The following is a 55,028-nucleotide window of genomic DNA, read 5'->3' as shown; positions in this document are numbered from 1 at the left end:
ACGTGTTGGGGCAGCTGATCGGTGAGCAGGTGGACCACCACACTGCTCGAGCGTGGATCAACCCCGGCGGCCGGGCACTGCGGGCTGCCACACTGGCAGGTCAACCGCTCGGCCCCGACCGCCAACGCCCCCAACGCATCAGCGCGACGCTGCGCCATGGTCCGCGGATCGGCCTCACACACACCCCGGGCCATCTCGCTCAACACCTTCTTCAACAAGGCCGCATCGGTGGCCAACAACCGGCCCCAGATCGACACGGTCCCGTTCGGGTCATCGACATCACCGAAGCTGACATCACGACTACGCGCGCCGGTACGGCCACGACGCACCGCGGCCGGCTCGAACTTTTCCACCCACACAGCGATGGCCTGCTCGGCCTTGTCCACCGACAACGCACCGTAACTATGGGCGGTACCGGCCAACGCGGCATCGACCAACTCCAACGCCTCGGGATCGATGATGTTCTGGGTGTGCCAGGTGATCGCCGCGATCACCTTCGCCGAAACCTCACCAAGGGCGAACTCCGCCGCCACCTTCGGCAACCGCTCCCGCAGCGCCTGAGCGATACGCATCTGCGCCGAGGCCTGACGCCGACCCAGATTGCACGCCCCGCTCACCGCCGCGGCCGCCAGTTCCCACCCGTCAATCGCCGAATGCGCCGACACCTCATCCTCGTCGTCGCAATGACGGGCCACGACCTCCCCGATCAGCGCCAACCGCTCAGCCGCGGCGACCGCCTCAGCCCGCGTCGCATGCTCCAACGCATCAATCAGCGCCGCATCGGAGAGCGACGGCAGATCCAGCAATTCGAACACATGTTCGATGCTACTCTCACGCAAGCACACCAGCAACGGTTTTCACGAACAAAACCGGTTGTCGCTCACCAGGCGGGCAAATTTCGAGTCAAACCCGCTGGAGTTCAAACAGCGGAATCGCCCGGGTGGTCTTGGCCTGGTACTCGGCGAAGACGGGGGCCCGCTCGACGATCTTGGGGTACGCCGCGTCGCGCTCGTCGGCGGGCAGCTCCCGGGCCGTCACGTCGTAGGCGTCGATGCCGATCTCGATGCGGGCCTGCGGGGTGGCCCGCAAGTTGTGCACCCACGCCGGGTCCTTGGGACCGCCGGCATAGGAACCGACGATCAGCACCTTGCCGTCGATGTCCAGGTACGCCAGCGGGGACAGCCGCGGCTGACCCGATTTGGCCCCGGTGGTGTGCAGCAGCAACAGCGTGCCACCCTCGAAGGGGCCGCCCACCTTGCCGCCGTTGGCCCGGAATTCCTCGACGACGTTGCGGTTGAAGTCATCGAGGGCCGCCACGTCGGCGACCAGTTCGCTCTTGTCGAAATCAGGATCGATATCGCTCATGCCTTCTTGAGCTCCTCGGGCTTGGCGTCTATTCCCGATTCCTTGCGCTGCTGCGGGGTGATCGGCGCAGGCGCATCGGTCAGCGGGTCAACACCACCGCCGGACTTGGGGAACGCGATGACCTCACGGATCGAGTCCACGCCGGCCAGCAGCGCGGTGATCCGGTCCCAGCCGAACGCGATGCCGCCGTGCGGCGGGGCGCCGAAGGCAAAGGCATCCAACAGGAATCCGAACTTTTCCTGCGCTTCGTCGTGATCGATGCCCATCATGGCAAACACCCGCTCCTGGATGTCGCGTCGATGGATACGGATCGAGCCGCCGCCGATCTCGTTGCCGTTGCAGACGATGTCGTAGGCGTCGGACAGCGCGCTGCCGGGATCGGTATCGAAGGTGTCCTCCGATTCGACCTTCGGCGCGGTGAAGGCGTGGTGCACGGCCGTCCAGGCACCCGAACCGACGGCGACGTCGCCGGACTCCACCGCAGCGGAAGCGGGCTCGAACATCGGAAAGTCCACCACCCACGTGAACGCCCAGGCCGCCGGGTCGATCAGATCCAGGCGCTTGGCGATCTCGATGCGGGTGGCGCCCAGCAGGGCCCGCGCCGTGCGCGCCGGACCCGCCGCGAAGAACACGCAGTCACCGGGTTTGGCACCGACATGGGCGGCCAGGCCGTCGCGCTCGGCGTCGGTAAGGTTCTTGGCCACCGGTCCGCCCAGCGATCCGTCCTCGCCCACCAGCACATAGGCCAGGCCCTTGTGGCCGCGCTGCTTGGCGAACTCCTGCCAGCCGTCGAGGGTGCGACGCGGCTGCGACGCCCCACCCTCCATCACCACAGCGCCCACGTACGGCGCCTGGAACACCCGGAACGGCGTGTCCTTGAAGTACTCGGTGCACTCGATGAGTTCGACACCGAAGCGCAGGTCGGGCTTGTCGGAGCCGAACCGGCGCATCGCCTCGTCGTAGCTGATCCGCGGCAACGGCAGCGGCAAATCATAACCGATGGTCGACCAGACCGCCTTCAGCACCTGCTCGGCGATACCCATCACGTCGTCGGCGTCGACGAAGCTGAGCTCCATGTCGAGCTGGGTGAACTCGGGCTGACGGTCGGCGCGGAAGTCCTCGTCGCGGTAGCACCGGGCGATCTGGTAATAGCGCTCCATACCCGCCACCATGAGCAGCTGCTTGAACAGCTGCGGGCTCTGTGGCAGGGCGTAGAACGAGCCAGGTTGGAGCCGGGCGGGCACCAGGAAGTCGCGGGCGCCCTCCGGAGTCGAGCGGGTGAGCGTCGGCGTCTCGATCTCGACGAAGTCGTGCTCGGCCAGCACCCCGCGCGCAGCCGCATTCACCTTGGAACGCAACCGGATTGCGTTGCCCGGGCCCTCACGGCGCAGATCCAGGTAGCGGTACTTGAGCCGGGCTTCCTCACCGGCCGTCTCGTCGAGCTGGAACGGCAGCGGGGCACTCTCGGACAGCACGGTCAACGAGGTGGCATTGACCTCGATCTGCCCGGTCGGGATCTCGGCGTTCTCGTTGCCCTCGGGACGGACCTCGACCACACCGGTGACGGCGATGCAGAACTCGGCGCGAAGCCGGTGGGCAGCGGCGAGAACGTCACCTTCCCGGAACACCACCTGCGACACGCCTGACGCGTCGCGCAGATCGATGAAGATCACGCCGCCGTGGTCACGGCGACGCGCCACCCACCCCGCCAATGTGACCGTTTGACCGGCATCCGCGGGCCGCAACGAACCGGCGGCATGACTGCGCAGCACGAATACTCCTGAATGTTGACTGGTGGGACGACTGACCAGTCTAGAGACCCGTCCGGCAGGGGCGACGTGGGACGCCAGCTGAGTAGACAGCTTGACCTAGTCTGTCTACCCATGGCCCGGACCTACCCATGTGAGCGTGTCGAGTTGGACTTCATCGACCGTGCACCGTTCCGCTTTGTCAGCACCGTCGATCTCGCCATCACGCCCGAGCAACTGTTCGAGGTCCTCAGCGATGCGAGCTCGTGGCCGCAGTGGGCGACGGTGATCACCAATGTGGAGTGGACGAGCCCGGAGCCTCGCGGTGTGGGCACCACCCGTACCGTCACGATGCGCGGACACATCGTGGGCGACGAGGAATTCCTGGCGTGGGAGCCCTTCTCCCACATGGCTTTCCGGTTCAACACCAGCACGTCGAACGCGATCTCGGCGTTCGCCGAGGACTACCGCGTCGTGCCCACCGGGGAGGGCTGCCATCTGACCTGGGTCATGGCACTGAAACCCAGCGGGCTGGCGGGTCAGATCGGGATGATGCTCGGCCGGCCGGTGATGGCGTGGATGTTCCAGCGCTTCCTGCACAACCTGCGCCGGTACACCGACCAGCGTTACAACACTTAGAAGAGCTCCTGCCACACCTTGCGTCGAACCGCGTCGGGATCGGCAAGGGTCTCGTCGCGCGAGGACCGGATCACCCGGGTCAGTCGCCGGGCGACGTCGTAGTGCGGCCAGTCGGCGACCTCCGCGGTGGCGAAATCGAGCCAGGTGCGCTGCATCCGCCGACCCACGGACGGCTGCACCCGCCGCCCCAACGGGTGCAGCTTACGGCCGAGGTAGGACCCGTAGCTGTGCTGGATGTGAACGATCTCGCTGCCGTGGGTGGCGCCGAGCCCCAACACCTTGAGCGTCCAGGTGGTGTGGTCGAACCGATAGGCGTGGGTGGGCGCCTGAGCGCTGTAGGCGTCGGCGAACGCCCAGGTGGGCGCGCCGAACATGACGTCGGAACCGAACGCCACCAGTGCGCGGCGGCGGGGGAATTCCGGATAGCCGGCCAGGACCTGATCCCGGACGTGCGCGGGCTGGCGGCGGAAGTAGTTTTCGACGCCGGCAAGGGTGGTCGGAAGCATCGGCGGCTTGCCCCAGGCGAACATCGACGCTTCGTGGCTGTTGGTGCCGATGATCAGCGGCACCGGCGTCACCGCCCCGGCGCGGGCAGCCTCGATCGGGTGCAGTGGCAGCAGGTCCACGCCATGCGTCAGCCCGTAAGCCAGCGTCGGAGTCTGTTGTGCGCTTTCCAGTTGCAGCTGACCGGCGGCCCGTCGCAACTGCCGCTGCGGCAACACCTTGAGTTGCTCGGCGCCGACGCCGAGCAACTGCATGAAGCGACGCGACTGACGTGCCCGGTCCTCGCGGTCGGCGATCAGCGGCAGGGCCGGGCTCTGCGCAATCGCCCTGGTGAACAACCCGTCGGCAGGCGGGCTGGCCAGCAGCGCCAACACCGAAGTGGCACCGGCCGATTCACCGAACACCGTCACCTGGCCCGGGTCACCGCCGAATGCCGCGATGTTGTCGCGCACCCATCGCAGCGCCGCGATCTGATCACGCAGACACAGGTTGTCGTCGAATCCCTCCCCCAGATCACCGAGTTCGAACCCGCCGAACACGCCGAGCCGATAGGTGACATTGACGACCACCACGTTGCCATTGGCGGCCAGCCGCGAGCCGTTGTACAGCTGCAGCTGCCCGGCCCCGTAGACGAACGCCCCACCGGGGATCCACACCATCACCGGCAGCGATCCGCCCGTGTCCGGGGACCAGACGGTGAGGGTCAGGCACGCCTCGTCGCGGACCTTGGGATCATCGCGGCCTCCCCCGACGAACGAGCGGCCCTGCGGCGGCAACGGCCCGTGCTCGACCGCGTCACGTACCCCGGTCCAGGACAACACCGGCTGCGGAGCCAGGAAGCGCAGCGCACCGACAGGCTGCTGCGCATACTCCACACCCCGCCATACGCTGACCCCGCCTTCACGGGTGCCGCGTAGCCGCCCATGCGAGGTGTGGGCGATGGTCGAATGTTCCGCGACGACGGACACGCCTGAATCGTAGTGTGGGAAGCTGAACGGGCTGTGGAGCACTGACCTACCGCCGAATGCGATGGAGTGATGCGATGACCTTCAACGAGGGTATGCAGATCGACACGAGCACCACTTCCAGTTCCGGCGGTGGTCGCGGCCCGGGCCGCGGTATCGCCATCGGCGGGGGTCTCGGCGGTCTGCTGATCGTCGTGCTCGCCATGTTTCTCGGCGTCGATCCCGGCACCGTGATGCCTCAGCAGCAGCAAACGGACACCAGCGGTATCGGCGGCGAGGGTTTCGACCTGAGCCAGTGCAAGACCGGCGCCGACGCCAACGAGAAGGTCGAGTGCCGCGTGGTCGCAACCGGCAACTCGGTCGACGGTGTGTGGCAGCAGCTGCTCAAGGGGTACACGCGTCCGCACGTGCGCTTGTTCAAGGGGCAGGTTCAGACCGGGTGCGGTCCGGCCACCAGTGACGTCGGGCCGTTCTACTGCCCGGTGGACCGCACCGCCTATTTCGACACGGACTTCTTCCAGGTGCTCGTCGACCGGTTCGGTTCCAGCGGAGGCCCACTCGCCCAGGAGTACGTGGTGGCCCACGAGTTCGGTCACCATGTGCAGAACCTGCGCGGTGTGCTCGGCCGGGCCCAGCAGGATCCTGAGGGTGCCACCGGTGGCGGCGTCCGCACCGAGCTGCAGGCCGACTGCTACGCCGGCGTCTGGGCGCATTACGCCTCGATCACCCGGCAGGAAGGCACCGACGTGCCGTTCTTGGAACCGCTGAGCGACAAGGACATCGCCGATGCCCTGTCCGCCGCCTCTTCGGTGGGTGACGACCGTATCCAGGCCGCAGCGACGGGGCGGGTCAATCCGGAAGCCTGGACCCACGGTTCCTCCGAACAACGGCAGAAGTGGTTCACCATCGGTTATCAGACCGGTGACCCGAACAAGTGCGACACCTTCGCCACCAACAACCTTGGCTAGGGCCGCCACCGCCGTCGACGCGGTAGCCGAGCGCTACCTCGATACGTACGCGCGACTCGATCCTTGTGCCGCAACAGAGTTGGGCATCACCGGTCACGATGACGACCTGACCGACTATTCCCCACAGGGCGTCGCCGCACGGGCCGAGGCGGCCCGGGCCACCTTGGCCGAACTCGACCGCACGGCACCGGTCGACGACGTCGACGTGGTCACCGTGGCAGCCCTGCGTGAACGCCTCGGCGCGATCATCGACGTGCACGAGGCCGGACTCGATCTGGGCGAGCTCAACGTCATCGCCTCGCCGCTGCAGACCATGCGCGACGTGTTCGACCTGATGGCCACCGACACCGAGGACGACTGGGCACTGATCGCGGCGCGGCTGGCGAAGATTCCCGAACGCGCTGCCGGCTACGCCCAGGCGCTACGGGATGCCGCACAGGCCGGCAATGCCCCGGCCCGGCGCCAAGTCACCCGCGGGGTCAGCCAGGCCCAGCAGATCGCCCGATTGTTCGCCGACATGGGAACCGGTGCCGCGCCGGACAACCCGCGTCTCAAAACGGATCTGGAGCGGCGGGCCGAGGCCGCCGCCGACGCGTACCGGCAACTCGGCGAAACACTGCGCGAGGACATCGCGCCGCAGGCCCGTGAAGCCGACGCCTGCGGGCGCGACACGTACCGGTTGATGTCACGGCTGTTCCTGGGCACCGAGGTCGACCTCGACGAGGCCTACGAGTGGGGCTTGAGCCTGCTCGATGCCGTTGTGGCCGAACAAGAATCGATCGCGCAGCAGCTCTACCCCGGCGCCACGGTGGCCGAGACGCTGCATCGGCTCGACGACGAGGCGCGGTACGTCATCCACGGGACCGAGGCATTGCAGGCGTGGATGCAGGAGTTGTCCGACCGCGCCGTGGAAGCACTGGCCGGCACCCACTTCGACATCGACGGCCCACTGCGCACCTTGGAGTGCCGGATCGCCCCGACTCAGACCGGCGGCATCTATTACACCGGACCGTCCGAGGATTGGACCCGGCCCGGACGGATGTGGTGGTCGGTGCCGCCCGGCGTGGACAGATTCCACACCTGGCAGGAAACCACCACGGTGTTCCACGAGGGCGTTCCCGGTCACCACCTGCAGATCGGCCGCGCGGTGGCGTTGGCCGACCAGCTCAACCGGTGGCGCCGGCTGGGCTGCTGGGTGTCGGGCCACGGCGAGGGGTGGGCGCTGTACGCCGAGCGGTTGATGGCCGAGCTCGGCTGGCTCGACGATCCGGGTGATCGGATGGGAATGCTTGATGCCCAACGCTTCCGGGCGGCGCGCGTGGTCATCGACATCGGCGTGCACTGCGGGATGACGGCTCCGGACGGTGAGGTGTGGGACGCCGAGCGGGCCTGGAACTTCCTCACCTCGCATTCGGCGATGGCCGAGGAGAATCTGCGATTCGAACTCGACCGCTACCTCGGCTGGCCCGGGCAGGCCCCGTCGTACGCGATCGGACAACGGATCTGGCACGAGCTGCGCGACGATGCCCTGCGCCGCGGATCCTCGCTGCGGGAATTCCACAGCCGCGCCCTCGATCTGGGTGGGCTGCCGCTCGATGTGCTGAAAGCGGCATTGTCCGCCGACTGACTCGAAGGCTGTGATGTGATCGGGTTCACAGTCCGACGTTGTCACGGTTCGACCTGTGCGCGGTGTCAGAGAGGGTGACCACGACGGCATAGGGGGATCACCTGAACGCGACCGAGATATTCGCCCACCACCGCCCGCTGCTCTTCACGCTGGCCTACGAGATTCTGGGTAGCGCCGCAGACGCCGAAGATGTGGTGCAGGACAGCTACCTGCGCTGGATCAAGGCCGATGGGGTCACGTACCCGCACGCGTATCTGGTCCAGATCGTCACCCGCGGGGCACTCAACGCGCTTCGCACGAGCAAACGCCGGCGCGAGGACTACGTCGGCAGTTGGCTTCCCGAGCCGATCCAGACCACACCCGATGTCAGCGAGGACGCCATCCTCGCCGAATCCGTGTCGATGGCCATGCTGCTGGTGCTGGAGACACTCAGTCCCGACGAGCGCGTAGTCTTCGTCCTCAACGAGGTATTCGGTTTCAGCCACCCCGAGATTGCCCGCGTGCTCGGCAAATCCGACGCCACGGTGCGCCAAATCGCCCATCGCGCACGCGAACACGTGCAGGCTCGACGCCGACGCTTCACGCCCGACGCTCACCTGGCACGTACCACCGTCACGACGTTTCTCCACGCTGCACACACCGGGGACATCGACGGCCTCATCGCGGTGCTGGCCCCCGAGGTCGTGGCGTTGTCCGACGGTGGCGGATACGTGTCGGCCGCACGTCGCCCGATCGTCGGCCCGCAGCGGGTCGCACAGTTCATGGCCGGACTGGCGCAGGGCAGCATGGCCGGCTTCGACATCTCGTTCGATAGCTACAACAGCCTGCCGGCCGTCTTGTTCTCCCGCGCCGGGGCGCTGGATTCCGTGCTGCTCATCGAGGTGACGGACGGACTCATCAGCGCGCTCTACGCGATGCGCAACCCCGACAAACTCCGCGACGCCACCACTACCCGCACCGTGATTCGATCCCTGGAGGACTGATGCAGACCGTCACCGTGGAACGCACCATCGGCGCGCCTCAGGATGAAGTGTTCGACTTCATGAGCAACGCCGCCAATTTCACCCGTTCCCCACTGGTGCTCAGGCAGCGCCTGGCCGAACCCGGCCACGGCGCTGCCTACGGGCAAGGGGCGCTGCGCATCCTGCTCTGGGTGATCGGTTGGTTCCGCGAACGCGTCACCGCCTACGACGCCCCACACTCCTTCGATTACGCCGTCGAACGCAGCTTCCCGCCCTCGGAGCATCGGCATGGTCGGGTGAGCTTCACCGCCGTGGACGGCGGCACCCACGTGGTGTGGACCACGACGTTCCGGGTCAAGTTCCCGATCGTCGGTGCCGCCCTGACCCGCTGGGTCGGACGGCCCGCCCTCACCAAGGTCTTCAACGACGTCATGGATGCCGCCGAGGCCGATCTGGCGCCCGCTACAACCGGGCGTGCTCGGAGATCTTGGTGTCGGTAGTGCGCAGCGGACGGATCAACCCGTCCTGACTGAACGATGCGATCAACTCGCCCTCTTCGGTGTGTACCGCACCGCGCACATACGACATGCCCGCGCCCACTTGAGTGCTCTCATGGCTGTAGAGCAACCAGCCGTCCCAGCGGACCGGCTCGTGGAAGCTGACCGTGACGGTCATCGGCGCGGTCGACACCGTCAGGTGGGCCTGGGCAGTGCCGATGCCTTCGTGGGCCCGCATGGTGGTCGAAATACCCAGGTGCCCGGTGAAATACGCGATCAAGGCCTTGGCCAGATCGTCGCGGGCCGGGACGGGGTCATAGTGCAGCCAGGCATACAGCTCGGGCGGCCCGACCTCGTCAGGGCTGTTGACGTCGACGACGTCGACCAGCCGCAGCTCGCGTCCGGTCATCGGCATGTGCGAGACGTTGGCATCGGCCGGCCCCGCCACCTCCGGCCGCGGCAGGTGATGGCGGATCACGTCTCCGGACGGCACGTCGGCCAGCACCGTGATGGTGATGCAGCGCTTGCCGTTCTGCGAGGCACTGATCACCGCGGTGGCCGTGGAACGTCCCTCACTGATCACGTCGATGTCGAGCTCGACCGGCGGGCCCACCAGGACGGCCCGGGCGAACACGGCATGCGCGGTGCGAATCGACTTCTCCGGAAATCGCTTTGCCGCCGCGACGATCGCCGCGCCCAGGATCTGCGTACCCTCTACCACCTGACGCTCGTCCACCCCGGCGATCCCACTCGGCACGGTGAAGCGGTTCTCTCCGGCGGGTTCTGCGTCGAACAGGTCGAGCAGCATCTGCAGCGTCCATTGCGTCGGTACGGCAGCCTGGGATTCTGTGGTCATGTTTTTCCTCTCTGTCATGCGTTGATGACTGTCTCGGCGAATTCCGAAATGATCTGTGGTGCGGCGAAATCCGCGAACCAGACGTAGAAGCGTTCGACGCCCTGGGCGGCCAGTCCGGCGAAGTGTTCGGTGAGTTCTGCGGCGTCTCCGCACACCAGCCCGTCACCGAGGTGTCCGAACAGTCGCGTGCTGCGGTCTGTCACCGCCGCTCGATCCGCGCCGCGACCCACGAATCCGACCATCTGTTGCAGGGAGACACGGGCCGAGCCGACGGTCGGCAACAGGGCGGGCAGCCGGTCGAGCTGATGGGACGGGATGTTCCACCAGTCGGCGTGCGTCCGCACCAGCTCCATCATGCGTCTACCAGTTCCGCCGAGCACCAACGGAATTGGGTGTCCGAGCCGGGGTACCTGCCCACGCTCGCCGTCGCCCCAGTATTGGCCCAGCAGCTGCAGGGTCTCCCCCAGCCTGCGAACCCGTGCCGCCGCGTCCCCGGTCTCGATCCCGAATCGCTCGAACTCCCGCGGCCAGGAACCCGAACCAAGGCCAAGCTCGAACCGGCCACCGCTGGCCTCCGACAGTGTGACGGCCTGTTTCGCCAGTACCGCCGGATGCCGGAACGCGTCGCACAGCACCAGATGGCCGATCCGCAGACGCTCGGTGCGGGCAGCTACCCAAGTGGCGACAGTCATTGCCTCCCAGATGCTTTGGTGGGTGGCACCGGGCGCCTCCAAGTGATCGATGAACGCGATGCCGTCAAATCCGCTGGCCTCGGCCACCTTCGCGCGTTCGACGATGTCGCCGACGTCCAACCGCACCTGCGGCAGGAACAGAAACCACTCGCTCAATCACAACCCGCCTATTGCTTCTACAGAACCGGTAACGTCATTCTCGCAAGTGGAGCATGACGGAGGTGATGGGCGCAATGGCTAGGCCGGCCGAACGACCGTCGGAGACAACTCGCGCCGAGGCGCAGGCGGACCGGGTCCGGCGCTTCATGAAGTCGGCCCTGGCCATCCTCGGCGAGACCGGACGGACCGACTTCACCGTGCTCGAGGTGGTGGAACGCTCGAAGACCTCGCTGCGGTCGTTTTACCAGCACTTTTCTACGAAGGATGAGCTGCTGCTCGCACTCATCGACACGATCATGGCTGAGTCCACGCAGCGCTGGCGCGTCGACACCGACGGGTTGGCCGGCCCCGAGGCACTGGCGACTCTGATCGAGCGCATCACCACGCCGGCCTCCTCGAGCACTCAGGACAGCATCAACCGCGGGCTGACGTTCTACAACGACCATCTGGCCGAGTCGCTGCCCCGCGAATACGCGCGGGTGCTGGCACCGTTGCACCAGCTCATCGGCGACATCCTCCGTCGCGGAATGGAAACCGGCGACTTCCGCCCGGACATCGACGTGCCGACCACCGCGACGCTCGTCATGCAGTCGGTGTTGGGGGCGATGCGGTTGCGGTCCCTCGGTGTGGAGCTCAACGGCACGCCTGTCGACGGCGAGCACATCGCGCAGTTCTGCCTGCGCGGCCTGATGCCCTGATCCCGCTTCTGACCAGTACTTTTTCCGACTGCTGAGCGATCGCCCGAATCGGCTCGTCCGTACCTGTTACCCCGTGGTAACGTCATTACCAGTTTTGGAAACGTGACTCTTCCAGGAGGTGAACATGCCCTCACGCGAGCTTTCCTATCCGGTGTTCGACGCGGACAACCACTTCTATGAGCCCAAAGAAGCGCTGACCAAGTTCCTGCCTGAGCACCGCAAGGGCGTCATCGACTACATCGATGTGCACGGCCGCACGAAGATCGTGGTGCGCAACCAGATCAGTGACTACATCCCGAACCCCACGTTCGAGGTCGTGGCCCGGCCCGGGGCCCAGGAGGAATACTTCCGGCACGGCAGCGGCGGCAAGAGCTACCGCGAGGTGATGGGCAAGCCGATGAAGGCCATCCCCGCGTTCCGCAATCCCGAAGCGCGCCTTGAGGTTCTCGACGGCCTCGGCCTGGACTACACGATCATGTTCCCGACGCTGGCCAGCCTCGTCGAGGAACGACTCAAGGACGATCCCGACCTGATCCTCGACATCATCCACGCCCTCAACGAGTGGATGTACGAGACCTGGCAGTTCAACTACGCCGACCGCATCTTCTCCACCCCGGTCATCAACCTCGGTGTCGTCGACCGTGCCCTCGAAGAGCTCGAGTGGTGCCTGGAGCGCGGCGCCAAGACCGTCCTCGTCCGTCCGGCGCCGGTGCCCGGCTACCGCGGCACCCGCTCGCTGGGATTCCCGGAGTTTGACCCGTTCTGGGATGCCTGCGTCAAGGCCGGTATCCCGGTGTGCATGCACGCCTCCGACAGCGGATATGCCCAGTACCTCAACGATTGGGAACCGGCCGACGAGTTCCTGCCGTTCAAGCCGACGTCGTTCCGGATGGTGGCGATGGGCAAGCGGCCGATCGAAGACACCATGGCTGCGCTGGTGTGCCACGGGGCGCTGACGCGCAACCCCGATCTGCGCATCTTGTCGGTGGAGAACGGCGCCTCGTGGGTGCCCTACCTGTTCTACCAATTCAAAGACGTCTACTCGAAGATGCCGCAGGAGTTCCCAGAGGATCCGGTCGAGGCCTTCAAGCGGTGCGTGTACGTCGCCCCGTTCTGGGAGGACGACTTCAAGAAGATGGCCGATCTGTGCGGCATCGACCGCGTCATCTTCGGGTCTGACTGGCCGCACCCCGAGGGACTGGCCGATCCGATCAATCTCGTCGACGATCTGGTGGCGCACGGCCTGGACGACGAGGGAGTCCGAAAGGTCATGGGCGGCAACCTTGTCGACCTGTTCAAGGTCGAGAACAAGAAGGTCTACCGGCCCGACGTCCCGGCGCTCGTCCTGACCTGATCTAGTCCACTACTCGACAAGAAGCTGGGCCGACTACATGACCGATGTGGCAAATCCCGAACAGATGCTGTTCACCTCCACCGCGCAGGCCTTCCTCGAAAAGGAGGTGCCGCTGAGCCGGGTGCGTCAGTTGCACGACGAAGGCAACTCTTTCGACGTCCAATGGTGGGGCCGCGCAGCAGAATTGGGGTGGGCCAGCCTGTTGGTCCCCGAGGAGCTCGGTGGTGGCAGCCCCTCCGGGGACGGTGTGACCGACCTGGCTCTGCTGGCCGAACAGTTGGGCCACACCGTCACCCCTGGCCCGCTGCATCCGGTCAGTACCGTGCTGGCCGGCCTGGTCGAAGCACCAAGCGGTCATGTGGAATTGATCGAATCGCTGGTGTCCGGGGAAACCGTGGCGTCCTGGGCGGTCTACGAGCCCAACCAGCCGTTCGATGCCCTGCGGTCGGCCGTCGATGTCTCCACGACGGCCACCCGCACGGGGTCGGGCTACCGCATCGACGGCATCAAGGACCGGGTCGAGGCCGGGGACCGCAGTGGCACGCTGTTGGTGCTTGCGGTGTGTGACGGGCAGATCCGGCAGTTCGTGGTACCCACCGATGCTGCCGGAGTCACCGTCACCACCCAGAGCTCGGTCGATCTGGTCAAGCGTTATGCCAGAGTGCAATTCGACGGCGTCGAGGTCGGCGAATCCGCCGCCGTCGGCACCGCCGAGCAGACACCGGCCATCCTCGAACGCCAGCGCCAGGTGGCCCTGCTGCTGCAGTGCGCCGAGATCGTCGGAATCCTCGATGCCGTGCTCACGATGACCAACCAGTGGCTCATAGACCGACACAGCTTCGGCCGGCCGCTGGCCTCCTACCAGGCCCTCAAGCATCGTGCCGCCGATATGAAAATGTGGTTCGAAGCTGCTCGGGCCACCACAGCGGGGGCCGTGGCGGCGGTGGCCGGCCGCTCCCCCGAGGCGCCGAAGCTGGTGAGCGTGGCGAAAGCCTATGTGGCCGAACGTGCCCCCGTGATGCTGCAGGACTGTGTGCAGTTGCACGGCGGCATCGGGGTGACGTGGGAACACGATCTGCATCTGTATCTGCGGCGGGTTGCCCTGTACCGGGCGATGTACGGCTCGCCCGAGGACCACCATCGCGCCGTGTACGCGCTGAGCCGCAAGAACCGTGCAGCCGAGGAAGTTGGGGTATGACCGACACCGTGAGCACCACCGCCACAACAGAGTCTGTCGAGGAGTTCGCGCTGCGCGCCCGGACGTGGCTGGCCGAGAACATGCCCTCCATCGATCCGGAAAACCCGCCGTTCGCCGTGCGGGCCGAGTCCGAGTCTTGGGAGCGCGCAAAGGAACTGCAGAAGCGTCTGTACGCGGGCGGGTTCGCCGGCATCTGCTTCCCGCGCGAGTACGGCGGCCTGGGCCTGGATTACGCCTACCAGCAAGCGTTCAACGACGAGTGCGTGAACTACGAGATGCCGTTGATCCTCAACACCCCGTCGTTCACCATCTGCGCCGCGACGATTCTCGATATGGGTAGCGTTGAGCAGAAGCGCGAACGCATCTCGGCGGCCATCCGCGGTGACGAGGTGCTCTGCCAGCTGTTGTCCGAGCCCAGCGGCGGCTCGGATCTGGCCGGTGTCATCACCCGCGCCGAGCTCCGCGGCGATACGTGGATCATCAACGGCGCCAAGACCTGGAGCACCAGTGCATTTGCCGCCGACTACGGGCTGATGCTGGCCCGTACCGATTGGACCGTACCCAAACACGAGGGTCTGACCATGTTCCTGGTGCCGCTGAACGCGCCGGGCATCACGATGCGCCGTATCACCGAGGTGAACGGCAACGAGGAGTTCTGCGAGGAGTTCTTCGACAACCTGGAACTGCCCGCGGACGCCGTGGTGGGCGAGGTCAACGATGGCTGGACCGTCGCCTCGCGTCAGCTGCATCACGAACGGCGGGCGGTCGGTGGCGGATCCGAGTTCGCCAGCGGGACCGGGGCCGAGAACGCGAACGAGATGCCGCCAGACCACGTCGGGCTGGCCGAGGCCACCGGCCAGGGCGACGACGCCCGGGTGCAGGATCTGGCCGGCCGGGCTCTGGTGCGCCGCATCGTCAAGAAACAGCTCATCGACCACGTCGGCAAGGCGATCGGAAACGGTTCGCTGCCACCGAATGCGGGCACATTGATCCGGCTGTTCCACGCCGAGACCACCGAACTGGAAGTGGACACTGCGTTGGCCATCGCCGGCACGGCCGGCGTCGTCGACGAGGGCTCGGGCGACGTCCCGAGTCTGCTCGACATCGGCGTGCGCTACCTGTCCCGGCAGACCGGGTCGTTGGGCGGCGGCAGCTCCGAGATGGCACGTAACGTCATCGGCGAGCGGATCCTGGGCTTCCCGCGCGAGCACGCCGCCGACCGGGGCGTACCGTTCAATCAGGTCAAGCGCAACAAGAGCTGACCTCTCTGGGCTAGCAACGTCAGAACAGCGTCGGCTGCGCGACCGCCGGCTCCGGAACAGTCGCCGAAGCCGGCACCGGCATCGTGCGCGCCAAACCGTGGCGGGCAACCAGCGGCGCCACGCGCCGGCGCAGCGTGTCGCGATAGTCCTGCGGCAGATAGGCGCCGCGGCGGTACAACCGCTGGTAATCGTTGAGCAGTTCGGGATGTTCGCGCTGCAGCCACGACATGAACCAGCCGCGCGTCGTGCCCCGCAGATGCAGACCGAACACCGTCACACTGTTGGCCCCGGCCACGGCGATCCGGCCGAGTAAATCGTCGAGGTGCTCGACCGAATCGGTGAGATACGGCAGCACCGGCGCGACCATCACATGGCACGAGAGCCCGGCGTCGCGAATCGCCGCGATGAGGCCCAGCCGCGCTTCGGGTGAGGGAGTGCCGGGTTCGACCGCGCGGTGCAACTCGGGATCGCCGACCGCCAACGACACCGCGACGCTCACGTCGACGCGGTGCGACGCCTCGGTGATCTGCGGCAGGTCCCGTCGCAGCAACGTGCCCTTGGTGAGGATGGAAAAGGGTGTCCCCGAATCAGACAGCGCCGCAATGATTCCCGGCATCAGGGCGTACCTGCCTTCGGCGCGCTGATAGGGATCGGTGTTGGTGCCGAGCGCGACCGTCTCGCGCGTCCAGGAGCGGCGTCGCAACTCGCGGGCCAGCACCTCGGCGACGTTGGTCTTGACCACCACCTGGGTGTCGAAGTCCGTGCCGCTGTCGAACTCGAGGTACTCGTGGGTGGGCCGGGCGAAGCAGTAACGGCAGGCATGGCTGCAGCCGCGATACCCGTTGACGGTGTACCGGAACGGCAGCATCGATGCCGCAGGCACTTTGTTCAGCGCCGACTTACACAGCACCTCGTGAAAAGTGATGCCTTCGAATTGGGGGGTACGCACGCTGCGGACGAAACCGAGCCGCTGCAGACCGGGCAGCGCCCCGTCGTCGACGCGCACCGCCTGGCCATCCCACCGCATACGGTCATCGAACAACTGTTCGATGTCTATGTCAAGCAATTCCCCGAGTGTCGCTGCCGACCGGGACTGGGTGCGCCGATGCCGCGGTTTCGGGTACGGCATCGGCGCGCGCCGAGGGCGCTTGCCCAGTCAATTGCACTTCGGACCGGAAGCGGAACCGCTCCGTCGTGCACATGACCATCGAACAACAGTTCGAGCGCGCGGTCAAGGCAGTTCCCAGTTCGTGGGAACCGCAGCCCAGATTGGTCAGATCACCACTGGCCGAGCTGGCAGCGCGGGCTGTAGGGATGGTCGTTCTGGACGGCGATCTGGCCGTCGACGGCGATCTCGCAGTGCGCGTTGGGTTGGGCCCGGCCGCCGTGGGTGGTGCTCGCGACCGTGAAGATCGCCCACTGCGGGTCGGCGAGGGTCGTCTCGAACACCCACGGCGCATCAGGGCCGACGTTCACCGTCGCCTTCTGCAGGTACTTGTACGCGTCAGCGTTGTAGGCGTCCTTGCTCGGCGGCTGCGCCGTCAGGTAGTAGAGGTCAAATTCGTAAGGTGCGCCGGAGGTCAGCGTGTACGTGACCTTGTGGCCCTGGGCATCCGGTTCCGCGTACGACGTTGCGTTCGAGACCGCCATACCCGCAGCTGCCAGAACCAGCGCCGCACCGACCGTGGTTGTCGCTTTTCGCATATTCGTCATACTCGTCATATCCGTGCACGCTACCGCCTTGTTACAGATGTGGCACCGCGCACGCGAGGAGCAAATAGGCCGGCGCCGGTGGCCGGCATCTACCTGCCGACAACGTCGGAAATCTGTTCACGCTGGGAACACGGCCGTCATCGGCAGGTAACAAGCCGCTCTTAATTTTTCCGGCATGACACAGGACCTCGGCAGCAAGCCGGCGGATGAAACCGTCGAGGACCGCCTCGACACCATGAACGCCACCAGGGAAACCCTGGAGGACTACACCTTGCGGTTCGCGCCGCGCAGCTACCGGAAATGGTCGACCCGCGTGGTGGGGATCTCGGCCCTCGGCGGCATCGCCTACCTGGCCGACTTCGCGATCGGCGCCAACATCGGCATCTCCTACGGCACCACCAACGCGCTGTGGGGCATTTTGATTTTCGCGGTCGTCGTTGTCTTCACCGGATTCCCGGTCGCCTACTACTCCGCGCGCTACAACATCGACCTCGATCTCGTCACGCGCGGTAGCGGATTCGGTTACTACGGCTCCGTCGTCACCAACGTCATCTTCGCGACGTTCACCTTCATCTTCTTCGCCCTCGAAGGCTCGATCATGGCCCAGGGCCTCGAGTTGGGCCTGCACATCCCGCTGCCGCTGGGCTATGCGGTCTCCACCCTGGTCATCTTTCCGCTCGTCATCTACGGCATGAAAGCGCTTTCCACACTCCAGGTCTGGACGACGCCGCTGTGGTTGGTCCTGATGGTCGCGCCCTTCGTCTATCTCGTGGTGAGCCATCCGGAATCGGTCGGCCAGTTCTTCGCCTATCAGGGCGAAAACGGGGTCAAGGGCTTCGATCTCGGCTCCACCCTGCTGGCCGCGGGTGTGTGTCTGTCGCTCATCGCCCAGATCGCCGAACAGAATGACTACCTACGTTTCATGCCGCCGCTCACGCCGGAGAACAAGCGCAGCTGGTGGACCTGGATGATCCTGGCCGGACCGGGATGGGTGTTCTTCGGTGCCGTCAAACAGATCGTCGGACTCTTCCTCGCGGTCTACCTCATCGCCAACGTCGCAGACAGTGCCGGAATCGCCAACCAGCCCGTACACCAGTTCCTGGAGATCTACGAGAACTTCCTGCCCGGATGGCTGGCGATGACACTCGCCGTCGTCCTCGTGGTGATCAGCCAGATCAAGATCAACGTCACGAACGCGTACTCGGGTTCACTGGCGTGGACGAATGCGTTCACCCGCGTCACCAAGCACTATCCCGGACGTCTGGTGTTCCTCGGACTGAACCTGTTGATCGCGCTGATCCTGATGGAAGCCAACATGTTCGACTTCCTCAACACCATCCTGGGCTTCTATGCCAACTGCGGCATGGCGTGGGTGGTCGTGGTCGCCAGCGACATCGTGTTCAACAAGTACCTGCTCAAGCTGTCACCGAAGGAGCCCGAGTTCCGCCGCGGCATGCTGTACGCGTTCAACCCCGTCGGTTTCGGTTCGATGCTGGTTGCCGCCGGGCTGTCGGTGCTCGCGTTCTTCGGCGGACTCGGCGAGGCCATCCGGCCGTACTCGCCGCTCGTGGCGATCGGCCTGGCACTGGTGTTGCCGCCGATCATCGCCGTCGCCACCAAGGGCAGGTACTACCTGCGCCGCACCGACGACGGCATCGACCTGCCGATGTTCGACGAATTCGGCAACCCATCCGGCGCGCATCTCAAATGCCATGTCTGCCACCACGATTACGAACGCCCGGACATGCTCAAGTGTGAGACGCACGATGCCTTCGTGTGCTCACTGTGCGTGAGCACCGACAAGGTCGCCGACCACGTGCTGCCCGCCGGGGGGAGTTAGCGGGCGAGGCGGGAGAGCACCTCGGCCACAACGGAATCGGCGGCGACATCGACCTGGTCCCCGGTCGCGAGATCCTTGAGGCCGATGGTGCCCGCGTCGATGTCGCGGTCGCCGGCCACCAGCGCGTACTTCGCGCCGGAGCGGTCGGCGGCCTTCATCGCGCCCTTGAGCCCACGATCACCGTAAGCCAGGTCCACCCGCACCCCGTCGGCCCGCAACCGCGCGGCCAGTTTCGCCAGCTCGAGCTTGGCGGCGTCGCCAAGGGGCACACCGAACACCTCGACCCCGCCCGCCCCGGCCACCGTCTTGCCCTCGGCCTGCAACGCCAGCAGCGTGCGGTCCACCCCGAGCCCGAAGCCGATCCCCGAAACGTCCTGCCCGCCGAGCTGGGCCATCAACCCGTCATAGCGCCCACCGCCGCCGATTCCGGACTGCGCGCCAAGGCCGTCGTGCACGAACTCGAACGTGGTCTTGGTGTAGTAGTCGAGCCCGCGCACCATCCGCGGGTTGATCACATACGGCACCCCGAGCGCATCCAGGTGTGCCAGCACCACCTCGAAGTGGGCCTTGGCGCTGTCGGACAGGTGGTCGAGCATCAGGGGCGCGTCCGCCGTCATCTCCCGCACGTGCGGGCGCTTGTCGTCGAGCACGCGCAGCGGATTGATCTCGGCGCGGCGCCGGGTGTCCTCGTCCAGATCGAGCTTGAACAGGAACTCCTGCAACAGCTCCCGATAGGCGGGGCGGCAGGTGTCGTCACCCAGCGAGGTGATCTCGAGCCGGAAGCCGTCTAGCCCCAACGACCGGAAACCCGCGTCGGCCACCGCGATCACCTCGGCGTCCAGCGCGGGATCGTCGACGCCGATCGCCTCGACACCGACCTGCTGGAGCTGACGGTAGCGGCCGGCCTGCGGACGTTCGTAGCGGAAGAACGGCCCGGCGTAGCAGAGCTTGACCGGCAGCGCGCCGCGGTCCAGGCGGTGCTGGATCACGGCGCGGATGACGCCGGCGGTGCCCTCGGGCCGCAGCGTCACCGAGCGATCGCCGCGGTCGGCGAACGTGTACATCTCCTTGGACACCACATCGGTCGACTCCCCCACCCCGCGCGCAAAGAGCGCGGTGTCCTCGAAGATCGGCAACTCGATGTCGCCGTAGCCGGCGCGACGCGCCGACGCCAGCAGACCGTCGCGGACCGCGACGAATTGCGCCGACTCCGGCGGGAGGTAGTCGGGCACGCCCTTGGGCGCCTGGAATGCAGAAGTCACAGAGTCAAACCTTCGAGAAACGGGTTGGTACGGCGTTCGTGCCCGATCGTCGAGCTCGGGCCGTGTCCTGGTAATACCACGGTGTCGTCGTCGAGTACCAACAGCTTTGTCACGATCGAGGTGAGCAGGTCACGTCCGCTGCCACCGGGCAGGTCGGTGCGGCCCACAGAGGACCGGAACAGCGTATCGCCCGTGAACACGGTCTGGGCGGCCGACGCTTTCTCCGGGCCGTCGGAGACCCGGAACACCACCGAGCCGCGCGTGTGTCCGGGCGTGTGGTCGACGGTGACCGCGACGCCGCCGAAATCGAGGGTTACGCCGTCGCGGTCCAGTTCGATGAGCTGTTTGGGCTCGGAGAACAATGCGCCGAAGGCGAGCTGCGCCAGTCGGGGCCCGAACCCTTTGATCGGATCAGTCAGCATGAATCGGTCTTCGGGGTGGATGTAGGCGGGGCAGCCATAAGTATCGGCCACCTTCTGGGCCGACCAGATGTGATCGACATGACCATGCGTGAGCAGGACCGCAGCCGCGGTGAGTCGGTTCTCGTCCAGGATGCGGCGCAGCCGGTCCATGGCCCGCTGCCCCGGGTCGACGACGATTGCGTCGGATCCTGGCCGCTGCGCCAGGACGTAGCAGTTACACGCCAGCATCCCGGCCGGAAATCCGGTGATGAACACAGTGCCAGTTTCCCATGGCCGCGGGTCGAGAAGCCCACACCGCCGATCGCCTGGCAGACTCGTGACGACCCAACCGCACACGAGGAGGACTGCCGCGGTGCCGACCAACGAAGAACGTCGTGCGACGGCCAAACGCAAGCTGGAGCAACAGCTGGAGCGTCGCGCCGCCCAGGAACGCAAGCGACGCATCGTGACCATCGCGGGGTCCGTGGTGGCGGCCATCGTCGTGATCGGCGCCGTCGTGGCGACGTTCGTGTTCACCGGCAAGGATTCGGGCAGTACCACCGCCTCGGCGGACTCCACCACCGCGTCCTCGGGAGCCCCCGCCCAGCCTGCCGCCGACGGCCAGTTGCCGCCCTTCGTCGCACCCGCCGACCTCGGCGCCAACTGCCAGTACCCGCCGGCCGCCGCGGCCAGCAAGCAGGTGGAGCCGCCGCGCACCGGCAAGGTTCCCACCGATCCGGCCACGGTGAGCGTCAGCATGGTCACCACCCAGGGCAACATCGGCCTGCAACTGGACAACGCCAAGGCGCCGTGCACCGTGAACAGCTTCGCCAGCCTGGCCTCGCAGAACTACTTCAACGACACCCCGTGCCACCGCCTGACCACGGGTGGTCTGTCGGTGCTGCAGTGCGGTGACCCGACCGGGCAGGGCACCGGCGGCCCCGGCTACCAGTTCGCCAACGAGTACCCGACCAACCAGTACCAGCCGGACAACCCGGCGCTGCAGCAGCCGGTGACCTATCCGCGCGGCACACTGGCCATGGCCAACGCCGGTCCCAACACCAACGGAAGCCAGTTCTTCCTGGTGTACCAGGACTCGCAACTGCCCCCGAACTACACCGTGTTCGGCAAGATCGACGAGACCGGGCTGGCCACCCTCGACAAGATCGCCGCGGCCGGGGTGGCCGGCGGTGGACCGGACGGCAAGCCGGCGCTCGACGTTGAGCTGAAGTCCGTGGCCCTCGACTAGGTCCCCGAGCCGTTGACCGTCCTGCCCCCGTACGGCGGTTACCCACCGCCGGCCCGTACCAACGGCATGGCGGTCGCCGCACTGGTGTGCGCATGCGTGTTCGCACCATTGGGCATTGTCTTCGGACACATCTCGCTCTCACAGCTCAACCGCAGCGGTGAACAGGGCCGCGGTCTGGCGATCGCGGGCCTGATCATCGGCTACGTGATGACCGCGCTGTCGATCTTGCTGGTGGGGGTACTGGTGATGCTCGCCGTCTTCATCGCCCGCACCGCGGAAGGTGTCTCGACGCAAGACCGCCGCACCACTTCGGCCGCCTCGGACCTGCCGCCGTTTGCACCACCGCAGAACCTCGGTGCCAACTGCCAGTACCCGCCGACCACCGAACCGGCCACCACGCCGGTGAAACCGCCGCGGACCGGCGCGGTGCCGACCGACCCGGCCAACGTCGAAGCCGGAATCGTCTCCAACCGCGGCAGCATCGGCCTGACGCTGGCCAACGGCAAAGCGCCGTGCACGGTGAACAACTTCGCCAGCCTGGCCGCTCAGGGATTCTTCGACGGCACCCGGTGTCACCGGCTGACCACCGGAGATCTCGCGGCGCTGCACTGCGGTGACCCATCGGGCAACGGCACCGGCGGACCCGGTTACCGGTTCCCCAACGAGTACCCGACCAACCAGTACCGGCTCTCCGACCCCGCGTTGCGCCGGCCGGTGATCTATCCGCGCGGCACGGTGGCGATGGCGAACTCCGGGGCCGGCACCAACGGCAGCCAGTTCTTCCTGGTGTACCAGGATTCGTGGTTGCCACCGACGTACACCGTGTTCGGCACCGTCGACACGACCGGGCTGGCCACCCTCGACAAGATCGCCGCGGCCGGGGTGGCCGGCGGCGGCACGGACGGCCGACCCGCGATGGAGACCGAACTGCTGTCGGTGAGCGCGGACTGACGCCCGCGCCGATCAAGCGGCCGGTCAGGCCGCCGACGTGATGCGGTAGACGTCGTAGACGCCTTCGACGTTGCGCACCACGCTCAGTAGATGCCCGAGGTGTTTGGGGTCGCCCATCTCGAAGGTGAACCGGCTGATCGCCACGCGGTCGTTGGAGGTGGTCACCGAGGCCGAGAGGATGTTGACCTTCTCGTCGGCCAGCACCCGCGTCACGTCCGAGAGCAGACGGTGCCGGTCCAAGGCCTCGACCTGGATGGCGACCAGGAACACCGACGACGGTGAGGGGGCCCAGTTGACCTCGATGATGCGTTCGGACTGTTGTTGCAACGACGCCGCATTCGTGCAGTCCGTGCGGTGGACGCTGACCCCGCCACCGCGGGTCACGAAACCCATAATGGTGTCGCCCGGTACCGGCGTGCAGCACTTGGCCAGTTTGGTGAGGGTTCCCGGCGCACCGGGCACCGCGACACCGGTGTCGTCCGTGTTGCGTTGCCGCATCGGCATGGTCGCCGGGGTGGACCGTTCGGCGAGTTCATCCTCGGCCGCATCGTCGCCACCGAACTGGGCGAGCAGACGCTGCACGACGTGGCGCGCCGAGACATGCCCCTCGCCGACGGCCGTGTAGAGCGCCGAGACGTCGGTGTAGCGCAGCTCGCGGGCCAGCGCCGCCACCGAATCGGCATTGATCAAGCGCTGCAACGGAAGTCCGCCCCGGCGAACTTCGCGGGCGATGGCGTCCTTGCCGGATTCCAGCGCCTCCTCACGGCGCTCCTTGGCAAACCACTGCCGGATCTTGGTTTTCGCCCGCGGCGACACCACGAACGTCTGCCAATCGCGCGATGGTCCGGCATTGGGCGCCTTCGAGGTGAAAACCTCGACCACCTCACCGTTTTCGAGTTTGCGCTCCAGGGCCACCAACCGCCCGTTGACCCGCGCCCCGATACACCGGTGCCCGACCTCGGTGTGCACGGCGTAAGCGAAGTCGACCGGCGTGGACCCGGTCGGCAGGTTGATCACGTCACCCTTGGGGGTGAACACGAAGATCTCTTTGACCGCGAGGTCGTACCGCAGCGACTCCAGGAATTCCCCGGGGTCCGCGGCCTCCCGCTGCCAGTCGAGCAGTTGCCGCATCCACGCCATGTCGTCGATCTCGGCGGCGGTGTGACTGTGCGGAACCCCGTTGCGGCCCTTGGCTTCCTTGTAGCGCCAGTGCGCGGCGATGCCGTACTCGGCGGTGCGGTGCATGTCGCGGGTGCGGATCTGCACCTCCAGCGGCTTGCCCTCCGGACCGACCACCGTGGTGTGCAGCGATTGGTAGACGCCATACCGAGGCTGGGCGATGTAGTCCTTGAACCGGCCCGCCATCGGCTGCCACAGCGAGTGCACGACACCGACGGCCGCATAGCAGTCCCGGATCTCGTCACACAGGATCCGCACGCCGACCAGATCGTGGATGTCGTCGAAGTCGCGGCCCTTGACGATCATCTTCTGGTAGATCGACCAGTAGTGCTTGGGCCTGCCCTCGACGACCGCGTTGATCTTCATCGCGCTCAGCGCCACGCCGATCTCGGCGCGCACCTTGGCCAGGTAGGTGTCACGCGACGGTGCCCGGTCGGCCACCAACCGCACGATCTCCTCGTACTTCTTGGGATGCAGGATCGCAAACGAGAGGTCCTCGAGCTCCCACTTGACCGTGGCCATACCGAGCCGATGTGCCAGCGGCGCAATGACTTCCAGAGTCTCGCGGGCCTTGCGGGCCTGCTTCTCCGGCGGCAGGAACCGCATGGTGCGCATGTTGTGCAGCCGGTCGGCGACCTTGATCACCAGCACCCGGGGATCGCGGGCCATGGCGATGATCATCTTGCGGATCGTCTCGCCCTCGGCCGCCGAGCCGAGCACCACCTTGTCCAGCTTGGTCACGCCGTCGACGAGATGGCCCACCTCGGCGCCGAACTCGGCGGTCAGCGCCTCCAGGGTGTACCCGGTGTCCTCCACCGTGTCGTGCAAAAGAGCCGCGACGAGCGTGGTGGTGTCCATGCCGAGCTCGGCCAGGATGTTGGCCACCGCCAGCGGATGGGTGATGTAGGGATCGCCGGACTTGCGCAGTTGGTCGGAGTGGCGCTGCTCGGCAACGTCGTAGGCGCGCTGCAGCAACTGCAGATCGGCCTTGGGGTAGATCTCACGATGGACCGCGACGAGCGGCTCGAGGACCGGGTTGACCGCACTGCGCTGCGCGGTCATGCGGCGGGCCAGGCGCGCACGCACCCGACGCGAGGCGCTGGTCTTGGCGGCCTCCGGCGACGCCGTCGCCGGCGAAGTGGACACCGGCAGAGTGGGAGGCGACTGCACCGCCTGGCCCGTACCCGCGTCCGTACCCGTATCGCCGGCCATCGTCACCTCCCGCAAGCATTCAAAATTCGAGGATATCCCTCACACCGTGTGCAGACTGCTGACCCGCAGCGGCGCCACGGCAGCCCGGCCGTTCAGAGCCGTGAGCTCCAACACTACGGCCGCGCCCAGAACGTTGGCCCCGCCGTCGGACAACAGCCGCGTCGCCGCGGCCAGCGTCCCGCCGGTGGCCAGGACGTCGTCGACGATCACAACGTTGCGTCCGGTGATGTCAATTCCGTCGGCCGGGATCTCCAGGGTCGCTGTGCCGTATTCCAGCTGATAGGTCGCACTGTGCACCGGCGGCGGCAGCTTGCCGCCCTTGCGCACGGCCAGCACCCCGGTGCCGAGCCTGGTTGCCACGGCTGCGCCCAACAGAAAACCCCGAGCATCCAAACCGGCCACCAGATCGGCTTCGGCGGCCGTCGCGGCCAACGCGTCGGTGACCGCGGCCAGGCCCTTGGCATCGGCCAGCAGGGGGGTCAGATCCTTGAACTGGACGCCGGGTTCGGGGAAGTCGGGAACTTCGCGGATCAGGGTCTCGATCAGCCGCGAGACGTCGCCGGACGTGCTCATGTCGACAGTTTCCAGCGGTCCATGTTCCAGCCTGCGCCCCATCTGGTCGGATTGTTGCTCACGGCGTACATCTTGTTCGACGTCAGCACGGTGCGCTGCTGGCGGTACAGCGGCAGGGTCGGCATGTCGCCCCACAGGATCGGCGCACCCTCTCCCACCAACCGGGCCAGTTCCTTCGGATCGGTTGTGACGGCCTGCGCGTCGATGATGCCGTCGATCCGCTCGTTGACGTAGTTCGGCAGGTTGTTGCCGTTGCCGGAGTGGAAGGCGTAGGCGTCGATCGCCGAGGAGCCCGACGATCCACTGCCCGCGGCGCCGCCGGTGCCGGCCAGCAACGCGTCGAATTCGTTGTTGCGCAACGCCACCGGACCGGCCGTGGCCGACGCGGCGTCCTCGACCTTGATACCCGCCGCGGCGCACGATTTCGCGATGGCACCGACCGTGGCCGCCAGCCTGGCGTTGGGTGTCTGGTAGCCGATGCGCACGGTCAGCGGCTTGTTGTTGAGCGCGGCACGGGCCGCACCGGGATTGGCCACGGCGAATTGTCCGGCTTCTCCGGCGTTTTCGGCCGCGCTGAACGCGTCGTCGGCAACCGGGCTGAGCCGCGAGTTGACGATCGGGGCCCCGGCGTTGCGGGCGATCACGTCACGGGGCGTGCACAGTGCCACAGCCCGGCGCGCGGGCGGCGCGGCCAACGGACCGGCCGGCGCGAAGATCAACTGCTCGACCCCGGCCGAGGGGCTTTCCATGCTGACGTAGTCGTCGGGCAGGTTGAGCACGCCCGACGATCCGGACTCGATGTCGACGACGTCGTAGGCGCCTTCGTTGACCCGCTCCTGGATGTCGGCTCCGCGCGGCCACACCTCGATCCGGTTGGTAATCGGCGGGGTCCCCCACCATTTGTCGTTGGCCACCAGAACCACCGCACCGTCCTCGGACACCGAGTCGATCCGGTAGGGCCCCGAGGACGGGAACCGTTTGAGATCCAGGTCGGGCTTGAGGTCCCAGACGGTGTTCCACGCCTCGGCAATCTTGGCGATGGTGGGCTGGTCACCGGTCTGCAGTGCAGTCGTCACTCCCCCGTCGCCGAGCCCCAGTTCGTCGGCGATGACGTGAGCGGGCATCAGGGAGGTCGCCGCGAACAGGTGCCCGTAGTCGAGGAAGCCGCGGTCCTGGGCGAACGACACCCTGGCCCGTTTCTGGCCGGGCGCACACTCCACCGAACCGATGTCGCGGTAACCCGCCCGGCTGGCGGCGTCGAACCCCGGGAACCGGCCCGATTGCGCGCCCCAGGCGAGCACCATGTCGTCACACGTGATCGGCTTGCCGTCGGAATAGACCGCCTTGTCGCTGATCACGTAGTCCAGCACCAGCGGAGCCCGGCCCACGACCGACACCGAACCGAAGTCGTTGTCGGCGACCACCTGACCCTCTGGGCCGTGATAGGCGAAACCGGTCAGCGCACGGGCGAACGCCTGGGGGCCGGCCGAGGCGGCCCCAGCCACGGTGTTGGTGTTGTAGGTGGTCAGTGTGCCGTCGACGGCATAGTCGATCTCGTCAGCCGAACTGCCCGAGCATGCCGCCAGCCCCGAACCGACGACAAGGGCCAGCGTCGCCGCCGCCACCGTCCGGGCCCGGGCCCGCCACTGCACCATCGGGTTTACCGCCGGGTGTTCCGCTTGCCCGACGGACGACCGGTCCGCGAGGCCGGACGCGCGCCGGGTGCCGGCTTGTCCGGCGCGGGTTCAGCCACCACCGCGGCCGACACCGTCTCGGTCTCGCTGGGTTCCACGTCGACGACGTCCTTGCCGCCGGTCGACGCCTTGGCGCCCTTCTCGCGACGGTTGAGCACCTTCTGGGTGTGCTTGCGCACCAGTTCGGTCCGCTCGCGCAGCGTCACCAGTAGCGGCGTGGCGAAGTAGATCGACGAGTACGTACCGACGATGACGCCGACCAGCTGAACCAACGCCAGATCCATGAGCGTGCCGACGCCAAGCAGCCACACGGCGACCACCATCAGCGCGATGATCGGCAACACCGAGATGAGGCTTGTGTTGATCGAGCGCATGAAGGTCTGGTTCACCGCGAGGTTGGCCTGCTCGGCAAAGGTCCGCCGGGTCGTGTGCTCGAAGCCGTGGGTGTTCTCCTCGACCTTGTCGAACACGATCACGGTGTCGTACAGCGAGAAGCCCAGGATCGTCAGCAGACCGATCACGGTGGCCGGGGTGACCTCGAAGCCGACCAGCGAGTAGACCCCGGCCGTCACGATCAGGTCGAACACCAGGGTGGCCATCGCCGCGATCGCCATGTAGCGCTCATAGCGCCAGGCGATGTAGATGGAAGCCAGCACCAGGAAGATCACCAGGGCGATCAAGGCCTTCTGGGTGATCTGGCCGCCCCAGGTCTCCGACACCGCGGAGTCGCTGATCACCTGCTTGCTCGGCTGGCCGTCGGTGCCCTTGGGCTGGAACGCGTCGAACAGCGCGGTGCGCAACTTCTCGGTCTCGTCGTTGGTCAACGTTTCCGAGCGGATCTGCACGGTCGCCGAGGCGCCGCTGCCGACGAGGACGACGGATTCAGGTGCCCGGTTAAGGGTCTTGTTGAAGACGTCTTCGACCTGTTGGACCGTCACGGTTCCGGCAGAACCGGCCGATGGCATCGAGACCTTGGTCCCGCCTTCGAAATCGATGCCGAAGGTGAACCCGCGCAGCACCATGCTGGCGATCGCGATCGCCACGATGACGCCGCTGACCAGGTACCACAGCTTGCGGCGACCGATGACCTCGAAGGCTCCGGTACCCGTATAGAGCCGGACGAAGAACCCGTGTTTGGGCAGCGCAGCCGACGTTGATTCGAGGCTGGGCGCCTCCACTGCGGTGTCCGTGACGTCCTCGGCGGTGGTGTCCTCGGAGGTCTTGTTCTCCGAGGTCTTGTTCTCTGTAGCCATGTGCTATCCCCGTCCCGCAGTCGCATGCGAAGCCGCCCGGCGTTCCCGCGCGATCTGTTGGACCGCACCGAGACCGTTGAGGGCAGGTTTGGCCATCGTCGGGGACTTGGACGCCAGGTAGACCAGCGGCCAGGTCACCAGGAACACCACCACGACATCGAGGATGGTGGTCAGCCCCAAGGTGAATGCGAAGCCCTTGACCTGACCGATGGCCAGTGCGTAGAGCACCGCGGCGGCCAGGAACGTCACGGCGTTGCCGGACACGATCGTCTTGCGGGCCCGCGCCCAACCTCGGGGTACCGCCGATCGGAAGGATCGGCCCTCACGGATCTCGTCCTTGATGCGTTCGAAGAACACCACGAACGAGTCTGCAGTGGTACCGATACCGATGATCAGACCGGCGATGCCGGCCAGGTCCAGCGTGTAGCCGATATACCTGCCGAGCAACACCAGGATGGCGAAGACCATGGCGCCGGCGGCGACCAGCGACAGCGCCACCAGCAGGCCCAGCACGCGGTAGTACAGCAGCGAGTACAGCAGCACCGCGGCCAGACCGACGGCGCCGGCGATCAGGCCGGCCCGAAGCGAGGACAGACCGAGAGTGGCCGAAACCGTCTCGGCCTCTGAGGATTCGAACGACAGCGGCAGCGAGCCGTACTTGAGCACGTTCGCCAGTTCCTTGGCGGTGTCCGAATTGAACTGACCGGTGATCTGGGTGTTCCCGCCCGGGATGGGCTCGCGGATCTCCGGCGCGCTGACCACCTGCGAGTCGAGCGTGAACGCAGTCTGCGTACCCACGTTCGCCGCGGTGAAGTCCGACCAGATCTTGGCTCCGCCGCTCTTGAAGGTGACGTCGACGACGTACTGGCCCTGCTGCTGGTTCAGGCCGGAGGTGGCGTCGGCGATCTCCTCACCGCTCATGATCGAGGGGCTCAGCAGATAGACCGTCTGCCCGTCCGTGGAGCACGTCACGAGCGGCAACTTCGGATCGTCGTTGCCGGCCAGCACGTCGTCCTTGTCGCAGTTCTGGGCTCGCTCCATGATCGCCTGAATTTGCATCATGGGGTTGGTGCTCTGGCGAATCGTCTTCGCAAGCGTGATCAACGCAGCCCGGGTCTGGGCTTCGTCAGGCTGGGCCGGGGGCGCCGGAGCCGGGGCGGGCTCACCGGGCGCCGGGGCAGGGGCCGGCTCGGTCGGCGTCGGCGCCGGATCCTGCGGGTAGGGCCGCGGCTGCGGCGCGGGAGCCGGCTCGCCTGCCGGCGGAGCGGCGGGCGCTTCGGCCGGCGGTACCACGGGCGCTTCGGCCGGGGCACCGGGAAGCCCAGGCGCAGCGCCCGGCGCACCAGGTGCCGCCGGCGCACCGGATCCCGGCGCGCCGCCTTCCCCGGCGAGCTGCTTGAGCTGCTGGACGGGTATCGCGCGCGCGACGGGCCGGATGTACAGCCGCGCGGTCTGCCCGAGGTTGCGTGCCTCGTTGCCGTCGTTACCGGGAACGGTGATCACCAGGTTGTCGCCGTCGATGACGACTTCCGAGCCCGACACGCCGAGACCGTCGACGCGGGCACTGATGATCTGTTGAGCCTGGTTGAGGGCCTCTCTGGTGGGCGTTGAGCCGTCCGGGGTGCGCGCGGTAAGCGTCACCCGGGTACCGCCCTGCAGATCGATGCCCAGTTTGGGCTTGGCCTGCTTGTCGCCGGTGAGGAACACCAGCAGATAAACGCCGATCAGAAGGACCAGGAAAAGCGTCAGGTAGCGGGCAGGATGCACCGGCGCCGAAGACGATGCCACGTTGCTAGGGTCTCCTCGAGATCAGTTCGTCAGCACCGCAAAGGGTACGTGCTTGGCCTGGGTGCTCAGCTGTCAGTCTTTCTTGAGACCGTCGGTGTCGGTGACACCGTTGCTCTCGGTCAATTCGGTCGCGCCCGACTCGCCGTCATCCTCGGTGTCGTCCTCGATGCGGTCGCGCACCGCGAGCTTCATCCAGGTGGTGATGACGCCGGGGGCGATCTCCAGTTCGATGTTGTCGTCGGTGATCCCGGTGATCGTGCCCTGCAGGCCCGAGGTGGTGTGGATGCGATCGCCGATTTGCAGCGAATTGTGCAGGTCGATGGTTGCCTGCATGGCCTTACGCTGACGACGCGACGCAAAGAACATAAAAGCGCCCATGACGATCAGCAGGGGCAGGAAAATGACGAGATCCATGTCAACAATGTCTTTCGTGTCGGGTCAGAAGTCAGGGCGACCGAGGCCACGATACCGCCGCCCACCCGGGCCACCCCATTCGCCGCCGATCAGGGGCGCTGACGACTAGGCTCGACACACACTCGTTCCGGCACCGCCGATGGAGTATCAGGAGGCCGTGTTGAGCCATCCCGAGCAGAGCCGTCACCTCGCCACAGCGATTCCCGGCCCGAAATCCCAGGCCCTGATCGATCGCAAAGTGACCGCGGTGGCCCGCGGTGTCGGCAACACCATGCCCGTCTATGCCGCCCGGGCCGGCGGCGGCATCGTCGAGGACGTCGACGGCAACCGACTCATCGACCTGGGCTCCGGCATCGCCGTCACCACGGTCGGCAATTCCTCGCCGCGGGTGGTCGAGGCGGTCGCCGCACAGGCCGCCGAGTTCACCCACACCTGTTTCATGGTGACGCCCTACGAGGAGTATGTGGCGGTCTGTGAACACCTCAACCGGCTGACCCCGGTCCGGGGTGAGAAGCGGTCGGCATTGTTCAACTCGGGGTCCGAGGCGGTAGAGAACGCCGTCAAGATCGCCCGCTCCCACACCCACCGATCGGCGGTCGTCGCGTTCGACCACGCCTATCACGGACGCACGAACCTCACGATGGCGCTGACCGCCAAAGCCATGCCCTACAAACACGGGTTCGGCCCCTTCGCACCCGACATCTACCGGGCGCCGTTGTCCTATCCGTTCCGCGACGCCGAGTTCGGCAAGGAACTGGCCACCGACGGCGCGCTGGCTGCCAAGCGGGCCATCGACGTGATGGAAAAACAGATCGGCGCGGACAATCTGGCGGCCGTCATCATCGAGCCCATCCAGGGCGAAGGTGGATTCATCGTCCCGGCCGAGGGCTTCCTGCCCGCCCTGCTGGGCTGGTGCCGCGACAACGGCGTGGTGTTCATCGCCGACGAAGTGCAGACCGGATTCGCCCGCACCGGCGCGATGTTCGCCTGCGAACACGAGGGCATCGACCCCGACCTGATCGTCACCGCGAAGGGCATCGCCGACGGTCTGCCGCTGTCCGCGGTGACCGGTCGCGCCGAGATCATGGACGCCCCTCATGTGTCAGGCCTCGGCGGCACCTACGGCGGCAATCCGATCGCGTGCGCTGCGGCACTGGCCACCATCGCAACCATCGAGGCCGACGGCCTCATCTCCCGTGCCCGGGAGATCGAAACGCTGATGAAGGACCGCCTCAGCCGATTGCAAGCCGAGGACGACCGGATCGGCGACGTACGCGGCCGTGGCGCGATGATCGCCGTCGAACTCGTCGAACCCGGCACCATCACCCCCGACCCGGAGCTGACCAAAGCGCTGTGCGCCGGCGCCCACCGGGCGGGGGTGATCGTGTTGTCCTGCGGCACGTACGGCAACGTGCTGCGCTTCCTACCGCCGTTGACGATCAGCGACGAGCTGCTCATCGAGGGGCTCGACGTGCTCGAGCTGATCCTGCGCGATCTCTGAGGACAGCTAGTGCGCGTGGGTGTGACGACGGCCGAACATCCCACCCCAGTGCCGACGCTCGCGCCCCGCGGGCATGACCTCGGTCGGCTGTGCGTCGGCCACCGCGACGGGTTCGGCCGTCGCCGTCGTCGTGGCAACGGGGCGACGCGCGTACTCGACGTCACGGACACTGCGCACGGACAACCGGCCGACCGCCATGGCCCCCAGCAACACGATGAGCGCACCCAGACCGGAGAAGTAGGCCAGTTCCAGCGACACGCGCTTGGCGTCAGTGACGGCGATCGGCATTCCGGCGTCGCCGATGCCCAACGGTCCTGCCAGCGCGCGGCCGATCACGAACCACGCTCCGCCCAGAACGGCCAGCCAGGCCCCGAGATGCGCCGTGGCCCGGTTACCCGACACCAGCAGGAGCAGGCCACCCAGCGCGGTCACCGCGCCCGGAAGCACTTCCAACCAGCCGCGCGCCGACGTCCACACCCACGGTTGGTCCGGGGTGAAGGCAAAGTCGAAGTACGGCCCGATGAAGGGGATCAACGCACCCCAGAGCCCCAGCAGAACCAGCAACAGGCCGCTGGCGGCGCCACGGCTGCGTCGCATCCTCAGGCGAGAGCCGCGGTTATCGAATTCGGTCATGATGCCTCCTTTGACACCCCTGCGGGTACCCCGAAGACAACAGACGTACGCATCCGCGGTCGCCTAGCTTCACATCGCTGACCCGCGGACCGGAACGGCCCGAACTCACAGCACATTGACAGCTGCAGAGCTGGTTTTCCGGAAATAAGTTTAGCTTCACTAACGTAGTAGTTCGATAGCGCAACGTCGCGCCGGTGCCTATTTCAGCTATCCGCAAAGAGGGAATTTTTGATGCCTTTTGATACCCACGACGAGCACTTGGCGAGCCGTATCGCCGGCCTGACCGCCGATGACCCGCAGTTTGCCGCCGCGATCCCCAGCGACGCCGTCACCGCCGCCGTCGACGCCCCGGGGCTGCGGTTGCCCGAGATCGTCAAGACCGTGCTACAGGGCTACGCCGAGCGGCCGGCACTCGGCGAGCGCGCACTCGACTTCGTCGTCGAGCCCGCCACCGGCCGCACCACGGCTCGCCTCCTCCCCCGATTCGACACCATCAGCTACGGCGAGCTCTGGGAGCGGGTCCGCTCGCTGGCGGCTGCCTTGCACGATTCCGGCGTGGCCGCCGGTGACCGCGTCGCCGTCCTCGGCTTCACCAGCGCCGACTACACGGTGATCGACACCGCGCTGGGTCAGCTCGGTGCCGTCTCGGTCCCCCTGCAGACCAGTTCTTCGCCCGAGGCGCTCGCCCCGATCGTTGCCGAGACCGAGCCCAAGGTGATCGCCGCGAGTGCCGACCACCTCGCCGACGCCGTCGAGCTGGCGTCGACCGCCCATGCTCCGGCCACAGTGGTTGTCTTCGACTACCACGCCGAGGTCGACGATCATCGCGACGCCCTGGCATCGGCCACCGACCGACTTCAGGCGGCAGGCACCGCCGTCGAGACCCTGACCGACCTGCTGAACCGGGGCCACGAGCTGCCTGCCGCGCCGACCCCGGAGGCCGACGACACCGACCCGCTGGCGTTGCTGATCTACACGTCCGGAAGCACCGGGGCGCCGAAAGGCGCGATGTACCTGCAGAGCGCGGTGGCGAAGTTCTGGCGACGGAACAGCAAGGCCTGGTTCGGGCCGAGCAGTTCGTCGATCAACCTCAGCTTCATGCCGATGAGCCACGTGATGGGCCGCGGCATCCTCTACGCGTCGCTGGCCGCCGGCGGCACCTGCTACTTCGCCGCGCGCAGCGATCTGTCCACGCTGCTGGAAGACCTCGCACTCACTCGTCCTACCGAGCTGAACTTCGTTCCGCGTGTGTGGGAGATGATCCACGGCGAGTTTCAGAGCCGGGTTGATCAGCGCCTGGCCGACGGCGATCAGGACCAGGCCGCGATCGAGGCCGAAGTGCTCGCCGAGGTTCGGCAGAACGTGCTCGGCGGCCGGTTCATCACCGCGATGACCGGATCGGCACCCATCTCTGCCGAGCTCAAAGCCTGGGTCGAAGAATTGCTCGGGATCCACCTGCTGGAGGGCTACGGCTCGACCGAGGCCGGGATGGCACTGTTCGACGGCGTGATCCAACGCCCGCCGGTGATCGACTACAAGCTGGTCGACGTTCCCGACCTGGGATACTTCAGCACCGATCAGCCCCACCCACGCGGCGAGCTGCTACTCAAGACCGAGAACCTGTTCCCCGGCTACTACAAGCGTCCCGAGGTCACCGCCTCGGTGTTCGACGAGGACGGCTTCTACCGGACCGGCGACGTCGTCGCCGAGATCGGCCCGGACCAGCTCCGCTACGTCGACCGCCGTAACAACGTGCTCAAGCTCGCCCAGGGCGAGTTCGTCACGTTGGCAAAGTTGGAAGCGGTCTTCGGCAACAGCCCTCTGGTGCAACAGATCTACGTCTACGGCAACAGCGCACAGCCGTATCTGCTGGCCGTCGTGGTGCCCACCGACGCAGATGTGTCGAAAAGGGCGATCGCCGAATCCCTGCAGGAGGTCGCCCGCGAGGCCGATCTGCAAAGTTACGAAATCCCTCGTGATTTCATCGTGGAGACAACGCCTTTCAGCCTGGAGAACGGATTGCTGACCGGCATCCGCAAGCTGGCCTGGCCAAAGTTGAAGGCGCACTACGGCGATCGACTCGAAGCGCTCTACGCCGACCTCGCCGAGACACAGGCCGGTGAACTGCGGGCGCTGCGTGCCTTGCGGGCCGGTGACGCCCCGGTTCTGGAGACCGTCAGCCGGGCCGCCGGCGCCCTGTTGGGCGCCGCATCGGCCGACCTGGCGCCCGACGCCCATTTCACCGATCTCGGTGGAGACTCGTTGTCCGCCTTGACCTTCGGCAACCTACTCCGGGAGATCTTCGACGTCGACGTGCCGGTGGGCGTGATCGTCAGCCCGGCCACCGATCTGGCCGGCATCGCCGACTACATCGCGACGCAGCTAAGCGGTTCGAAGCGGCCGACCTTCGCCTCGGTGCACGGACGGGACGCCACCGAGGTCCGCGCCGCCGATCTGACCCTGGACAAGTTCCTCGACGCCGGCACCCTGGCCGCCGCGCCGAACCTGCCCAAGGCTCCGGCCGAGGTGCGGACCGTGCTGCTGACCGGCGCCACCGGCTTTTTGGGCCGCTACCTGGCGCTGGAATGGCTGGAGCGCATGGACCTCGTCGACGGCAAGGTGATCGCCCTGGTGCGCGCCAAGTCCGACGAGGAGGCCCGGGCCCGGCTCGACGCCACCTTCCATAGCGGCGACGCGAAACTCCTTGCGCACTACCAGGATCTGGCCTACCACCTCGAAGTGATCGCCGGTGACAAGGGCGAGGAAAACCTCGGCCTGGATCAGCCGACCTGGCAGCGACTGGCCGACGAGGTCGACCTGATCGTCGACCCGGCGGCCCTGGTCAACCACGTGCTGCCCTACAGCGAGCTGTTCGGCCCCAACGCGCTGGGCACCGCCGAGCTGATCAAGATTGCGCTCACCACGAAGATCAAGCCGTACACCTACGTGTCGACCATCGGCGTGGGCGATCAGATCGAGCCCGGGAAGTTCGTCGAGAACGTCGATGTCCGCCAGATGAGCGCGGTCCGCCAGATCAACGACGGCTACGCCAACGGTTACGGCAACAGCAAGTGGGCCGGTGAGGTGCTGCTACGCGAGGCCAACGATCTGTGTGGTCTGCCGGTGGCGGTGTTCCGCTGCGACATGATCCTGGCCGACACCACGTACTCGGGTCAGCTGAACCTGCCGGACATGTTCACTCGCATGATGTTCAGCCTCGTCGCCAGCGGTATCGCGCCGAAGTCGTTCTACGAACTCGATTCCGACGGCAACCGCCAGCGCTCGCATTACGACGGGCTTCCGGTGGAGTTCATCGCCGAGTCGGTCTCGACGCTCGGTGGGCAGTCCGTGGAGAGCTTCGAGACCTACCACGTGATGAACCCTTACGACGACGGCCTCGGCATGGACGAGTTCGTCGACTGGTTGATCGAGGCCGGCTACGCGATCGAGCGCATCGCCGACTACGGCCAGTGGATCCAGCGCTTCGAGAGCACCCTGCGCGCCCTGCCGGACAAGCAGCGCCAGGCTTCACTGCTGCCCTTGCTGCACAACTACCAACAACCCGAGCGGCCAATGCGGGGCGCCCTGGCCCCGACCGACCACTTCCGGGCCGCGGTGCAGGAAGCCAAGATCGGGCCGGACAAGGACATCCCCCATGTCAGCGCGGCGGTGATCGTCAAGTACATCACCGACCTGCAGCAGCTGGGCCTGCTCTAGCCGCCACGCCGCCCGCCTCATACCGGAGTGGGGCGGGCGGCGTCGGGCGTGACGCATCTCGCAACGTCTGAGCTGGCATCTCGAAATATAATTAGTTTTACTAACGTAGTAATGAGTAGGCGCGAACAACGTGCCGACCATAGTTATTTTGATTTGCTCAGGGGACCGATATGACCACCGAAACCCGCGAAGACCGGCTGCAACGCCGGATCACCACGTTGTATGACACCGACCCGCAGTTCACCGAGGCCCGTCCCAGCGACGCCGTCAACACCGCCGTCGCTCAACCCGACCTCCGGTTACCCGCCATCGTCAAAGGGGTACTCGCCGGCTACGCCGACCGCCCCGCACTGGGACAGCGCGCTGTCGAATACGTCACCGACGCCGCCGGCCGCACCTCGGCCCAGCTGCTCCCCCACTTCGACACCATCACCTACCGCCAGCTGGGCGACCGCATTCAGGCCGTGACCAACGCCTGGCACAACCACCCGGTCAAGCCCGGCGACCGCGTCGCCATCCTCGGCTTCACCAGCGTCGACTACACCACGATCGACACCGCGCTCATCGAACTCGGCGCCGTGTCGGTGCCGCTGCAGACCAGCGCTCCCGTCACCACCCTGCGACCCATCGTCGCCGAGACCGAGCCCACCGTGATCGCGGCGAGCATCGACTTCCTCGACGACGCAGTCGAATTGGTGAAGTCCGGACCCGCTCCCCGTCGCCTGGTGGTGTTCGACTACCGCCCGCAAGTTGATGCTCAGCGTGAGGCCTTGGACGCCGCCAAGACGGCGCTGGCCGATACCGGCGTCATCGTCGAACCGCTGGCCGACGTGCTGGACCGCGGACGCTCACTGGCCGACGCGCCGCTGTACACCCCGGGTCAGCCCGACCCGCTGGCCATGCTGATCTACACCTCCGGAAGCACCGGCACCCCCAAGGGCGCGATGTACCCGGAGAGCAAGGTCGCCAACATGTGGCAGCTCGCGTCGAAGGCCACCTGGGATGAAAACCAGGCCGTCCTTCCCGCGATCACCCTGAACTTCATGCCGATGAGCCACGTCATGGGCCGCGGCATCCTGATCGGCACGCTCAGCTCGGGCGGCGCGGCATATTTCGCTGCGCGCAGCGACCTTTCAACGTTCCTCGAGGACCTCGCCCTGGTACGGCCCACACAGCTGAGCTTTGTGCCGCGCATCTGGGACATGCTGTTTCAGGAGTACCAGAGCCGTCTCGACCGTTCCGGTGGCAGTGAAGACGCGGTGCTCGCCGAGGTGCGCGAGGACCTGCTGGGCGGGCGGTTCGTCTCCGCGATGACCGGTTCCGCGCCAATCTCGGCCGAGATGAAGGCCTGGGTGGAGCGCCTCCTCGACATGCACCTGCTGGAGGGCTACGGCTCGACCGAAGCTGGTTCTGTCTTCGTCGACGGCCAGATCCAGCGTCCGCCGGTGATCGACTACAAGTTGGTCGACGTGCCGGACCTGGGCTACTTCCGCACCGACCGGCCGCACCCGCGCGGTGAGCTGCTGGTGAAGTCCGAGCAGATGTTCCCCGGGTACTACAAGCGCCCCGAAATCACCGCCGAGATGTTCGACGAAGACGGGTACTACCGCACCGGTGACATCGTGGCCGAGCTCGGTCCCGATCACGTCGAGTACCTCGACCGGCGCAACAACGTGCTCAAGCTCTCGCAGGGCGAGTTCGTCACCGTGTCCAAGCTGGAAGCGGTGTTCGGCGACAGCCCGCTGGTGCGGCAGATCTTCATCTACGGCAACAGCGCCCGCTCGTATCTGCTGGCCGTCGTGGTGCCGACCGATCCGACCGTGTCGAAGCAGGAGATCAGTGACTCCCTGCAGGACGCCGCTCGCGCCGCCGGCTTGCAGTCCTACGAAGTTCCGCGCGATTTCCTCGTGGAGACAACGCCTTTCAGCCTGGAGAACGGCCTGCTGACCGGCATCCGCAAGCTGGCCCGCCCGAACCTGAAGGCTCACTACGGTGAGCGGTTGGAGCAGCTCTACACCGACCTGGCCGAGGGTCAGGCCAACGAGCTGAGCGAGTTGCGGCGCAACGGCGCGCAGGCCCCAGTGCTCGACACCGTGAGCCGCGCGGCCGGCGCCCTACTGGGTGCCGCGTCCTCCGATCTGGCGCCCGAAGCCCACTTCACCGATCTGGGTGGAGACTCGTTGTCCGCCTTGACCTTCGGAAATCTCCTTCAGGAGATCTTCGACGTCGAGGTGCCCGTGTCGGCGATCGTCAGCCCGGCGTCGGATCTTCGGACCATCGCCGAGTACATCGAGGCACAGCGCTCCGGTACCAATCTGCGGCCGACCTTCACCTCGGTGCACGGTCGCAACGCGACCGAGGTCCACGCGTCCGATCTCACGCTGGACAAGTTCATCGACGCCGCGACGTTGGCTGCCGCACCGAGCCTGCCGGGCCCGGTCAATGAGATCCGCACCGTACTGCTCACCGGCGCAACCGGTTTCCTGGGCCGCTATCTGGCCCTGGAGTGGCTGGAGCGCATGGATCTGGTCGACGGCAAGGTCATCTGCCTGGTGCGGGCCAAGTCCGACGAGGAAGCCCGCACACGGCTCGACAAGACCTTCGACAGCGGCGACCCCAAGCTGTTGGCGCACTATCGTGAGCTGGCCGCCGACCATCTCGAAGTGATCGCCGGCGACAAGGGCGAGGCCGACCTCGGCCTCGACCCGGCGACGTGGCAGCGCCTGGCCGACACGGTCGATTTCATCGTCGACCCGGCCGCACTGGTCAACCACGTGCTGCCGTACAGCGAGCTGTTCGGCCCCAACGCGCTTGGTACTGCCGAGCTCATCCGGATCGCACTCACCACGCGGATCAAGCCGTTCGCGTACGTGTCGACGATCGGTGTGGGTGGGGGCATCGAGCCCGGAAAGTTCGTGGAGGATGCCGACATCCGCGAGATCAGCGCGACGCGGCGGGTCGACGACAGCTACGCAAACGGGTACGGCAACAGCAAGTGGGCCGGTGAGGTTCTGCTGCGTGAAGCGCACGATCTGGCCGGCCTGCCGGTGACGGTGTTCCGCTGCGACATGATCCTGGCCGACACCACCTATGCCGGGCAGTTGAACCTGCCGGACATGTTCACCCGCATGATGTTCAGCCTCGTCGCCACCGGTGTCGCGCCGAAGTCCTTCAACCAGCTCGATGCGCACGGTGAGCGGCAGCGCTCGCACTACGACGGCCTGCCCGTCGAGTTCATCGCCGAGGCCATCTCCACCCTGGGCGCCCATGTCCAGGACGGCTTCGAGACGTACCACGTGATGAACCCGCACGACGACGGCCTCGGCATGGACGAGTTCGTCGACTGGCTCATCGAGGCCGGCTACCCGATCCAGCGGGTCGCGGACTACCAGGACTGGTTGTCCCGCTTCGAGACCACGTTGCGGGCGTTGCCCGACAGGCAACGTCAGGCCTCGCTGCTGCCGCTGCTGCACAACTACCAGCAGCCCGGGATGCCGGTGAACGGTGCGATGGCCCCGACCGACGTGTTCCGTGCCGCAGTGCAGGAGGCGAAGATCGGTCCGGACAAGGACATCCCGCATGTCACCCGCGAGGTCATCGTCAAGTACATCAGCGATCTGAAACTGCTCGGATTGCTGTAACAGACTTCCCCACAAGGGAAGGTCCCCCTGAGCGGCCGCGGTCCTTATCCTCAGACCGCGGCCAATCAGTATGTGTGGCCTCAGGAGTGGGGTGGGACGAGGCCGGCGATGTAGCTGTTGCCGCATTGTGCGATAACAGCGCCGGCGACCCCGTAAAGCTCTCGCAACCCTTCATCTTGGGGGCACGGCGATTCGGCGCTGACCTGAATGTCGACGGGTCTGGCCGGGTCCACCATCTGGAGGCGTTGCGGATACTCATATCGAGTGGTGACAACCAGGCGCCGGTTTAGCCAGATGGTGTCGATGGTGTCGAGTCCGTACCGCGTTTCGATTCGGAGCGGAAGCGTTGTCGACCGGTGGTTGCGGTAGTCCCGCAACAGCCATGTGTCAGCGCCGCCGTAGACCAGCAGCATTCCGTCGCGGGCCTCAGACATGGGGTAGGTTCCGGGGATCTCGTCGATGACGCTTCCGTCCGGACTCACCACCCAGGTCACGTCTGACTCGGTCGGATCCTGCTGCGGGCGAGGGTCGGACACCACGTAGACATCCGAACCCGCATCCGGGGCATATTCGCCGGGCATGTCGGTGAAGTCCCCGGTGTGCGCATCGATGACCGCTGGCTCGCCGCCGCAGCGGTAGGAGAACTGGCCGGGTGTTCCTGGATCCAAAGTCGGATTACTGCAGTCGATGAGGTCGTTCCAACGCTCCTCGCCGGTCGAGGGATCGAGAGAGTGGAGGCGCGTGCGACTGTTGTCAATTTCTGGCGCGTCCGCCGTGAATACGACCACGCCGAGCGCATCGATGGATCCAGTCGCCGCGGTCACCTCGCCACCTCGGCTGTATTCGCGGCGCCACAGCACCTCACCGGAGCTGCCGTCGAACGCAACGATTCCGCCGTACAGGAAGAGAACGACGATCCCTGCCGTGTCGTCGGGATCGCGATGCACCACCAGGAGTCGCCCGCTGGTCCCGAAACCGCCAGCATGCCAGCGTTTCTCACCGGTCACGCCGTCGTAGGCAGTCAACCCGTTGCGAGTGTCGATGATGAAACCGTTACCGGCGGCGTAGACGCGGGGAATCTGATCACCGTCGCCCATTGGTACCCGGTAACGGACGGCACCGATATCGTCCGGGACCGGTGCAGGCGTCGTCGCCCTTGTAGTGAGGTCGGGTTGCCACACGTCGGCGCGGTGATCCTGAATCGACCGATAGGTCGGCAAGGTGGTCAGGAGCGCAACGGCGAGGAAGGCGCTGAACGCTACTCGCTTGCTGACGTCACGCGCGAACGTCACCGCCGCCAGACCCAGGACCGCCGCGGCGATCGCAGACACCAACGCGACAGCGGTGAGCACCGTCGTCCCGGTGGAGTCGACAAACACCAGGGAGTCGCGCGATTCGTATAAATCGACGACCTCCAGGGCACTCCAGATAGCCAGCGCCGCGGCCGTGAATCCAACGAGCGCGATCAGAGACTTGCGCCATGAGCTCCGAGTTCGCAGGCCGACGCCCAGTAGCACCAAGATGATTACGCATGCCCCGACGATGGTGGCCGCGACACCCATGGCAGTTGGCGAACTGGACATGACATCGGTCGAGGAATGAATCGCGTACATCGCAATCGCGCTCACGATCGCGACGATCGCGGCCGCGACCGAGGCACCAACGGCGAGGCTGGCCAATGGCCGCCGCAGCGCTCGATACCACGGACGGGCCGCCGGGGACTCCTCGGGCATCGGCCAATCGTAAGGGCCGGCAACGACGCAGACGTACACCAAAATCTTCAGGTGGCACAGCTCAATTCAGGAGGACAGCGGGGCGGATTCCGCACAGATTGTCATCCTCGAGGTGTAGAGTCGCACATATGTTCGAAGAATACGCGACGATCGCCGCGGACGCCGACGAGGCGACCCTGCGGGAACGCATCGCGGAACTCGAACGGCTCAAGTCGGCCGCTGCAGCCGGGCAGGCCCGCGCCACCGCCGCATTGGACGCCGCACGCAGGGCCGCCGAAGCCGCCGCGGGCGTACCCATCCGTCAGCGCGGCCGCGGGCTGGGGTCGGAAATCGGTATGGCGCGGCTGGATTCACCGACCCGCGGCAGCCATCACCTCACCGACGCCAGGATTTTGGTTCGCGACCTTCGCCATACGCTGCACGCCTTGGAAACCGGCATCCTCACCGAATCACGCGCCCGGCTGATCGTGCGCGAAGCAGCCTGCCTGTCCCCCGCCGATCGGCGGCGCTTCGACGAAGAGCTGTGTGGCGATGCCTCGACGCTCGAGGGCCTCGGTGATGCGCGAATCGCATCTGAGGCCAAAAGAATTGCCTGCCAATTGGATCCACAGGCGGTCGCCAACCGGGCCGCCAGAGCACCGGAAGATCGCAACGTCACCTTCCGACCCGCGGCCGACAACATGGCGATGATGACCGTCGTGCTACCGGCCACCGACGCTGCGGCTGTCCGCGGCGCTCTCAACGCCGCAGCCGACAGCCGCACCGACGGCCGCAACCGTGGCCAGGCCATGGCGGACACTGTGGTCGCGCGGATCACCGGCCGTGAGGCGGCCGCGCCCCTCCGTGTCGGGGTCAATCTGGTGCTCTCAGACGAGACGCTCTTCGCCGGCGCCGCCTATCCGGCACGCCTGGAAGGCTACGGACCCATCCCCGCCTCCGTGGCGCGCCGTCTGATCAGTGACGCCCTGGACGCCGACGATTCCTGGGTCACCCTGCGACGGCTCTACGCGGCTCCAGACACCGGCGCCCTGGTTGCCATGGAATCGCGTTCGCGGCGGTTCCCCAAAGGCCTGGCCCGGTTCATCGCGGTGCGCGACGAAATCTGTCGCACCCCGTACTGCAACGCCCCGATCCGGCACATCGACCACGTCACCCCGTATCACCGCCACGGCCCGACCAGCGCCGATAACGGTGAAGGACTGTGTGAACGCTGCAATTACGTCAAAGAAGCACCCGGCTGGCAGGTGGTGCCAGGGGTCGATGAGTTCGGCCGGCACTGCACCGAACACATCACTCCGACCGGCGCGATCTACCGCTCCACCGCACCACCATTACCCGGCGGAATCCGACGCCTCACCCGCGAAATCCACGTGGTGTTCAACAAGCCCGCGGCCTAGAGCAGTAACGACCATGCGGTCTATTCGAACAGCCCGGGCTGGCCTAACCCGGTGACCGGCGGTTGCATTCCCAGATGTGTCCACGCCAGCGGGGTGGCTACCCGGCCCCTCGGGGTGCGGGCCACCATCCCGGCACGCACCAGGAAGGGTTCGCAGACCTCCTCGACGGTGGTGGCTTCCTCCCCCACCGCCACTGCGAGCGTCGACACCCCGACCGGGCCACCGCCGAAACTACGGGTCAGTGCGGACAATACGGCCCGGTCCAGCCGGTCCAGCCCGAGCTCGTCGACGTCGTAGACCTCAAGAGCCGCCTTGGCGATATCGCGGGTGATCACGCCGTCGGCACGCACCTCGGCGTAGTCCCGGACCCGGCGCAGCAAGCGGTTGGCGATACGTGGCGTCCCACGGGATCGGCGGGCGATCTCGGTGCCGGCCTCAGCACCGAGGTGGATGCCGAGGATGCCCGCGGACCGGGCCAGCACGCGCTCGAGCTCAACAGGTTCGTAGAAATCCATGTGTGCGGTGAACCCGAACCGGTCGCGCAGTGGGCCCGTCAATGCCCCTGACCGAGTGGTGGCGCCCACCAGCGTGAAGGGTGCTACTTCGAGCGGAATCGACGTGGCGCCAGGGCCTTTGCCCACCACCACGTCGACGCGGAAGTCCTCCATTGCCAGATACAGCATTTCCTCGGCGGGCCGGGCGATGCGGTGGATCTCGTCGATGAACAGCACATCGTGCTCGACGAGGTTGGACAGCATCGCGGCCAGGTCGCCGGCCCGCTCCAACGCCGGACCGGACGTGAGCCGCAGCGAGGATCCCAACTCGGCCGCGATGATCATCGCCAGCGACGTCTTGCCGAGCCCCGGTGGACCCGACAGCAGGATGTGATCCGGTGTGCCACCGCGGTTTTTGGCGCCTTCGATGACCAACTGCAGCTGCTCGCGCACCCGGGGCTGGCCGATGAACTCACCCAGCGAGCGCGGACGCAAGCTGGCATCGATATCGCCCTCACCGACCGTCAGCGCCGGCGAGACCTCCCGCTCGTCGGACTCCTCGGCGTGATCGAAACGGCCCATTACTTCTTACCCAACATGGACAACGCCGCACGCAGCGCCGACGACGTGGTGGCCTCGGGATCGTTGGCCAGCACCTTGTCGGTGGCCTCCTCGGCCTGCTTGACGGCAAAGCCAAGTCCGACAAGGGCTTCCACCACCGGCGCCCGCACCGCATGACCGATGGCGCCGCCGGCGGCCCCGGGGGTGACCGGACCGATCTTGTCGCGCAGTTCGAGCACCATGCGCTCGGCGCCGCGTTTACCGATGCCCGGAACCCGCGTCAGCGCGGTGACGTCGCCGTCGGCCAACGCCTGCCGCAGCGCCTGCGGGTCGTACACTGCCAACGTCGCCAAGGCGATCTTCGGCCCGACCCCGGACACCCCGAGCAGCGTGAGGAACAGATCGCGGGCCTCACCGTCGGCAAACCCGTAGAGCGTCATCGAATCCTCACGCACGATCATCGCGGTGATCAGGCGGGACTCGGTGCCGCGGCGCAGGTTCGCCAGCGTCGAAGGCGTGGCCATCACCTTGTAGCCGACACCGGCAGCCTCGATCACGGCATGGTCGAGCGCGATGTCGATGACCTCGCCCCGCACCGAGGCGATCATGCCCGGGCCGCCTTGAGTTTCGCCGTGTACTTGCGCCGTTGTTCAGCGGCCATGGCCTCGGCGGCGGCCATCCGCGCGATCATCGGCGCCCGCCAGCAGTGGCAGATCGCCAGGGCCAGGGCGTCCGCGGCGTCGGCCGGTGTCGGTTTGGCTTGCAGCGCAAGAATTCTGGTGATCATCTCGGTGACCTGCGCCTTGCCGGCGCGACCGTTGCCGGTGACGGCCGCCTTGACCTCGGAGGGAGTGTGAAAGTGCACCTCGATGTCACGCCGGGCGGCGGCCAGCGCGATCACCCCGCCGGCCTGCGCCGTTCCCATCACAGTCGAGACATTTTGTTGCGCGAAGACCCGCTCGATCGCGATCACATCCGGCCGATGGGTGTCCATCCAGTACTCGGCAACGTCGCTGATCTCCAGCAGCCGCTTGTGCAGCGGTGTATCGGCCGGGGTGCGGACCACGTCCACATCCAGCGCAGTCACCTTCCGGCCCTGACCGCTCTCGACCACCGACAGGCCGCAGCGCGTCAACCCGGGATCCACTCCCATCACCCGCACACGAACCCCTTCGTCAGAACATCTGTTCGATAGCCTAGCGGGCCACGCCGACGGGGCGACGCAGGGACACGCCAATCAGCGAGACGCGCCGATGTTGCGGCGGATCTCCTCCATCCGTCGGCGGGAGGCCCGCCATCCCCGGACGCGCTCGGTCCCGACTTCCCGGCCGGCCTGTTCGATGATGATCGTCCACGGCACTCCGAGGAATTTCGCCAGGAACCAGAACGGCCAGGCCAGCAATTGCAGCAACGCCACGATGCTCAAGATTGCGCCGATCATACCGTCGGAGTCGGTCCACGTGTCGGGCCCGGACATCCATTTGCGCCGCACATTCCACACCACACCGCGCAGGTCGGTCACCGCCTCGTTCGTCATCCCCATGGCTCCCCCTTCCGGCTCAGTTCGCCGTAACAGTAGACAGGCGGACGCCGAGGGCAATCCCCCGGTAGGACGGAGCCAAAGCGCGGCCGGCGGCATGGAGCGGCTCGACGTCGCGGAGCGCTCGCGCCAGGATGAACGCCCCCTCAAGGGCTGCCACGACGGCCGTCGTCACATCACGCGCCACCGCCGGGTCGACGCCACGCTGGGCGAAGTAGCCGGCGCCGCCGTCCAGCCACGCGGTGAACACACCGGCCGCAGCCGTTCGCAACTCCTCGACGGTGTCGGAGGTTTCGGCAGCCACGGTGCCGACCGGGCATATGTTGGTGAACCCACTGGTCGCCATGTCCTCAGCGGCCTGGTTGAAGATCCCCTCGATGGCCTGCCCGAGATCGTCGTACTCGTCGACGATGGTCGGGATGAGCAGTCCGTAGGCGGCCCCCGCGTCGATCAATGCCTCGCGGGCGATTTGCAGTTTTCCGCCGCGGAAGTGGTGGTAGAGCGATCCGATCGGGGCTCCGGAGGCCACCACGATGTCTTTCATACCGACCGCCGCATAGCCCTTGTGCCGCATCAGCTCGACGGTGGCGGTCAGTATCTTCTCCCGGGTGGACCTTGCCATCTGAACCTCCCGCAGACAGACTAGAGCATAAATTCTAGAATCATCGTTCTAGCGCCAGGAGGCGACATGAAGACCGTGGAACTGCCCACCGGGACCATCGAATATCGGGAGGAAGGAGATCCGGCCGGTCCGCCAGTGGTGCTGCTGCACGGACTGTTGATGAACGACACGCAGTGGGACACGACCCTGCCGCTGCTTCCCACCGGATTCCGCTATCTGCTGCCGGTACTGCCCATGGGCGGACACCGCATCCCCATGCCCGACGGCACCGACCTCCGCATGGACGGCATGCTCGGTATCGTCGCCGACTTTCTCGACGCCCTGGATCTCGCGGACGTCACGCTGATCGTCAGCGACTGGGGCGGACCGTTGTTCCTGACCGACACCGGACGGGACAAACGCATTGCGCGACTGGTGATCTGCCCCTCGGAGGCGTTCGACAACTTCCCGCCCGCCCCGTACGCCACGGTGCTGTGGCTGGCCAGCCGCACCACCGGCACCGTCTCCTTCGCGCTGCGCCAGATGCGGATACCGTGGCTGCGCCGGCAACGGATACTGTGGGGCGAGATGGCGAAAAAGCCGATCCCCCAACAGCTTTTCGGGGATTGGACCGACGCGGCCCTGGCCGATCGCCGGATCCGCCGCGACCTGATCAGCTACTGCCGCAGCCGATTCGACAAGGCCGAGTTGATCCGGGCCACCAATGCGCTGGCCGATTTCACCGGCCCGGCGCTGGTGTTGTGGAGTGACAACACCGTGATGCCGCCCGCACACGGTCGGCGCCTGGCCGAGCTACTTCCCAACGGGCAACTACGCCAGATCGACGACGCCAAGGTGCTGATCATGCTCGATCAACCCGAACGCACCGCCGAGGAGATCGGCCGCTTCCTGACCCAGTGAGCCACCCGGGGATACCGTGTCCCTAGGAGGTAACTATGCGCGTGGTCATCGCGGGCGGACACGGGAAGATCGCCCTCATTCTGGAACGGTTGCTGTCGGCACGAGGCGACGAGGCGATCGGCCTCATCCGAAACCCCGACCAGTCAGCCGATTTGGCGGGGGCCGGGGCCGAAGCCGTGGTGTTCGCCGCCGGGGCCGGTCCGGGCAGCGGGGCCGCACGCAAGCAGACCGTCGACCGGGATGCCGCGATCCTGCTGGCCGACGCCGCTGAGGCGGCGGGCGTGAGCCGCTACGTGATGGTGTCGGCGCTGTCGGCCGACGACCGCTCGCTCGATGAGAACTACGACGACGTGTTTCGGGCCTACATGCACGCCAAGTCCGAGGCCGACGCCGACGTCCGTGCGCGCGCCGGCTTACGCACCACGATCGTGCGACCGGGCGGACTCACCGACGAGCCCGGCAGCGGACACGTGACGGTCGCCGAATCGACCGGCCGGGGCAGCATTCCCCGCGAGGATGTGGCACGCGTGCTGCTCGCCGTCCTGGACAAGCCGGAGACTGCCGGCCGTACGTTCGAGGTGATCTCCGGAAAGACGCCGATCGACGCGGCGCTGCACTGAGCCCTGGTAGGCCGACTACTCCTCGTCGAGCTGCGCGGCGACGTCGTCGGGGATGTCGATGTTGGTGTAGACGTCTTGGACGTCGTCGCTGTCTTCCAGCGCGTCGACGAGCTTGAGCACCTTGCGGGCGCCCTCCAGATCGACCGGCACCGTGACCGACGGTTGGAAGCTGGCCTCGGCCGACTCGTAGTCGATGCCGGCATCCTGCAGGGCGGTGCGCACCGCGACCAGGTCCGTGGGTTCGGAGATGATCTCGAAGGAGTCACCGAGGTCGTTGACCTCCTCGGCTCCGGCTTCCAGGACGGCCATCAGCACGTCGTCCTCGGTCAGGCCGTTCTTCTCCAGCGTCACCACGCCCTTGCGGGAGAACAGGTAGGCCACCGATCCTGGGTCGGCCATGTTGCCGCCGTTGCGGGTCATCGCCACGCGCACCTCACCGGCCGCCCGGTTGCGGTTGTCGGTCAGGCACTCGATGAGCACCGCCACACCGTTGGGGCCGTAACCCTCGTAGGTGATGTTCTGCCAGTCGGCGCCGCCGGCCTCTTCACCGCCGCCGCGCTTGCGGGCGCGCTCGATGTTGTCGTTGGGTACCGAGCTCTTCTTCGCCTTCTGGATGGCGTCGTAGAGCGTGGGGTTACCGGCCGGATCTCCCCCGCCGACACGTGCCGCGACCTCGATATTCTTGATCAACTTGGCGAACATCTTGCCGCGCTTGGCGTCGATGACGGCCTTCTTGTGCTTGGTGGTGGCCCACTTGGAATGGCCGCTCATGCAGGTACGCCCCTTTTCCGGTTAAAACTCCGGCCCTCCAGTTTACGTGGCCGGTCCTACCGCGCTCGATACGACGCCTACAAGGCCTGCAGCAGGACGAGCGTTGTGGCCGCCGAGGCCGCGCACAACACTGGCCAGTACCAGATGTGCCAACGCCGCCAATGTCCGATCGCCATGCCGATCGGGGCCAGGACGACCACCGCCACGGTGAGCGCCGCCCACCCCGCCACGGTCGCCGCGTCATCGGCCTGGTCGGGGTACGCGCCGCTGAAGCCCACGGGAAAGATCGCGGCGAACGCCAGCAACACGGCAATCAAGCCGGCGAAGGCCCATAAGGCCCAACTGATCACCGACTCGACGACGCCAGGTCGACGCCGCATGGACGTTGTCGACGACGTAGACATGCCGGCAGCGTACGCCGGTGTGCGGGCGTTACCCGGCACAAATCGGCAACGCGGCGTTGGCGTTGGCGTTGGGGTTGCCGCTGAAAATATCGTCGTCGCCCATCCAGTGCACGAACCGGGCCAGCGGGTACATGGCATCGTGCGGGCCGCCCGCGACGTGACCGTTGGCGGTACCCACCCGGCACACCCGCTGGGCGCCCGCGCCGGCCAACACGTCGCGCAACTGGACCTTGCGTTCATAGGGGTAGACGCCGATGGTCTGCGTCGCGACGTTGACGTAGCGGACGGCGTGCTCGAGTGAGTCCACCATAACGACGTTGGAGATCTTGTTCGACGGATGAAAGTCGACCGGCTCATCGGACAACAACACCATGCCGCGGCCGTCGAAGCGGCCGAACACCTCGAGTTCATCGCCCATCGCACCCATCACCTCGATCTCGTCGCGGATGTCGGTGGGCGGCAGCGGGGCCACCGCAGAACCGAACAGCCGGTCATCTCCGAGACGTGGTAGCAGCGCGGCACAGAACCGTCGCGCCTGCTCGCGGTCGGTGGTCTCCAGGAACACGAATCGGCTTGCCAGGCAGGCCTCTTGGTTGAAGACGCAGGTGTCGGCGGCCACCCGTTCGGCCACCTCGGCGAGCACCTCGTCGGAGGCGAACGCCTCACGCCCGATCATCGAGATCGACGATTTCGGGTCGAACGACACCAGCTGGATCCCGGGACCGAGGTACTTGATGACGTTGTTGATCGCCGGCCCGCCGCCCCAGGCCACGATCTTGTCGAAGTACTGCGGGCGGTACAGGGTCCGCTCGATCGCCTCGTCACCACCGGCCCAGTAGACCGCCGACATCGACTGCACCACCGGGTGTTCCGGATCGATCTCGGCCATCGTCCGCAGCACGGCCACCGTGGTGAACGGATCCGAGGACGGCATCTTGAACAGATTGATGGCCTTGACCAGGGCGCCCTGGGCAATCGAGGCGATGCAACCGGCCGGCGCGTTTCCGACCAGCATGTGCACCATGCGAGGCGGGAAAGCCCGGACGGCCCCGGTGTTGCCGCTGGTGTCGGTCCGACTGACCCAGCCGTCGAGCACCGCCGGTTCGGCGAAGTTGGACTCGACCTGGGCCCACAGGCTGTCGCGGCTCAACAGCGCGGGCGCGCTGCGGTAGAGGTTCTCCACCACACGCCGCGGCAGCGGGTTGGTCTCGGCCACCAGGTCCAGGCAGCGTTGCATGTGCGAATTGCCGTCGAGCGCAAGGCGTTCGCCGGTCTCGACGAGAAAGTCGATGATCTCGGCCACCGGCACGTCGAGCAGTGGCGGCAATTCTTGACGGGAGGTGATCAAGGTGTCGAGATCGATTGCCGGCGTGGTGAAATCGACGCCGAGGTCACGCGACCGGTGTTGTACGGCATCCCCTTCGACCAGTTTGCCGCGGATCATGAACGGGGCTGACAACGCCGCCGCCGCGCTCATGCTTCACCCCGCACGTAGGCGTCGATGGTGCCCGAGCAGGTGATCTTGTCCCCACCCAGATCGGCATAGCGGGTGATGTCCGGCCCGACGGTCGGCCCCTGATGGCCACACTCGCAGACCCCGAAATCGGCGTCGACGCGGTCACCGGAAATGACGCCGCCCCAGCGGCCGTCCAGCGACAGGTCGAAGAAGGCGGCACGCGCTTGTACGGGCCCGGCGGTGGTGTCGACGAGGTTTTCCCCGGGTTCGTCCAAGGGCAGCAACAACACCCATGGCGGCACGTGGTAGCGGCCGGCCCGGCACTTCGGGAACGGGGTGTTGAGCTCCTGCATGGTGTAGAAGTGGTAGACCCGCTCATCGGCGATGTTGAAGGTGTCGAAGATGAACTCCCGGTAGTCCGGCGGCAGGGCAGCGCCCTTGAGGCCGCCGGCCACCAGCAGCGCGGTGTCGTCCCGGAAGTCCGTTCCGGAGAAGCCTTTTGACCGCACCCCTTGGGCCATCTGGTAGAGCGAGGCGAACATTCCGGTGAGCAGCAGCGCACGGTCGCGGCTGTCGATCAGCTCGTCGACCGCCCCGGCGGTGGCTGCATCCATCGCGTTCTGCCGCTCGGCACTGGTGGACTCGAAGGCAGTGATCTCCGAAGGGCTCGCGGTGCCGTCGCCGATGCGGCGACGCAGCTCGATCATCTTCATGATCGAACCGACCGAGATCGGCTCGACGGGCAGTTGGTAGCTGTCAGCTTCGCTGGAGAACGCTTCCACCAGCGCGATGCGGGTGCGCTCATTGCGCTCGACCTTGGTGCGCGGACCGAGCCCGAACAGTTTGCGGCTGCCATCGGCCGGAATGCCGGTGGCCCAGGTCAATCCGGTGACGTTGGCCCGCGCGGCGACGTCCAGGTCGGTTTCGGAGCAGGCGATCATGGCCGGCTTGCCGGTGGTGCCGCTGGAGCAGGTCAGGAAACACCCGGCGGACTCCATCCGGGCGACGAAATCATCCAGCCCCGTGATGCCGTCGACGTCAACCCCACTCGGATCGCAGGTGGAGACGGTCCCCACCCACTTGGCCATCCGGTCCCACCGGCCATCGGTCAGCCAGTTCTGGGCGTAGCTCTTGTAGGCGCCGTGCGCGAACAACAACGGCACCAGATCCTCGCGCTGCGCAACCTTGCTGATCTCTGCGGACTGTGCGCGGTTGCGCAGCAACGGGATCTGGTCGACCCGAGCCGTGAATCTCTCGTTCACTGCCTCGATCTGCAGTTGTTGCACGTCGGCGGGCGCGATGTCGTAGCGGTCCGGCGCGGTCTGCAGAGCAAGGAGTTGGTCGGCTGCGGTCATGGCGGCTCCTGAAATAAAATTAATAGCACCTAGAACGTTTCATTACTGATAATATGCTCCCGTGCCCCGACGTTCGTCAAGCGCCACCGCGCGGCCCCGCGCCGGCCGACCGACCCGCGAACAGGCCGAGCAGCGCCACCGTGAGCTGCTCGACTGTGCGCTGGAAGTGTTCCTGGCCAACGGGTTTGAGCGCTCTACCATCGACGGCATCGCGGCGACCGCCGGCATGGCGAAGCGCACCATCTACGGGCTCTACCCGGACAAGGCCGCACTGTTCGAAGCCGCGGTTCAGCGGGCCGTGGACCGCTGGCTGGTGCCGGTGGAGACTCTGCAGGCAGCAGAGACCGACGACCTGGAGGAGACCCTGCTCGCGATCGCCAAGATCAGGCTCGTCAGCTATACCAGCGAGGCCGGCGTCGCACTGCAACGAATTCTCAACGCGGAGGGTTACCGGTTCCCGAAGTTGTACCGGTTGGCCTACGACCAAGGCACCGTGCCGGCGCTGCACTTCATCGCCGACCTGCTGCGACGGCATGCCGCGGCCGGGGCCATCGAGGTCGAGGACCCCGAAGTGCTCGGCGGCGCATTCCTTTCCATGACCGTCGGCGGCCCGGCGACCGGGGCCCTGTGGGGCGTGGAGTGGGACCGCGACGCCCTCGACCAACGCATGCGGACCTGTGTCCGACTCTTCCTCGACGGGGTGCGTCCGCGAAACCCGTGATGGCGTAAGAACACGAACGATCGAAAGGGCACGATGGATCAGGACACGTATGACAAGGGCAGGGCGATCCGCACCGCCGTGTTGGGCGAGGACTACGTCCGCAAGGCAGCCGGGAACGCCGACAAATTCTCGAAACCCCTGCAGGATCTGGTCACCGAGTACTGCTGGGGCGCGGTCTGGGGACGCGACGGCCTGGAGCTCAAGACCCGCAGCATGCTGAACCTGGCGATGATCGCGGTGCTCAACCGCCCCAACGAATTGAGCACCCACATCCGCGGGGCACTCACCAACGGTGTCACCCGCGACGAGATCTGCGAGATCTTCCTCCAGGTCGGCATCTACGCCGGCATCCCGGCCGCGGTCGACAGCTTTCGGCTGGCCCGGGCCGTGTTCGCCGAGCTGGACGCGGAGCAGTCATGAGTTCAGAGGTCGGCTTCGTCGGGCTGGGCAACATGGGCTGGCCCATCATGAGCCGGGTGTTGGCCGCGGGCTTTCCCGTGGTCGCCTTCGATGTGCGTGAGGACGTCCTGGCCAAGGCGGTCGCGCTGGGCGCTCGGTCGGCGCAGTCGGTCCGCGACGTGGCCGATCAGACAGAGACGGTGCTGGCGAGCCTGCCCACACCGCAGGTGTCGGAGTCCGTGGTGGCCGACGTCGCGGCCGGTTCCCGAATCCGGTGCTTCGTCGATCTCTCCACGGTGGGAGGCCAAGCCGCGCAACGCAATAACACCGTCCTGGCCGCTCGCGGCATCGCGGCTCTGGACAGTCCCGTCAGTGGTGGGGTACACGGCGCGCAGGCCGGCACCCTGGCAATCATGGTGTCCGGTCCTCGTGCCGAGTTCGACCGGCTGGCACCGGTGTTCGACGCGATCGGCCGGGCGATCTTCGTCTCCGAGCACCCTGGCGCCGCGCAGACCATGAAGCTGATCAACAACCTGATGGCCGCGACCACCCTGGCCGCGACGGCCGAGGTGATGGTGATGGGTGTGAAAGCCGGACTGGACGCCGACGTGATGATCGACGTGCTCAACGCCGGCTCGGGCGGCACCCACGCCAGCCGCGACAAGTTTCCGCGCGCGGTCCTCCCCCGCACCTTCGACTACGGTTTCGCCACCGGGTTGATGGCCAAGGACGTGGGCTTGTACCTGAGTGAGGCCGCCGCACTGGGGCTGCCGTTGGAGATCGCCGAAACCGTGCAACGGGTGTGGGAGCAGACGCTGCGCGAGGAAGGCCCAGATTCCGACTTCACCTCGGTCATCAAGCCGATGGAAAAGATGGCGGGCGTGGTCGTCGAAGGCGGTGGAGCGGTTACTGCTTGTGGACGATGAGCCTCGACACCCCGTCCTAACGCTCATATCATGATGTTAATCGTCGTTAGGAGGGTGTCATGCCGGCGAATTCCGAGCTAGAGCAGTTACTCCACGACCGCTTCGCCATCACCACCACCGAGTTCGTAGCTGCCTTGAAGGGCCTGCCTGCCCTACGGCCATGGGCCGCAGCGCTCACCGAGGACGAAGCCGGACTCCTTGACGAGGCCAACTTCCCCGAGGACCGCGATGCCTACGTAGCTGCCGGCACTGAAATCGTCGGACACACCGCGCATCTCGCCGTTACCGCCTTCACTGCCGACGACGTCGCCAAAGGCCTCGGTGTCAGCGCCTCCCGCGTGCGGCAGAAGCGGCTCGCCGGCGAACTATGGGCCATCCCGGACGGTCAGAGCTGGGTCTTCCCGACACTGCAGTTCGAAACCGGCGCCGACGGCGGCCCGACCCGGCAAGTCCGCGGCCTCGACCAGGTGGGGTTGAGGGGTGCGCAGAAAACCTGCGATGGCGACGGGATGCAGGCCTTCGGGCAGTGCCTTGAGGACCTGGTCGAGGCCGCGGACTTGCCGGGTCGGGCCGCCGTCGGCGCCGGTTTCGAACTGCAGTGTCGGGAAGACCCA

Annotated in this window: 49 protein-coding genes; 22 read left to right on the top strand and 27 right to left on the bottom strand. The window is 66.6% G+C overall.

Going from position 1 to position 55,028, the window contains the following annotated elements:
- From A5699_RS00625 to aspS, 3 genes are all read right to left on the bottom strand, one after another.
- Positions 1–815, bottom strand: an 815-nt coding sequence (locus A5699_RS00625; RefSeq protein WP_197508150.1) for a DUF222 domain-containing protein, incomplete at its 3' end; no start/stop codon positions are given.
- An 88-nt stretch (positions 816–903) separates the two neighbouring features.
- Complete coding sequence (locus tag A5699_RS00620) at positions 904–1,365, bottom strand: nitroreductase family deazaflavin-dependent oxidoreductase (RefSeq protein WP_067763894.1); 462 nt, start codon at positions 1,363–1,365, stop codon at positions 904–906.
- A complete protein-coding gene (aspS, locus tag A5699_RS00615) occupies positions 1,362–3,137 on the bottom strand; it encodes an aspartate--tRNA ligase (protein WP_067763891.1) in 1,776 nt (591 codons plus the stop codon). Before aspS ends, A5699_RS00620 begins: the two co-directional genes overlap by 4 nt.
- A gap of 111 nt (positions 3,138–3,248) precedes the next feature.
- Here aspS and A5699_RS00610 point away from each other — a divergent pair, with 111 nt between their 5' ends.
- Positions 3,249–3,752 carry an SRPBCC family protein gene (locus A5699_RS00610; protein WP_067763887.1) on the top strand — a complete coding sequence of 168 codons (504 nt, stop codon included), beginning with the start codon at positions 3,249–3,251 and terminating at the stop codon, positions 3,750–3,752.
- Here the strand turns inward: A5699_RS00610 and A5699_RS00605 are convergent.
- The gene (locus A5699_RS00605) at positions 3,749–5,224 is read right to left on the bottom strand and encodes a carboxylesterase/lipase family protein (RefSeq protein WP_067763913.1); all 1,476 of its coding nucleotides are present in this window, start codon (positions 5,222–5,224) and stop codon (positions 3,749–3,751) included. The two genes, A5699_RS00610 and A5699_RS00605, sit on opposite strands and share 4 nt — an antisense overlap.
- 74 nt (positions 5,225–5,298) lie before the next feature.
- Between A5699_RS00605 and A5699_RS00600 the strand changes: the two genes are divergently transcribed.
- From A5699_RS00600 to A5699_RS00585, 4 genes are all read left to right on the top strand, one after another.
- On the top strand, positions 5,299–6,189 hold the full coding sequence (locus A5699_RS00600; protein WP_067763885.1) for a neutral zinc metallopeptidase: 891 nt from the start codon (positions 5,299–5,301) through the stop codon (positions 6,187–6,189).
- A complete protein-coding gene (locus A5699_RS00595; RefSeq protein WP_067763882.1) occupies positions 6,182–7,816 on the top strand; it encodes a DUF885 domain-containing protein in 1,635 nt (544 codons plus the stop codon). Before A5699_RS00600 ends, A5699_RS00595 begins: the two co-directional genes overlap by 8 nt.
- A gap of 101 nt (positions 7,817–7,917) precedes the next feature.
- Positions 7,918–8,799, top strand: coding sequence for an RNA polymerase sigma-70 factor (locus tag A5699_RS00590; RefSeq protein WP_067763880.1), 882 nt, complete (start codon positions 7,918–7,920; stop codon positions 8,797–8,799).
- Positions 8,799–9,278 carry an SRPBCC family protein gene (locus A5699_RS00585; RefSeq protein WP_067763878.1) on the top strand — a complete coding sequence of 160 codons (480 nt, stop codon included), beginning with the start codon at positions 8,799–8,801 and terminating at the stop codon, positions 9,276–9,278. The genes A5699_RS00590 and A5699_RS00585 overlap by 1 nt, the downstream gene beginning before the upstream one ends.
- Here the strand turns inward: A5699_RS00585 and A5699_RS00580 are convergent.
- Positions 9,241–10,131 (bottom strand): acyl-CoA thioesterase II, encoded by an 891-nt coding sequence (locus A5699_RS00580; RefSeq protein WP_067763875.1) that lies wholly within the window; start codon positions 10,129–10,131, stop codon positions 9,241–9,243. The two genes, A5699_RS00585 and A5699_RS00580, sit on opposite strands and share 38 nt — an antisense overlap.
- Before the next feature lie 14 nt (positions 10,132–10,145).
- Complete coding sequence (locus A5699_RS00575) at positions 10,146–10,979, bottom strand: LLM class flavin-dependent oxidoreductase (RefSeq protein WP_067763873.1); 834 nt, start codon at positions 10,977–10,979, stop codon at positions 10,146–10,148.
- Positions 10,980–11,056: 77 nt separating this feature from the next.
- Here A5699_RS00575 and A5699_RS00570 point away from each other — a divergent pair, with 77 nt between their 5' ends.
- From A5699_RS00570 to A5699_RS00555, 4 genes are all read left to right on the top strand, one after another.
- Positions 11,057–11,680 carry a TetR/AcrR family transcriptional regulator gene (locus A5699_RS00570; protein WP_067763910.1) on the top strand — a complete coding sequence of 208 codons (624 nt, stop codon included), beginning with the start codon at positions 11,057–11,059 and terminating at the stop codon, positions 11,678–11,680.
- Between the two features lie 124 nt (positions 11,681–11,804).
- Positions 11,805–13,034 (top strand): amidohydrolase family protein, encoded by a 1,230-nt coding sequence (locus tag A5699_RS00565; RefSeq protein WP_067763906.1) that lies wholly within the window; start codon positions 11,805–11,807, stop codon positions 13,032–13,034.
- A 37-nt stretch (positions 13,035–13,071) separates the two neighbouring features.
- The gene (locus tag A5699_RS00560; protein WP_067763870.1) at positions 13,072–14,232 is read left to right on the top strand and encodes an acyl-CoA dehydrogenase family protein; all 1,161 of its coding nucleotides are present in this window, start codon (positions 13,072–13,074) and stop codon (positions 14,230–14,232) included.
- Complete coding sequence (locus A5699_RS00555; RefSeq protein ID WP_067763867.1) at positions 14,229–15,494, top strand: acyl-CoA dehydrogenase family protein; 1,266 nt, start codon at positions 14,229–14,231, stop codon at positions 15,492–15,494. The genes A5699_RS00560 and A5699_RS00555 overlap by 4 nt, the downstream gene beginning before the upstream one ends.
- 19 nt (positions 15,495–15,513) lie before the next feature.
- Here the strand turns inward: A5699_RS00555 and A5699_RS00550 are convergent, their stop codons facing one another.
- The gene (locus A5699_RS00550) at positions 15,514–16,521 is read right to left on the bottom strand and encodes an Rv2578c family radical SAM protein (protein WP_067763904.1); all 1,008 of its coding nucleotides are present in this window, start codon (positions 16,519–16,521) and stop codon (positions 15,514–15,516) included.
- Positions 16,522–16,772: 251 nt separating this feature from the next.
- Entirely contained in the window at positions 16,773–17,207 is a 435-nt protein-coding gene (locus A5699_RS00545; RefSeq protein WP_067763864.1) for a hypothetical protein, read from the bottom strand.
- 235 nt (positions 17,208–17,442) lie between these two features.
- On the opposite strand from A5699_RS00545, the gene A5699_RS00540 reads away from it, so the two are divergent.
- A complete protein-coding gene (locus A5699_RS00540) occupies positions 17,443–19,047 on the top strand; it encodes a cytosine permease (RefSeq protein WP_197508151.1) in 1,605 nt (534 codons plus the stop codon).
- On the opposite strand, the gene hisS is transcribed toward A5699_RS00540, so the two are convergent.
- Together hisS and A5699_RS00530 are read right to left on the bottom strand one after the other, a co-directional pair.
- Positions 19,044–20,309 (bottom strand): histidine--tRNA ligase, encoded by a 1,266-nt coding sequence (hisS, locus tag A5699_RS00535; RefSeq protein ID WP_067763857.1) that lies wholly within the window; start codon positions 20,307–20,309, stop codon positions 19,044–19,046. The two genes, A5699_RS00540 and hisS, sit on opposite strands and share 4 nt — an antisense overlap.
- Positions 20,306–20,986, bottom strand: coding sequence for an MBL fold metallo-hydrolase (locus A5699_RS00530; RefSeq protein WP_067763854.1), 681 nt, complete (start codon positions 20,984–20,986; stop codon positions 20,306–20,308). The genes hisS and A5699_RS00530 overlap by 4 nt, the downstream gene beginning before the upstream one ends.
- A gap of 97 nt (positions 20,987–21,083) precedes the next feature.
- On the opposite strand from A5699_RS00530, the gene A5699_RS00525 reads away from it, so the two are divergent.
- Together A5699_RS00525 and A5699_RS00520 are read left to right on the top strand one after the other, a co-directional pair.
- Positions 21,084–21,959 carry a peptidylprolyl isomerase gene (locus A5699_RS00525; RefSeq protein WP_067763851.1) on the top strand — a complete coding sequence of 292 codons (876 nt, stop codon included), beginning with the start codon at positions 21,084–21,086 and terminating at the stop codon, positions 21,957–21,959.
- Positions 21,960–22,025: 66 nt separating this feature from the next.
- Positions 22,026–22,910 carry a peptidylprolyl isomerase gene (locus tag A5699_RS00520; protein ID WP_082957505.1) on the top strand — a complete coding sequence of 295 codons (885 nt, stop codon included), beginning with the start codon at positions 22,026–22,028 and terminating at the stop codon, positions 22,908–22,910.
- A gap of 24 nt (positions 22,911–22,934) precedes the next feature.
- On the opposite strand, the gene A5699_RS00515 is transcribed toward A5699_RS00520, so the two are convergent.
- The 6 genes from A5699_RS00515 to yajC form a co-directional block, all read right to left on the bottom strand.
- Positions 22,935–25,301, bottom strand: a complete 2,367-nt coding sequence (locus A5699_RS00515; RefSeq protein WP_067763902.1) for a bifunctional (p)ppGpp synthetase/guanosine-3',5'-bis(diphosphate) 3'-pyrophosphohydrolase — start codon at positions 25,299–25,301, stop codon at positions 22,935–22,937.
- A gap of 39 nt (positions 25,302–25,340) precedes the next feature.
- On the bottom strand, positions 25,341–25,874 hold the full coding sequence (locus tag A5699_RS00510) for an adenine phosphoribosyltransferase (RefSeq protein ID WP_067763846.1): 534 nt from the start codon (positions 25,872–25,874) through the stop codon (positions 25,341–25,343).
- Entirely contained in the window at positions 25,871–27,529 is a 1,659-nt protein-coding gene (locus A5699_RS00505) for an ABC transporter substrate-binding protein (RefSeq protein ID WP_067763843.1), read from the bottom strand. The genes A5699_RS00510 and A5699_RS00505 overlap by 4 nt, the downstream gene beginning before the upstream one ends.
- Before the next feature lie 5 nt (positions 27,530–27,534).
- Complete coding sequence (gene secF / locus A5699_RS00500; protein WP_067763841.1) at positions 27,535–28,821, bottom strand: protein translocase subunit SecF; 1,287 nt, start codon at positions 28,819–28,821, stop codon at positions 27,535–27,537.
- A gap of 3 nt (positions 28,822–28,824) precedes the next feature.
- Complete coding sequence (gene secD / locus A5699_RS00495; RefSeq protein WP_067763838.1) at positions 28,825–30,609, bottom strand: protein translocase subunit SecD; 1,785 nt, start codon at positions 30,607–30,609, stop codon at positions 28,825–28,827.
- A 72-nt stretch (positions 30,610–30,681) separates the two neighbouring features.
- The gene (gene yajC / locus A5699_RS00490; RefSeq protein WP_067763835.1) at positions 30,682–31,023 is read right to left on the bottom strand and encodes a preprotein translocase subunit YajC; all 342 of its coding nucleotides are present in this window, start codon (positions 31,021–31,023) and stop codon (positions 30,682–30,684) included.
- 160 nt (positions 31,024–31,183) lie between these two features.
- Here yajC and gabT point away from each other — a divergent pair, with 160 nt between their 5' ends.
- The gene (gabT, locus tag A5699_RS00485) at positions 31,184–32,524 is read left to right on the top strand and encodes a 4-aminobutyrate--2-oxoglutarate transaminase (protein WP_067763900.1); all 1,341 of its coding nucleotides are present in this window, start codon (positions 31,184–31,186) and stop codon (positions 32,522–32,524) included.
- A 6-nt stretch (positions 32,525–32,530) separates the two neighbouring features.
- Here gabT and A5699_RS00480 read toward each other — a convergent pair whose 3' ends face one another.
- Positions 32,531–33,157: a hypothetical protein gene (locus A5699_RS00480; RefSeq protein WP_067763832.1), complete on the bottom strand. Its 627-nt coding sequence runs from the start codon at positions 33,155–33,157 to the stop codon at positions 32,531–32,533.
- Positions 33,158–33,388: 231 nt separating this feature from the next.
- Between A5699_RS00480 and car (A5699_RS00475) the strand changes: the two genes are divergently transcribed.
- Both car (A5699_RS00475) and car (A5699_RS00470) read left to right on the top strand, forming a co-directional pair.
- Positions 33,389–36,874 carry a carboxylic acid reductase gene (car, locus tag A5699_RS00475; RefSeq protein WP_067763829.1) on the top strand — a complete coding sequence of 1,162 codons (3,486 nt, stop codon included), beginning with the start codon at positions 33,389–33,391 and terminating at the stop codon, positions 36,872–36,874.
- A gap of 170 nt (positions 36,875–37,044) precedes the next feature.
- Positions 37,045–40,515, top strand: coding sequence for a carboxylic acid reductase (gene car, locus A5699_RS00470; protein WP_067763827.1), 3,471 nt, complete (start codon positions 37,045–37,047; stop codon positions 40,513–40,515).
- 80 nt (positions 40,516–40,595) lie between these two features.
- Here the strand turns inward: car (A5699_RS00470) and A5699_RS00465 are convergent, their stop codons facing one another.
- On the bottom strand, positions 40,596–42,248 hold the full coding sequence (locus A5699_RS00465) for a PQQ-binding-like beta-propeller repeat protein (RefSeq protein ID WP_067763824.1): 1,653 nt from the start codon (positions 42,246–42,248) through the stop codon (positions 40,596–40,598).
- 128 nt (positions 42,249–42,376) lie between these two features.
- Here A5699_RS00465 and A5699_RS00460 point away from each other — a divergent pair, with 128 nt between their 5' ends.
- Positions 42,377–43,645, top strand: a complete 1,269-nt coding sequence (locus A5699_RS00460) for an HNH endonuclease (protein ID WP_067763821.1) — start codon at positions 42,377–42,379, stop codon at positions 43,643–43,645.
- A gap of 20 nt (positions 43,646–43,665) precedes the next feature.
- On the opposite strand, the gene ruvB is transcribed toward A5699_RS00460, so the two are convergent.
- The 5 genes from ruvB to A5699_RS00435 all read right to left on the bottom strand — a co-directional run bounded on the left by ruvB (position 43,666) and on the right by A5699_RS00435 (position 46,862).
- Positions 43,666–44,721, bottom strand: coding sequence for a Holliday junction branch migration DNA helicase RuvB (gene ruvB, locus A5699_RS00455; protein WP_067763818.1), 1,056 nt, complete (start codon positions 44,719–44,721; stop codon positions 43,666–43,668).
- Positions 44,721–45,308 (bottom strand): Holliday junction branch migration protein RuvA, encoded by a 588-nt coding sequence (gene ruvA / locus A5699_RS00450; RefSeq protein WP_067763815.1) that lies wholly within the window; start codon positions 45,306–45,308, stop codon positions 44,721–44,723. Before ruvA ends, ruvB begins: the two co-directional genes overlap by 1 nt.
- Positions 45,305–45,862, bottom strand: coding sequence for a crossover junction endodeoxyribonuclease RuvC (gene ruvC / locus A5699_RS00445; protein WP_067763812.1), 558 nt, complete (start codon positions 45,860–45,862; stop codon positions 45,305–45,307). Before ruvC ends, ruvA begins: the two co-directional genes overlap by 4 nt.
- A gap of 75 nt (positions 45,863–45,937) precedes the next feature.
- Entirely contained in the window at positions 45,938–46,243 is a 306-nt protein-coding gene (locus A5699_RS00440) for a hypothetical protein (protein WP_157561018.1), read from the bottom strand.
- A gap of 16 nt (positions 46,244–46,259) precedes the next feature.
- Positions 46,260–46,862: a TetR/AcrR family transcriptional regulator gene (locus A5699_RS00435; protein ID WP_082957504.1), complete on the bottom strand. Its 603-nt coding sequence runs from the start codon at positions 46,860–46,862 to the stop codon at positions 46,260–46,262.
- 66 nt (positions 46,863–46,928) lie between these two features.
- Between A5699_RS00435 and A5699_RS00430 the strand changes: the two genes are divergently transcribed.
- Both A5699_RS00430 and A5699_RS00425 read left to right on the top strand, forming a co-directional pair.
- On the top strand, positions 46,929–47,762 hold the full coding sequence (locus tag A5699_RS00430; protein ID WP_067763806.1) for an alpha/beta fold hydrolase: 834 nt from the start codon (positions 46,929–46,931) through the stop codon (positions 47,760–47,762).
- Positions 47,763–47,797: 35 nt separating this feature from the next.
- Positions 47,798–48,382 carry an NAD(P)H-binding protein gene (locus A5699_RS00425; RefSeq protein WP_067763803.1) on the top strand — a complete coding sequence of 195 codons (585 nt, stop codon included), beginning with the start codon at positions 47,798–47,800 and terminating at the stop codon, positions 48,380–48,382.
- Positions 48,383–48,397: 15 nt separating this feature from the next.
- Here A5699_RS00425 and A5699_RS00420 read toward each other — a convergent pair whose 3' ends face one another.
- The 4 genes from A5699_RS00420 to A5699_RS00405 form a co-directional block, all read right to left on the bottom strand.
- A complete protein-coding gene (locus tag A5699_RS00420; protein ID WP_067763800.1) occupies positions 48,398–49,153 on the bottom strand; it encodes a YebC/PmpR family DNA-binding transcriptional regulator in 756 nt (251 codons plus the stop codon).
- Positions 49,154–49,230: 77 nt separating this feature from the next.
- Positions 49,231–49,557, bottom strand: a complete 327-nt coding sequence (locus tag A5699_RS00415) for a hypothetical protein (RefSeq protein ID WP_067763896.1) — start codon at positions 49,555–49,557, stop codon at positions 49,231–49,233.
- Between the two features lie 28 nt (positions 49,558–49,585).
- A complete protein-coding gene (locus A5699_RS00410) occupies positions 49,586–51,034 on the bottom strand; it encodes an acyl-CoA reductase (protein ID WP_067763797.1) in 1,449 nt (482 codons plus the stop codon).
- On the bottom strand, positions 51,031–52,368 hold the full coding sequence (locus tag A5699_RS00405; RefSeq protein ID WP_067763794.1) for a hypothetical protein: 1,338 nt from the start codon (positions 52,366–52,368) through the stop codon (positions 51,031–51,033). The genes A5699_RS00410 and A5699_RS00405 overlap by 4 nt, the downstream gene beginning before the upstream one ends.
- A gap of 61 nt (positions 52,369–52,429) precedes the next feature.
- Between A5699_RS00405 and A5699_RS00400 the strand changes: the two genes are divergently transcribed.
- From A5699_RS00400 to A5699_RS00385, 4 genes are all read left to right on the top strand, one after another.
- Positions 52,430–53,089, top strand: a complete 660-nt coding sequence (locus A5699_RS00400; RefSeq protein WP_067763791.1) for a TetR/AcrR family transcriptional regulator — start codon at positions 52,430–52,432, stop codon at positions 53,087–53,089.
- A 33-nt stretch (positions 53,090–53,122) separates the two neighbouring features.
- Positions 53,123–53,509, top strand: a complete 387-nt coding sequence (locus A5699_RS00395; RefSeq protein ID WP_067763788.1) for a carboxymuconolactone decarboxylase family protein — start codon at positions 53,123–53,125, stop codon at positions 53,507–53,509.
- Positions 53,506–54,414, top strand: coding sequence for an NAD(P)-dependent oxidoreductase (locus A5699_RS00390; protein WP_067763785.1), 909 nt, complete (start codon positions 53,506–53,508; stop codon positions 54,412–54,414). Before A5699_RS00395 ends, A5699_RS00390 begins: the two co-directional genes overlap by 4 nt.
- A gap of 59 nt (positions 54,415–54,473) precedes the next feature.
- Positions 54,474–55,028: helix-turn-helix domain-containing protein (locus A5699_RS00385; protein ID WP_231965513.1), on the top strand; the 555-nt coding region annotated here is incomplete at its 3' end.

The organism is Mycobacterium sp. E802 (assembly GCF_001666875.1).
Lineage (GTDB): Bacteria > Actinomycetota > Actinomycetes > Mycobacteriales > Mycobacteriaceae > Mycobacterium.
This window is presented reverse-complemented; position numbering and strand designations above follow the sequence as displayed.

Coding starts and splice junctions, on each gene's coding strand:
- A5699_RS00585 (WP_067763878.1), top strand. CDS start 8,799: ATGCAGACCGTCACCGTGGAACGCACCATCGGCGCGCCTCAGGATGAA.
- A5699_RS00520 (WP_082957505.1), top strand. CDS start 22,026: ATGGCGGTCGCCGCACTGGTGTGCGCATGCGTGTTCGCACCATTGGGC.
- ruvA (WP_067763815.1), bottom strand. CDS start 45,308: ATGATCGCCTCGGTGCGGGGCGAGGTCATCGACATCGCGCTCGACCAT.
- A5699_RS00565 (WP_067763906.1), top strand. CDS start 11,805: ATGCCCTCACGCGAGCTTTCCTATCCGGTGTTCGACGCGGACAACCAC.
- A5699_RS00440 (WP_157561018.1), bottom strand. CDS start 46,243: ATGGGGATGACGAACGAGGCGGTGACCGACCTGCGCGGTGTGGTGTGG.
- A5699_RS00405 (WP_067763794.1), bottom strand. CDS start 52,368: ATGACCGCAGCCGACCAACTCCTTGCTCTGCAGACCGCGCCGGACCGC.
- A5699_RS00560 (WP_067763870.1), top strand. CDS start 13,072: ATGACCGATGTGGCAAATCCCGAACAGATGCTGTTCACCTCCACCGCG.
- A5699_RS00390 (WP_067763785.1), top strand. CDS start 53,506: ATGAGTTCAGAGGTCGGCTTCGTCGGGCTGGGCAACATGGGCTGGCCC.
- A5699_RS00415 (WP_067763896.1), bottom strand. CDS start 49,557: ATGTCTACGTCGTCGACAACGTCCATGCGGCGTCGACCTGGCGTCGTC.
- A5699_RS00425 (WP_067763803.1), top strand. CDS start 47,798: ATGCGCGTGGTCATCGCGGGCGGACACGGGAAGATCGCCCTCATTCTG.
- car (WP_067763827.1), top strand. CDS start 37,045: ATGACCACCGAAACCCGCGAAGACCGGCTGCAACGCCGGATCACCACG.
- A5699_RS00550 (WP_067763904.1), bottom strand. CDS start 16,521: ATGCGGTGGGATGGCCAGGCGGTGCGCGTCGACGACGGGGCGCTGCCC.
- A5699_RS00435 (WP_082957504.1), bottom strand. CDS start 46,862: ATGGCAAGGTCCACCCGGGAGAAGATACTGACCGCCACCGTCGAGCTG.
- A5699_RS00460 (WP_067763821.1), top strand. CDS start 42,377: ATGTTCGAAGAATACGCGACGATCGCCGCGGACGCCGACGAGGCGACC.
- ruvB (WP_067763818.1), bottom strand. CDS start 44,721: ATGGGCCGTTTCGATCACGCCGAGGAGTCCGACGAGCGGGAGGTCTCG.
- A5699_RS00430 (WP_067763806.1), top strand. CDS start 46,929: ATGAAGACCGTGGAACTGCCCACCGGGACCATCGAATATCGGGAGGAA.
- A5699_RS00620 (WP_067763894.1), bottom strand. CDS start 1,365: ATGAGCGATATCGATCCTGATTTCGACAAGAGCGAACTGGTCGCCGAC.
- A5699_RS00610 (WP_067763887.1), top strand. CDS start 3,249: ATGGCCCGGACCTACCCATGTGAGCGTGTCGAGTTGGACTTCATCGAC.
- A5699_RS00410 (WP_067763797.1), bottom strand. CDS start 51,034: ATGAGCGCGGCGGCGGCGTTGTCAGCCCCGTTCATGATCCGCGGCAAA.
- A5699_RS00395 (WP_067763788.1), top strand. CDS start 53,123: ATGGATCAGGACACGTATGACAAGGGCAGGGCGATCCGCACCGCCGTG.
- A5699_RS00540 (WP_197508151.1), top strand. CDS start 17,443: ATGAACGCCACCAGGGAAACCCTGGAGGACTACACCTTGCGGTTCGCG.
- A5699_RS00570 (WP_067763910.1), top strand. CDS start 11,057: ATGGCTAGGCCGGCCGAACGACCGTCGGAGACAACTCGCGCCGAGGCG.
- A5699_RS00465 (WP_067763824.1), bottom strand. CDS start 42,248: ATGCCCGAGGAGTCCCCGGCGGCCCGTCCGTGGTATCGAGCGCTGCGG.
- A5699_RS00515 (WP_067763902.1), bottom strand. CDS start 25,301: ATGGCCGGCGATACGGGTACGGACGCGGGTACGGGCCAGGCGGTGCAG.
- A5699_RS00505 (WP_067763843.1), bottom strand. CDS start 27,529: ATGGTGCAGTGGCGGGCCCGGGCCCGGACGGTGGCGGCGGCGACGCTG.
- car (WP_067763829.1), top strand. CDS start 33,389: ATGCCTTTTGATACCCACGACGAGCACTTGGCGAGCCGTATCGCCGGC.
- A5699_RS00510 (WP_067763846.1), bottom strand. CDS start 25,874: ATGAGCACGTCCGGCGACGTCTCGCGGCTGATCGAGACCCTGATCCGC.
- A5699_RS00555 (WP_067763867.1), top strand. CDS start 14,229: ATGACCGACACCGTGAGCACCACCGCCACAACAGAGTCTGTCGAGGAG.
- A5699_RS00580 (WP_067763875.1), bottom strand. CDS start 10,131: ATGACCACAGAATCCCAGGCTGCCGTACCGACGCAATGGACGCTGCAG.
- A5699_RS00545 (WP_067763864.1), bottom strand. CDS start 17,207: ATGACGAATATGCGAAAAGCGACAACCACGGTCGGTGCGGCGCTGGTT.
- A5699_RS00480 (WP_067763832.1), bottom strand. CDS start 33,157: ATGACCGAATTCGATAACCGCGGCTCTCGCCTGAGGATGCGACGCAGC.
- A5699_RS00420 (WP_067763800.1), bottom strand. CDS start 49,153: ATGAGCGGCCATTCCAAGTGGGCCACCACCAAGCACAAGAAGGCCGTC.
- secF (WP_067763841.1), bottom strand. CDS start 28,821: ATGGCTACAGAGAACAAGACCTCGGAGAACAAGACCTCCGAGGACACC.
- A5699_RS00600 (WP_067763885.1), top strand. CDS start 5,299: ATGACCTTCAACGAGGGTATGCAGATCGACACGAGCACCACTTCCAGT.
- yajC (WP_067763835.1), bottom strand. CDS start 31,023: ATGGATCTCGTCATTTTCCTGCCCCTGCTGATCGTCATGGGCGCTTTT.